Source organism: Paenimyroides viscosum (assembly GCF_003858535.1).
GTDB lineage: Bacteria > Bacteroidota > Bacteroidia > Flavobacteriales > Flavobacteriaceae > Flavobacterium > Flavobacterium viscosum.
The window spans coordinates 23,082-70,209 of record NZ_RQTJ01000014.1; the positions used below are offsets into that span (position 1 = coordinate 23,082).

At 32.9% G+C, this 47,128-nt stretch carries 53 protein-coding genes; 38 read left to right on the forward strand and 15 right to left on the reverse strand.

What is annotated here, in order from left to right; genetic code table 11:
• From EG242_RS08040 to EG242_RS08065, 6 genes are all read left to right on the forward strand, one after another.
• Positions 1–395 (forward strand): four helix bundle protein (locus EG242_RS08040; protein WP_317124942.1); only part of this gene is annotated, 395 nt, incomplete at its 5' end.
• Positions 396–545: 150 nt separating this feature from the next.
• A complete protein-coding gene (rpsF, locus tag EG242_RS08045; RefSeq protein WP_124899378.1) occupies positions 546–887 on the forward strand; it encodes a 30S ribosomal protein S6 in 342 nt (113 codons plus the stop codon).
• 6 nt (positions 888–893) lie between these two features.
• Positions 894–1,190 (forward strand): 30S ribosomal protein S18, encoded by a 297-nt coding sequence (gene rpsR, locus EG242_RS08050; RefSeq protein WP_002987043.1) that lies wholly within the window; start codon positions 894–896, stop codon positions 1,188–1,190.
• 63 nt (positions 1,191–1,253) lie between these two features.
• On the forward strand, positions 1,254–1,694 hold the full coding sequence (gene rplI, locus EG242_RS08055; protein ID WP_124899379.1) for a 50S ribosomal protein L9: 441 nt from the start codon (positions 1,254–1,256) through the stop codon (positions 1,692–1,694).
• A gap of 67 nt (positions 1,695–1,761) precedes the next feature.
• Complete coding sequence (locus tag EG242_RS08060; protein WP_124899380.1) at positions 1,762–2,331, forward strand: methylated-DNA--[protein]-cysteine S-methyltransferase; 570 nt, start codon at positions 1,762–1,764, stop codon at positions 2,329–2,331.
• A gap of 3 nt (positions 2,332–2,334) precedes the next feature.
• Positions 2,335–3,291 carry a helix-turn-helix transcriptional regulator gene (locus EG242_RS08065; RefSeq protein ID WP_124899381.1) on the forward strand — a complete coding sequence of 319 codons (957 nt, stop codon included), beginning with the start codon at positions 2,335–2,337 and terminating at the stop codon, positions 3,289–3,291.
• A 134-nt stretch (positions 3,292–3,425) separates the two neighbouring features.
• Here the strand turns inward: EG242_RS08065 and EG242_RS08070 are convergent, their stop codons facing one another.
• Positions 3,426–3,896 carry a DinB family protein gene (locus tag EG242_RS08070; RefSeq protein ID WP_124899382.1) on the reverse strand — a complete coding sequence of 157 codons (471 nt, stop codon included), beginning with the start codon at positions 3,894–3,896 and terminating at the stop codon, positions 3,426–3,428.
• Between the two features lie 187 nt (positions 3,897–4,083).
• On the opposite strand from EG242_RS08070, the gene EG242_RS08075 reads away from it, so the two are divergent.
• Positions 4,084–4,977 (forward strand): lysophospholipid acyltransferase family protein, encoded by an 894-nt coding sequence (locus tag EG242_RS08075; protein WP_124899383.1) that lies wholly within the window; start codon positions 4,084–4,086, stop codon positions 4,975–4,977.
• Positions 4,978–5,016: 39 nt separating this feature from the next.
• On the opposite strand, the gene EG242_RS08080 is transcribed toward EG242_RS08075, so the two are convergent.
• The 5 genes from EG242_RS08080 to EG242_RS08100 form a co-directional block, all read right to left on the reverse strand.
• Positions 5,017–5,787 (reverse strand): META domain-containing protein, encoded by a 771-nt coding sequence (locus EG242_RS08080; RefSeq protein ID WP_124899384.1) that lies wholly within the window; start codon positions 5,785–5,787, stop codon positions 5,017–5,019.
• Between the two features lie 87 nt (positions 5,788–5,874).
• Positions 5,875–6,621 carry a 3-oxoacyl-[acyl-carrier-protein] reductase gene (fabG, locus tag EG242_RS08085; protein ID WP_124899385.1) on the reverse strand — a complete coding sequence of 249 codons (747 nt, stop codon included), beginning with the start codon at positions 6,619–6,621 and terminating at the stop codon, positions 5,875–5,877.
• A gap of 42 nt (positions 6,622–6,663) precedes the next feature.
• Positions 6,664–7,557 (reverse strand): transporter, encoded by an 894-nt coding sequence (locus EG242_RS08090; RefSeq protein ID WP_124899386.1) that lies wholly within the window; start codon positions 7,555–7,557, stop codon positions 6,664–6,666.
• Complete coding sequence (locus EG242_RS08095; protein ID WP_124899387.1) at positions 7,554–8,222, reverse strand: spermidine synthase; 669 nt, start codon at positions 8,220–8,222, stop codon at positions 7,554–7,556. Before EG242_RS08095 ends, EG242_RS08090 begins: the two co-directional genes overlap by 4 nt.
• A complete protein-coding gene (locus EG242_RS08100; protein ID WP_124899388.1) occupies positions 8,223–8,690 on the reverse strand; it encodes a helix-turn-helix domain-containing protein in 468 nt (155 codons plus the stop codon). It abuts the gene before it with no gap.
• Positions 8,691–8,972: 282 nt separating this feature from the next.
• Here EG242_RS08100 and EG242_RS08105 point away from each other — a divergent pair, with 282 nt between their 5' ends.
• From EG242_RS08105 to sucD, 17 genes are all read left to right on the forward strand, one after another.
• Positions 8,973–10,055, forward strand: a complete 1,083-nt coding sequence (locus EG242_RS08105) for a M14 family zinc carboxypeptidase (RefSeq protein ID WP_158608856.1) — start codon at positions 8,973–8,975, stop codon at positions 10,053–10,055.
• Between the two features lie 133 nt (positions 10,056–10,188).
• On the forward strand, positions 10,189–10,668 hold the full coding sequence (locus EG242_RS08110) for an Lrp/AsnC family transcriptional regulator (RefSeq protein ID WP_124899390.1): 480 nt from the start codon (positions 10,189–10,191) through the stop codon (positions 10,666–10,668).
• A 54-nt stretch (positions 10,669–10,722) separates the two neighbouring features.
• Entirely contained in the window at positions 10,723–11,703 is a 981-nt protein-coding gene (locus EG242_RS08115; RefSeq protein WP_124899391.1) for a metal-dependent hydrolase, read from the forward strand.
• A gap of 76 nt (positions 11,704–11,779) precedes the next feature.
• A complete protein-coding gene (yaaA, locus tag EG242_RS08120; protein ID WP_124899392.1) occupies positions 11,780–12,544 on the forward strand; it encodes a peroxide stress protein YaaA in 765 nt (254 codons plus the stop codon).
• Between the two features lie 25 nt (positions 12,545–12,569).
• Positions 12,570–14,249 carry an McrB family protein gene (locus tag EG242_RS08125; RefSeq protein ID WP_124899393.1) on the forward strand — a complete coding sequence of 560 codons (1,680 nt, stop codon included), beginning with the start codon at positions 12,570–12,572 and terminating at the stop codon, positions 14,247–14,249.
• Positions 14,250–14,262: 13 nt separating this feature from the next.
• Positions 14,263–14,715, forward strand: coding sequence for an IS200/IS605 family transposase (tnpA, locus tag EG242_RS08130; protein WP_124899394.1), 453 nt, complete (start codon positions 14,263–14,265; stop codon positions 14,713–14,715).
• Positions 14,716–14,858: 143 nt separating this feature from the next.
• On the forward strand, positions 14,859–15,161 hold the full coding sequence (locus EG242_RS15145; protein ID WP_203227694.1) for a 5-methylcytosine restriction system specificity protein McrC: 303 nt from the start codon (positions 14,859–14,861) through the stop codon (positions 15,159–15,161).
• A gap of 73 nt (positions 15,162–15,234) precedes the next feature.
• A complete protein-coding gene (locus EG242_RS08135) occupies positions 15,235–16,071 on the forward strand; it encodes an McrC family protein (protein WP_317124943.1) in 837 nt (278 codons plus the stop codon).
• A gap of 71 nt (positions 16,072–16,142) precedes the next feature.
• Complete coding sequence (gene hutH, locus EG242_RS08140; protein WP_124899395.1) at positions 16,143–17,636, forward strand: histidine ammonia-lyase; 1,494 nt, start codon at positions 16,143–16,145, stop codon at positions 17,634–17,636.
• An 88-nt stretch (positions 17,637–17,724) separates the two neighbouring features.
• The gene (locus EG242_RS08145; RefSeq protein ID WP_124899396.1) at positions 17,725–18,960 is read left to right on the forward strand and encodes an HD domain-containing protein; all 1,236 of its coding nucleotides are present in this window, start codon (positions 17,725–17,727) and stop codon (positions 18,958–18,960) included.
• 21 nt (positions 18,961–18,981) lie between these two features.
• Positions 18,982–19,998 carry a UDP-3-O-(3-hydroxymyristoyl)glucosamine N-acyltransferase gene (gene lpxD, locus EG242_RS08150; protein WP_124899397.1) on the forward strand — a complete coding sequence of 339 codons (1,017 nt, stop codon included), beginning with the start codon at positions 18,982–18,984 and terminating at the stop codon, positions 19,996–19,998.
• A 23-nt stretch (positions 19,999–20,021) separates the two neighbouring features.
• The gene (locus tag EG242_RS08155; RefSeq protein WP_124899398.1) at positions 20,022–21,410 is read left to right on the forward strand and encodes a bifunctional UDP-3-O-[3-hydroxymyristoyl] N-acetylglucosamine deacetylase/3-hydroxyacyl-ACP dehydratase; all 1,389 of its coding nucleotides are present in this window, start codon (positions 20,022–20,024) and stop codon (positions 21,408–21,410) included.
• 19 nt (positions 21,411–21,429) lie between these two features.
• Positions 21,430–22,215: an acyl-ACP--UDP-N-acetylglucosamine O-acyltransferase gene (gene lpxA / locus EG242_RS08160; RefSeq protein ID WP_124899399.1), complete on the forward strand. Its 786-nt coding sequence runs from the start codon at positions 21,430–21,432 to the stop codon at positions 22,213–22,215.
• 22 nt (positions 22,216–22,237) lie between these two features.
• Complete coding sequence (efp, locus tag EG242_RS08165; protein ID WP_124899400.1) at positions 22,238–22,804, forward strand: elongation factor P; 567 nt, start codon at positions 22,238–22,240, stop codon at positions 22,802–22,804.
• A gap of 6 nt (positions 22,805–22,810) precedes the next feature.
• Complete coding sequence (locus tag EG242_RS08170) at positions 22,811–23,722, forward strand: UDP-3-O-(3-hydroxymyristoyl)glucosamine N-acyltransferase (RefSeq protein ID WP_124899401.1); 912 nt, start codon at positions 22,811–22,813, stop codon at positions 23,720–23,722.
• A 6-nt stretch (positions 23,723–23,728) separates the two neighbouring features.
• Positions 23,729–24,097 carry a nuclear transport factor 2 family protein gene (locus EG242_RS08175; RefSeq protein ID WP_124899402.1) on the forward strand — a complete coding sequence of 123 codons (369 nt, stop codon included), beginning with the start codon at positions 23,729–23,731 and terminating at the stop codon, positions 24,095–24,097.
• 86 nt (positions 24,098–24,183) lie between these two features.
• Positions 24,184–25,059: a succinate--CoA ligase subunit alpha gene (gene sucD, locus EG242_RS08180; protein ID WP_124899403.1), complete on the forward strand. Its 876-nt coding sequence runs from the start codon at positions 24,184–24,186 to the stop codon at positions 25,057–25,059.
• Between the two features lie 131 nt (positions 25,060–25,190).
• On the opposite strand, the gene EG242_RS08185 is transcribed toward sucD, so the two are convergent.
• The 3 genes from EG242_RS08185 to EG242_RS08195 are packed head-to-tail and all read right to left on the reverse strand — an operon-like array spanning position 25,191 to position 26,916.
• The gene (locus EG242_RS08185; RefSeq protein ID WP_124899404.1) at positions 25,191–25,451 is read right to left on the reverse strand and encodes a hypothetical protein; all 261 of its coding nucleotides are present in this window, start codon (positions 25,449–25,451) and stop codon (positions 25,191–25,193) included.
• Between the two features lie 29 nt (positions 25,452–25,480).
• Positions 25,481–25,933: a pantetheine-phosphate adenylyltransferase gene (coaD, locus tag EG242_RS08190; protein ID WP_124899405.1), complete on the reverse strand. Its 453-nt coding sequence runs from the start codon at positions 25,931–25,933 to the stop codon at positions 25,481–25,483.
• A complete protein-coding gene (locus EG242_RS08195; RefSeq protein WP_124899406.1) occupies positions 25,933–26,916 on the reverse strand; it encodes a D-alanine--D-alanine ligase in 984 nt (327 codons plus the stop codon). Before EG242_RS08195 ends, coaD begins: the two co-directional genes overlap by 1 nt.
• 113 nt (positions 26,917–27,029) lie before the next feature.
• On the opposite strand from EG242_RS08195, the gene EG242_RS08200 reads away from it, so the two are divergent.
• The 10 genes from EG242_RS08200 (at position 27,030) to EG242_RS08245 (ending at position 37,059) form a co-directional block, all read left to right on the forward strand.
• Positions 27,030–27,653 carry a PASTA domain-containing protein gene (locus EG242_RS08200; protein ID WP_124899407.1) on the forward strand — a complete coding sequence of 208 codons (624 nt, stop codon included), beginning with the start codon at positions 27,030–27,032 and terminating at the stop codon, positions 27,651–27,653.
• A gap of 3 nt (positions 27,654–27,656) precedes the next feature.
• A complete protein-coding gene (locus EG242_RS08205; protein WP_124899408.1) occupies positions 27,657–28,697 on the forward strand; it encodes an RluA family pseudouridine synthase in 1,041 nt (346 codons plus the stop codon).
• An 8-nt stretch (positions 28,698–28,705) separates the two neighbouring features.
• A complete protein-coding gene (locus EG242_RS08210; RefSeq protein WP_124899409.1) occupies positions 28,706–29,173 on the forward strand; it encodes a hypothetical protein in 468 nt (155 codons plus the stop codon).
• A gap of 17 nt (positions 29,174–29,190) precedes the next feature.
• The gene (locus tag EG242_RS08215; protein WP_124899410.1) at positions 29,191–29,712 is read left to right on the forward strand and encodes an NADPH-dependent FMN reductase; all 522 of its coding nucleotides are present in this window, start codon (positions 29,191–29,193) and stop codon (positions 29,710–29,712) included.
• Complete coding sequence (locus tag EG242_RS08220) at positions 29,712–31,007, forward strand: anthranilate synthase component I family protein (protein ID WP_124899411.1); 1,296 nt, start codon at positions 29,712–29,714, stop codon at positions 31,005–31,007. The genes EG242_RS08215 and EG242_RS08220 overlap by 1 nt, the downstream gene beginning before the upstream one ends.
• A complete protein-coding gene (tilS, locus tag EG242_RS08225; RefSeq protein WP_124899412.1) occupies positions 30,959–32,314 on the forward strand; it encodes a tRNA lysidine(34) synthetase TilS in 1,356 nt (451 codons plus the stop codon). Before EG242_RS08220 ends, tilS begins: the two co-directional genes overlap by 49 nt.
• Complete coding sequence (locus EG242_RS08230; RefSeq protein WP_124899413.1) at positions 32,311–34,293, forward strand: protein-disulfide reductase DsbD family protein; 1,983 nt, start codon at positions 32,311–32,313, stop codon at positions 34,291–34,293. Before tilS ends, EG242_RS08230 begins: the two co-directional genes overlap by 4 nt.
• Positions 34,294–34,299: 6 nt before the next feature.
• Positions 34,300–35,148: a DUF2911 domain-containing protein gene (locus EG242_RS08235; RefSeq protein ID WP_124899414.1), complete on the forward strand. Its 849-nt coding sequence runs from the start codon at positions 34,300–34,302 to the stop codon at positions 35,146–35,148.
• A 111-nt stretch (positions 35,149–35,259) separates the two neighbouring features.
• A complete protein-coding gene (purB, locus tag EG242_RS08240; RefSeq protein ID WP_124899415.1) occupies positions 35,260–36,606 on the forward strand; it encodes an adenylosuccinate lyase in 1,347 nt (448 codons plus the stop codon).
• 6 nt (positions 36,607–36,612) lie between these two features.
• On the forward strand, positions 36,613–37,059 hold the full coding sequence (locus EG242_RS08245) for a hypothetical protein (RefSeq protein ID WP_124899416.1): 447 nt from the start codon (positions 36,613–36,615) through the stop codon (positions 37,057–37,059).
• 32 nt (positions 37,060–37,091) lie between these two features.
• On the opposite strand, the gene EG242_RS08250 is transcribed toward EG242_RS08245, so the two are convergent.
• Positions 37,092–37,526, reverse strand: coding sequence for an acyl-CoA thioesterase (locus EG242_RS08250; RefSeq protein WP_124899417.1), 435 nt, complete (start codon positions 37,524–37,526; stop codon positions 37,092–37,094).
• Between the two features lie 117 nt (positions 37,527–37,643).
• Here EG242_RS08250 and EG242_RS08255 point away from each other — a divergent pair, with 117 nt between their 5' ends.
• On the forward strand, positions 37,644–38,162 hold the full coding sequence (locus EG242_RS08255) for a hypothetical protein (RefSeq protein WP_124899418.1): 519 nt from the start codon (positions 37,644–37,646) through the stop codon (positions 38,160–38,162).
• A gap of 104 nt (positions 38,163–38,266) precedes the next feature.
• On the forward strand, positions 38,267–40,456 hold the full coding sequence (locus EG242_RS08260; RefSeq protein WP_124899419.1) for a glutamine synthetase III family protein: 2,190 nt from the start codon (positions 38,267–38,269) through the stop codon (positions 40,454–40,456).
• 85 nt (positions 40,457–40,541) lie between these two features.
• Here EG242_RS08260 and EG242_RS08265 read toward each other — a convergent pair whose 3' ends face one another.
• From EG242_RS08265 to lipA, 5 genes are all read right to left on the reverse strand, one after another.
• A complete protein-coding gene (locus EG242_RS08265) occupies positions 40,542–40,976 on the reverse strand; it encodes a hypothetical protein (RefSeq protein ID WP_124899420.1) in 435 nt (144 codons plus the stop codon).
• A 132-nt stretch (positions 40,977–41,108) separates the two neighbouring features.
• On the reverse strand, positions 41,109–41,690 hold the full coding sequence (locus EG242_RS08270) for a PhnA domain-containing protein (RefSeq protein WP_124899421.1): 582 nt from the start codon (positions 41,688–41,690) through the stop codon (positions 41,109–41,111).
• Positions 41,691–41,721: 31 nt separating this feature from the next.
• Positions 41,722–42,741 carry a type I glyceraldehyde-3-phosphate dehydrogenase gene (gap, locus tag EG242_RS08275; protein ID WP_124899422.1) on the reverse strand — a complete coding sequence of 340 codons (1,020 nt, stop codon included), beginning with the start codon at positions 42,739–42,741 and terminating at the stop codon, positions 41,722–41,724.
• A gap of 13 nt (positions 42,742–42,754) precedes the next feature.
• Complete coding sequence (locus EG242_RS08280) at positions 42,755–42,964, reverse strand: GldL-related protein (protein ID WP_124899423.1); 210 nt, start codon at positions 42,962–42,964, stop codon at positions 42,755–42,757.
• Between the two features lie 79 nt (positions 42,965–43,043).
• On the reverse strand, positions 43,044–43,916 hold the full coding sequence (gene lipA / locus EG242_RS08285) for a lipoyl synthase (protein ID WP_124899424.1): 873 nt from the start codon (positions 43,914–43,916) through the stop codon (positions 43,044–43,046).
• Positions 43,917–44,099: 183 nt separating this feature from the next.
• Between lipA and EG242_RS14935 the strand changes: the two genes are divergently transcribed.
• Together EG242_RS14935 and EG242_RS08295 are read left to right on the forward strand one after the other, a co-directional pair.
• Positions 44,100–44,942, forward strand: a complete 843-nt coding sequence (locus EG242_RS14935; protein WP_124899425.1) for a hypothetical protein — start codon at positions 44,100–44,102, stop codon at positions 44,940–44,942.
• A 128-nt stretch (positions 44,943–45,070) separates the two neighbouring features.
• Positions 45,071–46,705 (forward strand): ABC-F family ATP-binding cassette domain-containing protein, encoded by a 1,635-nt coding sequence (locus EG242_RS08295; RefSeq protein ID WP_124899426.1) that lies wholly within the window; start codon positions 45,071–45,073, stop codon positions 46,703–46,705.
• Positions 46,706–47,128: the final 423 nt, after the last annotated feature.

Here is a 47,128-nt window from a genome sequence, read left to right on the forward strand (position 1 = left end):
ATGTTTTTTTTATTGTCTTCATTTTAAATATAGTTATCATGAGTTTTAAATTTGAAAAACTACAAATTTTGCAAAAGGCTATGAGTTTTGGAGAGGATATTTATAAACCATCCTTACAGTTTCCAAAAATTGAAATCTACAATTTATCATCTCAAATAATTCGTGCTTCAGATTCTATAGCCTTAAATATCTCTGAGGGTTCAATTATGCAATCAAATCCAGAATATAATCGCTTCTTAAATTATTCTGTTCGATCATTAACAGAAGTAGTAACATGTTTATATAAGGCAAAATACAGAGGATATATTGATGATCAATTGTTTGAAAAACACTATAATGAAGCATATTATTTAATGAATATGATTATTGCATTTAAAGCAAAACTCAAAAATTAATATGCCTACAAAGTTTAGCTTCAATCAAACTGACACCCAACACCCGACATCAATTACCCTTCACAAAAATAAATCCCGAAACCATTTGCTAAAAACAATAAACTGTTATATATTTGCACCCAATTTTATAACAAATTAAATATAATTATTATGAATCATTATGAAACTGTTTTCATTTTGAATCCCGTTTTATCTGAAACTCAGGTAAAGGAAACAGTACAGAAATTCGAAGATTTTCTTGCTTCAAAAGGGGCTAAAATGATCTCTAAAGAAGATTGGGGCTTAAAAAAATTAGCTTACGAAATTCAAAACAAAAAAAGTGGTTTTTACCATTTATTCGAGTACACTGTTACAGGTGAGGCACTTATTAGTTTAGAAACTGAATTCCGTCGTGACGAAAGAATCATGCGTTTCTTAACTGTAGCTTTAGACAAGCATGCTATTTCTTGGGCAGAGAGAAGAAGAGAGAAATTAAAAACTAAAAAAGCGTAATTTATCATGTCAACAATCGAACAATCTGCAAAAGGTAAAAAAGACGGAGATATCAGATATTTAACGCCTTTAAACATTGAAACTAACAAAACTAAAAAATATTGTCGTTTCAAAAAATCTGGAATCAAATACATCGATTATAAAGATGCTGATTTCTTATTAAAATTCGTTAACGAGCAAGGTAAAATTTTACCTCGTCGTTTAACTGGAACTTCTTTAAAATACCAAAGAAAAGTATCTGTAGCTGTAAAACGTGCGCGTCACTTAGCTTTAATGCCTTACGTTGCAGATTTATTAAAATAATAACAAATTAAAGTTGTTGCCTCGCTACTGGCGGGCTAACTTCTTATTAAAAAGGACAACAACATGGAAATTATCTTAAAACAAGATGTTCAAAAATTAGGATTTAAAGACGATTTAGTAACTGTAAAACCAGGATACGGTCGTAACTATTTAATTCCTCAAGGTATGGCTGTTTTAGCTACACCTTCTGCAAAAAAAGTTTTAGCAGAAAACTTAAGACAAAGAGCTCACAAAGAAGCTAAATTAATCGCTGACGCTAACACTATTGCAGAAGCATTAAAAGCTTTAGAGATCAAGATTGCTGTTAAAGCTGGTGGTGAAAAATTATTCGGTTCGGTAACGAATGCTGATATTGCTGCTGCTTTAGAATCTAACGGTCAATCAATCGACAAAAAATTCATCACTTCTGGTACAATCAAACGTTTAGGTAAATATGCTGCAAACGTACGTTTACACCGTGATGTAATTGTTGAATTACCATACGAAATTGTTGCTGCTGAGTAATTAGCTGCAAAATAGTATATTTGAAAACCTTCTTTTTACAAGAAGGTTTTTTTATTAAATTTATCGAATGAATTGTACAGATCTAAACCAGAAACTTACAGGTAACTCAAACCAAATTTTTATAACAACCTATCATTCTCCGTTGGGCTTGATGTTTTTGGGTGCTACTGAAAAAGGAATTTGTTTGGTTGAATTTTATGATCGAATTCATTTGGAAAAAACACTTTTAAAATTAGCCGAAAGTTTAAAGGCACATTTTGTTGAGGAAGAAAATGAGCATCTAAATCAATTAAAAGAAGAACTTAGCTTATATTTCGATAAAAAACTTCAAAAATTTACAATTCCGTTGGTTTTTACAGGAACCGATTTTCAACAGAAAGTATTTCAATCATTAATTAAAATTCCGTACGGAAGCACATCAACCTATAAAAATCAGGCAATTGTTTTGGGCGATGTAAAAGCAATTCGTGCCGTTGCTACTGCCAATGGATTGAATAAAATTGCCATTGTTATTCCGTGTCACCGAATTATTGGAAGCAATGGTTCAATGGTTGGTTATGCAGGTGGAATTCACAGAAAACAAGCGTTATTGCAGTTAGAAGGCGCTTTACATCAAAATCAATTTAGTTTATTATAGTTTATGAGTGAGCTTGATGTAAAGAAATTCAACCGTATTTTAAGTATTTATGTGCAGTTGCAATCACGAAACTGGATTACGGCTAAACAATTTGCCGACCGTTATCAGGTAAGTGTTCGAACAATTTATAGGGATATAAAAGCCTTGGAAAATGCTGGCGTGCCTATTTATAACGAGCAGGGTAAAGGGTATGCTTTGGTTGAAGGATACAAAATTCCGCCGACTATTTTTACAAAAAACGAAGCGTATAGTTTTGTAATTGCAGAAAAGTTGATGGAAAACTTTGCCGATAAAAAAATGAGTTTTCATTTTTCGTCTGCTTTGCACAAAATGAAAGCTGTTTTGCGATCGAGCGAAAAAGAAAATGTAGCTTTAATTGAAGATCAATTTTTAATTTTCGATACCACATCAAGTAAAACTACCAATGAAATGCTTTCGGTTTTGTTAGAAAGCATCGTTTCAAAAAAACAGATAAAAATTTTATACCAAAAACCCGGTGAAAGTAAACCCGATGAACGACTTTTAGAACCAATCGGAATTTTTTACGAACATGATTATTGGTATTTCATGGCTTTTTGCTATTTGCGAAATGATTACCGTCAGTTTAGAATTGATCGGGTTAAGCAGATTGTAAACATAAATAATCTTTTTAATCGAGAACACAAACCATTAGATTATTTTTTGAATGAAAAAAAACAGATGGAAGTTCAAAAAACAACGGTTAAAATTTTAGCTCCTAAAAAATCGGCACATTATTTTAATTGGGATCGAAATTCGTATGGTTTTGTATCAGAAAAAGAACAAAATGATAAAATGGAATTGACTTTTGAAACCACTACGAATTTACAATATTTTGCCCGTTGGTTTTTAATGTACAGTGTAGAAGCCGATATTGTTGAACCACCTGAATTAAAACAATTAGTAGCCGATTTATTGAAAAAGGCTATTGAAAAATCATAAAAAGTTGCCCTAAAAACCAAATAAGTGCATGGTATGTCATTCCGACGGAGGAGGAATCTTCAGTAATCAATAACTCAAGATTCTTCACTCCATTTTATTTTGTTTAGATTGACACTTTTAGGACATCCTCTTTTTTAGTATCGGTCCCAGAAAAAAGGTGGTTCTATATTCAAACTTCTTAAATAAACGTAACCTTGTCCGCGGTGGTGAATTTCATTGTCAATAAAATACAGAATATTCTGAATAACAGGAAATTTATATTCACCAAATAAATTAAATTCTTCCTTAAAACGATTTTCAGAAATTTGCATAAATAATTCATTGATTTTAGGTGTAGCATCGTCCCAAGCGTTTAATAAATCGGCTTTTGTGGTAAGTGGCAAATTGTGGTTATAACCTTCGGTAGAATTGTTCACAATTCCTTCCAATCCAGGAACGGCAATAGACAATAATTCTTTAACCAAATCGGCAAATGTTCGCATACCGCCAATGTTGTATTCAAAAAGTTCTTTTTCTGGAAATGCTTCAATCACTCTACGTGTTAAAGTTCTGTGACCTTGCCAATGAGTCAATAATTCTTCGTTTGTTAAAATGTTTACTTTCATACTAATTGATTTAAATATTATTTTCAGTTCAAAATTATGAAGCAGGTTTGACAACTGTGTGTCATGCGAAAAATTAATTTTAATAAGTTTTAATCTATTTTGATGCAACTTTACCATTGGTTGTTAAAACATTAAATAAATTCAGTTAAATGCACAGATACCTTTATCTTTGCAAAAAATTTCATTAATGAAATATATTTTATTTATCATTGTATATGCTTTGTTGTGGTGTGTGTCTATACTGCCGTTTCGAGTATTGTATTTACTTTCGGATTTTTTTTATTTTCTGGTATATAAAGTAATTAAGTACCGCGTTAAAACAGTTCGATATAATTTAGAATTGACATTTCCACAATTATCATTTGCCGAAAGAAAAGAAATTGAGAAGAAATTCTATGCCCATTTATGTGATATGTTTCTTGAAATGATAAAAACCATCACCATTTCGCCAAAAGAACTCGAAAAACGCTTTGCCTTTTCAAATTTAGAATTGATTGAAGAATACGAAAAAAAGCAAAAAAGCATTATTTTAATGTTACCACATTACGGAAATTGGGAATGGATTGTAGGTTTAAATAAGTTTTTAGATTTTAAAGGTTTCGGAATTTATAAACCGTTGAAAAATAAGTATTTCGATAAACTTGTTAGGGATATTCGTTCGCGTTTTAATGCCGAATTAATTTCTACGCACGATACAACTGGTGTAATACGTGAAAATCAGTCAAAAGGATTTTACGGAACTTATTTGTTTTTAAGCGATCAAACTCCGGTATTAAGACCAAATCTTCATTGGGAACTATTTATGGGAGTTGAAGTACCTGTACACATGGGCGCCGAAGGTTTAGCACGCAAGTTAAACATGAATATTTTGTATATAAAGATTGATAAAGTGAAACGTGGATATTATCAAGCTACTTTTTCTGAAATTACTGATGATATTAGAAATGAACCTAAATACAAACCCACCAGAATATTTTTAGATAGGGTAGAGGCACAAATAAAAGCAGCTCCCGAATATTATTTCTGGACGCACAAACGTTGGAAATACAAAGGCCAAAAAGAGCAATATGAAACTAAATAAAAAGAGTCGGAATTTACTTAAATTCCGACTCTTTATTTATTACTGTTTTTTAGAAAATTTCATTTTAAGCTGATCTCCTGAAAAAAGATGCAGTTTATTATCAATAATTTTATAATTGGTAATGCTTGGCAGTTCTTTTAAAAATTCAGTTTCCATATTTTCGTGCACACACATCATTCTGGTTGATGCAATGTTTGCAAACCGTATGGTTTCATTCTGAATAAAAATACCTCCTTTAATACCGTTACAACTCGCATTGCCGGACATGTAAGCTTCTTCACTTTCAAACTGAATAAAAGGTGTTTTTAAGTATTTGTTGGCTGGTATTTCATTTCCGTTAAAAGAATTTAGCTCCCAAGTAGCCTGTAGTTTTTTTGGTACGATAAAATTACCACATCCGTTTAGCTCTAATATTTCGCCAGTTGCATCGGTAAGTTCTACTTTTGTTTTGTATGAAAAATTGTTGTCAGACATTCCATCTGAACAATCTTGCTGACTAATGGTAACTTGTATTTTGTAAGTAGCATTTTCAGATCGAATCAATTGTACGTTGGCATCTTGCGCTTGATCAATTCTTTCAATAGGAAAAGCTTCTCTGTTACCGTCGATATCTTGGTAAACTACAAAATTATTGTCCAATTCAATATTCCAGAAAGGTTCGGTTCCTAATCCTTTAAAATGCGGATCAAATGTTTGTTCGTTAAATTTTGTTATAGACGAAGAAGTAGTATCAGCGGATTTTTGCTTGCTTTTACACGAAACCATAATGCCTAATAAAGTAACAAAAAGTAATAGATGTATCTTTTTCATGATATTTTTTATTAAAGATACAAAATATAATAAAAACCCTTTAGTGTTTCATAACTAAAGGGCTTAAATTCTTTGTATAAATAATTGTTATGTTAGCATTCCGCCATCAACATTTATAACCTGTCCAGTAATATAGGTCGCTAAATCTGATGCTAAGAATACACATGTATTTGCGATATCTTCTGGAGTTCCGCCACGTTTTAACGGAATCGCATCTGTCCAACCTTTAACGGTTTCTTCGCCTAATTTTGCGGTCATTTCAGTTTCGATAAATCCTGGAGCAACCACATTACAACGAATGTTTCTTGAGCCTAATTCTAAAGCTACTGATTTTGAAAAACCAATAATTCCGGCTTTTGATGCAGCGTAATTTGCCTGTCCTGCATTTCCTTTCACACCAACAACAGAACTCATGTTAATAATAACACCGTTTCTTGTTCTAAGCATGGTTTTTTGCACGGCTTTGGTCATGTTAAAAACCGATTTTAAATTCACATCCATTACGTTGTCAAAGTCGGCTTCGCTCATTCGCATCAACAAATTGTCTTTAGTAATACCGGCGTTGTTAATTAAAACATCAACAGTTCCAAAAAATTCCAACACCTTATCCACTAAATCTTGTGCTTCGTTAAAATCTGCTGCATTAGATTTGTATGATCTTGCTTTAACACCCAATTTTGTTAATTCTTTTTCTAAAGCAATGGCAGCTTCTTCAGATGAACTGTATGTAAATGCTACATTCGCACCTTGTTGTGCAAAGGTTAAGGCAATTCCTCTACCAATTCCACGAGTTGCTCCTGTTATTATTGCGGTTTTTCCTTCTAATAATTTCATGTAATAGTTTTTAACACTTTTAGGCAAATATAAAATAAAAAATTATAATTCGGTAGGATCTTTAAACTCGTATTTTTTATGATTTCTCCACGAAGCGCCAATTCCTGCCTGAATTTTATGCGGAGTATTTTCTATACTTGTTCCACCAAAAGCATCAATCTGTAAGTTTTGGTTAATTTTATAAGTTAAACCGCCTTTTAAAGAAGCATCATTCATAAACGGAACCGCAATATTATTGTATTTACGATCGATAATTCCTTGATGTTCGCCAAAAATGCTCCATCTGTCGCTTAAACCCAACGATGCAGTTACAATGTAACTAATGTTTCTAAATTCTTCTTCGGTAACATTTTCGCCAATAAAGTTATAGGTAATGCTGAAACGTTTGCTTAAATGCTGTTGCGCAATAAGCATGCTTTTTAAGCCAATTTCGGGTAATTCGGGATAATAAATATTGTGTTTAAAATTAAATTGTCCGCCTGCATAAATCGAAACAGCCGGAATCAATCTTCCCCATTTAAAACGCTGATTTGCTTTCCAGCTGTAAACATTTCGCTTTTCAACGTAGTATTTGTAATGATCGTAAATTAAAAATTTAGCTCCAAAGTTTAGCTGACGAAAACCACTGTTGTTGACATTTAAATTATAATCGGTTTGATTGTAGCTGCTAAAATATAAATCGGCAATAAATTCTAAGTTCTCTAACATATCACCGTAACGTAGTTGAACCTGAAAATTGTTATGTTTATTTATTTTTTCGGTATGAAATTCATCGTTTTGAAAGGTATATCCACCTTCAATCTGAAAAATACCTTTACTAACGCTGTAAGCTCCCATAGAAGAACTTGGGCGATTGGTATTGATATCTTTGGTATATTGCGCTTTTGCAGAGATCGATCCTAACAAAACAATAGCTATATAAATGTATTTTTTCATTTTAGTTTTTGGGTTATTATTAAATGATTATGACCGTACAGTTTCTTAAATTCATGAACTGTAAAGTAGCGTTTTAAATTTTCGATAAATTTATTGTTACGCACTTCATGCACATCACTTAAAATAAAGGTATTAAAAATTATGTTGCCATTCAATTTCAAAACGGCGTAAATGGTTTTAATAAACGTTGTCTGAAAAACAAATTCAGGTATTTCTGTGTCGTTAAAAAGATCAACAATAATAAGGTCGTAGTTTTCTTTAGTGTATTTTAAAAAAACATTGGCATCTGCATTTACAATTTCAAGTGTGCTGTTTGGGATAATATCAAATTCGTTTAAAGCAATTTCAATAATAACTGGGTCAATCTCAACAGCAGTAATGGTAGCTTGTGATTTAAAGTTACTGCGTAATTGTTTAACAACATCGCCACCGCCCAAACCTAATATTAAAACAGAAGCATTTTTACTTTGATAATCACACGTAATATTATTTAATCCTTTACGTAAAACCTTCCCCAAATTTCCGTACGAATAATTGGTGTTTTTAGTATCGAGAATTTTTTTACCATTTACCCAATTAATTTCTAACGTACCATTAAAAGTACTTTGGTAGGTGCGTTCGGGAATTACGTTTAAATAACTAAAATACTTTTTTAAAATACTCATTTACGGATTATACTTTTTAAAACTTCCGTCGTTGTAAAAAATAACGATACAGTCAATTTCTTTAGATTGGAAAGATAAAATGTTTTCTTGATTCTCTGTTATATTTTGATTGATATTTTTAGATTCGCTTTCTTCTGATTCAATTTTAATTTGATCTTCCTTTTCGATTTCATTCATAGTTTTAACTTCTAAAATTTCATTTAAAACAGTTGTTTCAGTTTGATCTTTTTCAGTTTGATTTTGATAAATGTCTGTTATCAAAAAAGGCTCTTTTTCATAAATCAACCATTCTAAATTTAGGGTAGGAAAGGTGGTATGCAACTTCATTATAAACTCTAAACTAGGTTTGTTTCGTTCTGAAATAAGATGCGAAATAGTTGCCTTTGGAACCAAAATCTTCTCTGCTAATTCGGTTGTGCTTAAACCAAAATGCTGCATTATTTTTTGTAATTGTTTGCTGAATTTCATAATAAAAAGGTGATTTTTAAACCAAATTTAACTTTACATTTGTAAACAAACGCATTTTTACAAATGTAAACTAAATAATTTTACAAATGTAAACTAATTTTTACATATTAAATATATAGTTTAATTAATATGATTTATTTATCTGATATCAAGTGTATAGAGAATAGTTTTATTTGTATTGTAAGCTCGTGTGCGTGCCGTTTGTTTACAAAAATAAACAGCTGTTTAAATATGTTATTTGTTGTATTGATAGTATATTTGATAAAAATTACAAAACGCACCATGCTATTTTTAAAACAACAAGAAATTAACGAACGATATATTACAAATACCGACTTAGAAAATGTTTTAGAAAGTCTTAATAAGGATATTTTTAAAGTGGCTGTTGCCGGCAAAAGTGTCTTAGAAAAAAATATTTATCGAGTAGATTTTGGAACAGGAAATTTCAAGATTTTGTTATGGTCGCAAATGCATGGAAACGAAACTACAACAACAAAAGCGGTTTTTAATTTCTTAAAAAGTATCCACGCAAACAGTTCGTTACTTACTCATTTTTCGTTTACTTTTTTGCCTATTTTAAATCCAGATGGTGCCGAAGCTTTTACGCGTCTTAATGCGAACAAAGTTGATTTAAACAGAGATTCGGTTGATCTTTCCCAACCCGAATCGCAATTACTTCGGTCAGTATTCAATACAATAAAACCTTATTTAGCTTTAAATATGCACGATCAGCGCAGTATATTTTCTGCCGGTTCAGAATCAAATCCTGCAACATTATCCTTTTTAGCTCCGGCATTTAATGAAGCGTGTGACATCAATGATGTTCGAACCTTTGCCATGCAGTTAATTGCTAATATGAACGATGTTTTAAAAAATCATGCACCAGATAATATCGGCAGGTTCGATGATTCTTTCAACATAAACTGTATTGGCGATCAATTTACACATTTAAACGTTCCTACAATTTTGTTCGAAGCCGGTTTTGCATCAAACGATTATCAAAGAAAAAAGGCTCAAAAACTAGTAGAAATAAGTTTACAAACCTTGTTTAAGGCTATTGTTTCTAAAGAATACGAACAATTTAATGTAAACGATTATTTGTCGATCCCTGAAAATGAAAAAAACTTTGTTGATTTAATTATTGAAAATTTTTCTACTACAAACTCTGAATTAATTCAAAATAAGACCTTACCTGTTGTTTTTAAAGAAGAAATTAATGCAGGTTCGCTTGTTTTAAAACCAACAATAGACTTTCACTCAGCACCTAACTATAAATACGCTCATTATACATTAAATGTGAATAATCAATTAATTAATAATGAATCGGATATTGAAAAAGCGTTACAGAATGTGATGATATCGTAGTTTTTGGGTTCTTAGTTGTTAATCATTTGCTAAAAACTAAAAAATATTTATGCTTTATTGTATTTTTTATAATAATTCATTGTATTTTTGCTTGCATAAAATTCTAAAAAGTAAAATAGATAAAAATTGTTATATGAGTAAGTTTCGATTAGATGAAATTGATCACCAGATTTTAGATATGTTGATCGATAACACAAGAGTGCCTTTTACAGATATCGCGAAGAAGTTGTTAATATCTGCAGGAACAGTGCATGTACGTGTTAAAAAAATGGAAGACGCGGGCATTATTCAAGGGTCGTCTTTAACCTTGGATTACGAAAAATTAGGGTATTCGTTTATTGCTTATGTAGGTATATTCTTGCATAACACCTCGCAAACTAAATTTGTTTTAGAGCGTATTAACGATATTCCTTTTGTTACCGTAGCTCACGTTACCACTGGTAAATTTAATGTTTTCTGTAAAATTCGTGCAAAAAATACACGCCATGCAAAAGACGTTATTTTCATGATTGATGATATAGAAGGTGTTTACAGAACAGAATCTATGATCTCATTAGAAGAAAGCATTAACGATAAAAAACGTTTAATGCATACTATTTTTAAAGATATGTAATAAAAATATATTGTATTTTTGAACTGCTCATTCACAAAATGAGCAGTTTTTTTTATGGATTCTTTTACCCAAGTAATTTTAGGCATTGGTGTTGCTCATGTGGCACTTAATAACAGTGTTAACACTAAAAAAATAGTAATGCTAGGTGCGATTGTTGGTACCTTGCCCGATTTAGATATTTATATTGCAAAGTTTTTTAACGATCCGCTTACAGAAATCGAAATTCATCGGGGATTTTCTCATTCTATCATTTTCTTTTCGTTGTTTAGTTTGCTAATTATGTACCTAATTAAAAACGTATTTAAAGAAATTACAAGAATACAACTCTTTAAAACAATATTTCTTATCTTGTTAACCCATTCATTGTTAGATGTTTTTACAACTTGGGGAACACAACTTTTTTGGCCCATAAAAGATAAAATAGCGTTGAAATCTATTTTTGTTGTCGATTTGTTTTACACCATTCCATTGTTAATGGGAGTTGTTTTAGGTTTAAAAAACAAGCGAAAATCATTCACCTATGCCGGATTTTTTTTAAGTTCACTGTATTTAATTTGGGGGTTAATAGCACAAAACATAATCAAAAACAAAGTGGTAGATGATTTTAAAAATCAATATACAGAAAAAGTTCAGCATATTACGGCGAAACCTACTTTTTCAAATAGCTTTTTATGGAATGTCATCATTGAAACCTCTAATGGATTTTATCTTTCCGATCGATCGATTTTAGAAGAACACAAAGTGAATTTTGATTATTTCCCTCGAAACGAAGAATTAATTCAGGATATTTCAGATGTAAATATCAACAGATTAAAAGAGATTTCCGAAAATCAATACATCATTACAGAAAATAAAAACGGATTGGTTTTTAATGATTTACGCTTTGGATTGTTGAAAAACGAACCCGATGATGTTCAATTTGCTTTTTCGTATCAACTAATTCCTACAAAAAACGGATACAGTATTAAAGAACTTCCAAAAGACAAACGTGACGGAATGCAGCTTTTAAAAAATATTTGGTATCGAATTTTTTGATAATTGAATGAAAATATGAAATCAACCAAAAGAAAAGAATTTGTATTTAATAGTTAAATTTGAAGAAAAGTTAAAAATGAAAATAATTATATCACCAGCAAAATCATTAGATTTCGAAACGCAATTGCCTTTAACTACGCATACAAAACCTGCATTTATAAAACAAAGCAAAGAAATAAACAGCGTTTTAAAGAGGTTGAAACCAGTAGATCTAAGTAATTTAATGTCCATTTCTGATAATCTGGCAGATTTAAATTGGCAACGTAACAAAGCTAGAAAATACAAATTAACCGAGTTGAATACTACTGTTCGTCAGGCAGTTTTTGCTTTTAACGGCGATGTGTACACAGGTTTAAATGCTTATACTTTAAGTGAAAAAGAAATCAATTATCTGCAAAATAACCTAAACATTCTTTCGGGTTTGTACGGTTTACTGAAACCTTTAGATGCTATTGAAGCTTATCGTTTAGAAATGGGTATAAAACTACCAATTGACGATAAAAAAGATCTATATGATTTTTGGAAAGATACTGTTACTGCGGCTTTAAACAAAGATCTTAAAAAAGACGATGTTTTGGTGAATTTAGCCAGCAACGAATATTTTAGTGTGGTTGATAAAAAAGCATTAAAAGCAAAAGTTATTACACCAGAATTTAAAGATTACAAAGACGGAAAGCTTAAAATGATTAGTTTTTTTGCTAAGAAAGCACGTGGATTAATGGTTCGTTTTATGGCAGAAAATAACATCATAAATGTAGAAGATATCAAGCAGTTTAATGTTGATGGGTATGGTTTCGATGCTAATTTATCAACTGAAAATAAATGGGTTTTTACGAGGTAGTTGAATAAAAATAATGACTTAAGTAATGATTGGAAATTTAGATAACCAAGAGGCTCTCATTTGGAAAGAAGCATTAGATTATGCTTATAAACAAGATGTTAATCTTTGGAAGAAAACAAGAAATTTTGTTAATTATGCTATTGAATTTAAAGGTGTTTTATATCCGAATAAATTTATAATCCACTATTGTATAGAATATATTGAAAAAACTTATCCTGATTTTGAATTTGTAGTTCCAGATGTGGTTGGAAAGGAGCTTAATGCTTATTTGCAGAGAAAAGGAGCAAATCCCGTTGTTATAAAAGAAACCAATATTAAAGCTAAAAATACTATGAGTGATATTGTAAATAAGATTCCTCTCAATCAAATTCTTTTTGGTGCTCCGGGAACAGGAAAAACCTACAACACAAAAAGAATAGCTGTTGAAATTATCAATGGAGAAAAACAAAGAACCCGTGAAGAAATCAATACAGAATACGAAGATTTGGTAAACACAAAACAAATTGTATTCACAACGTTTCATCAGAGTTTGAGTTACGAAGATTTTATTGAGGGAATAAAGCCAATTATTTTTGAAGATAGTGATGAAAACAAATCTGTTGTTTATGAAATAAAAAATGGCATTTTTAAAGATTTATGCCAACAAGCTCAAATTCAGTCAAAAGTCATTAAAAATGAAATTGAAAATTATGATTTCAATAGTGCTTGGAATGATTTAGTGGAAGAAATAAATAGTTTTATACAAAATGAAAAAATCTATGAACTCCCAATATTGACTCTAAATAAAAGTCTGAATGTTACAGAAGTCACAAATAATGGAAACCTTAGATTGAAACCTAAAAGTAATGCTGAGGCATTGGAATATACTGTTTCGTACAATCGTGCAAAAAAATTGCAAGAAGCTTTTCCTGATTTAACTTTAGTGAAAAACATTGATAAAGAATTCCGTTCTGTAATTGGAGGTTCTAATTCTACAGCCTATTGGTCTGTTCTAAATTATATTAACAATAAAATTAGTTCCAATTCAAAAAGTAGGACAGCCGAAAAAATACTTCCTTCTAAAAAACACGTCCTTATCGTCGATGAAATCAACCGTGGAAATGTTTCGGCAATTTTTGGTGAGTTGATAACACTTTTGGAAGAAGACAAACGAAAAGGAAACAAAGAGCAAACTGAAGTAATTTTGCCATATTCCAATGAAAAATTTTCAGTTCCAAATAATGTTTACCTAATCGGAACAATGAACACAGCCGACCGAAGTGTAGAAGCATTAGATACCGCATTGAGAAGACGTTTTTCATTCATTGAAATGCAACCAAACCCGGAAATACTATCGAATTCTGAATATAAAGATGTTGATTTAAAACAATTGTTGACAACTATTAATCAACGCATTGAAGTATTGATTGACAAAGACCATCAAATCGGTCATTCTTATTTTATCGGTATTCAAAATTTAGAAGAGTTGAAATTGGTTTTCAAAGACAAAATCATTCCGCTTTTAGAAGAATATTTTTACGGCGATTTTGGGAAAATCGGTTTGGTTTTGGGAGCAAGTTTTATTTATCAGGAAGAAAATACGGCAAAATTCCCGAAAAACTTCCCATACGAAAACGACTTTTTAGAAGATAAAAAAGTATATCGCTTCACTTCGTTTGAAAATTGGAACGAGCAGACTTTTATTTCTGTTTACAAAGAAGACTAAAAAATACTGTTTTATGTCATACACAAAAATTTTATATCATATTATTTTCCGGACAAAGTACAGCGAAAAAACAATTCCGTTAGAACTAGCACCTGAATTGTATCGCTATATGTGGGGAATTATTACGAACAAAAATTGTGTGTTGTATCGCGTCAACGGAATGGAAGAACATGTGCATTTATTGATAGATTTACATCCTTCGGTAGCTTTGTCTGATTTTGTAAAAACGTTGAAAGTATCATCTTCTAAATGGATGAAAGAATCAGGGTTTTTTCCTGATTTTAAAGGTTGGGGAATTAAATATTGTGCGTTGACTTATTCCTTGAAGGAAAAAGATATTTTGATTAATTACATCAAGAATCAGCAGGAACATCACAGAAACGAATCTTTTCAGGAAGAGATTCATAAGCTGTGGAAAGAAGGTGATTTTGAAGATGATGTGAAGTGGTTTTGGGTAGATAGTTGAACTCCTACGGAGTTCCTTCCAGTTCTCGTATTCATGTCTAAACCCCAAACTGCGCTTCGCTTGTTTAGGGTAAGGCACGTTCAGACTCCGTAGGAGTCGCATTTACATTACCTCGAACGCAGTTCGGGGATCAAAGAAAAAAAATGAAACACATACAAGTATTTGAATATCAAAAATTGCGATACGATGATTCTGGATCATTCCGAAAACATCACTTTGATGCTATGGTAAAATTCAATGAATTACACCAAAACAAATACTTTACAATCATTCACAAAGGAATTCGTTTCGGTAGTTATGTTGGTGTGATTCAAATTGGTGGTTTAACGATTGAAATTCTTCCCAAAGCCGACAACAATGAAAATGCAGACAAAAATCTTTGGCAAAATGTGTTGCTCAATATGCTGAAAGTCTGCAAGAAAATTCAAGTTGAATCTATTTTCTGAAACCCAACTAAAAAAATGATATCATTCTATTTTAGATGTTTATTTTGAGCTTTATCTGAATGAAGTCGAAAGATTGGTAAAAAAAGGATTGATTAAGAAATATAGAAAAAATCAATCCAATCAAAACGCACTAAAAGGCAAATTGCTTTTTGCTCAAAACATTCAGCAAAATTTAGTACATAAAGAACATTTTTACTGTGAACATCAGGTTTACGATAAAAATAATTTGTTACATCAAATTCTTTATAAAGGATTATTGGTGTTAAAAACTTTTGTAAATGACTCTTTGAAAGATAAATTAAACCGATTGTTTTTTGAATTTCAAGACATTGAAAATGTCAATATTCAGAAAAAGCATTTCGATAAAATCATCATTGACCGAAAAAATAACGATTATCAAAAAGCCATTGATATTGCAAAAATCATCATTCTGAATTATTCGCCAAGTTTGAATTATGGAAACGAGAATTTACTTACGCTTTTGTTCGATATGAATGCTTTGTGGGAAGAATATATTTTCCGTATTCTCCAAAAACACAAAACTGAAGAAATAGAAGTGTCATTTCAAAATTCCGACAAGTTTTGGGAAAATAAACGCATTCGTCCTGACATTGTGTTGAAAACCAAAGACCAAACATTTGTTATTGATACCAAATGGAAAATCATTGAAGCCAATAATCCGTCAGACAATGATTTAAAGCAAATGTTTGTTTACAATCTGCATTGGAAAGCAGAGAAAACATTGTTGCTCTACCCTAAAACCAACCAAATAGATAGTGAATTTGGAACATTTCATTATGACAATTTAGGCAAGAAATGCAAATTGGGTTTTGTGGATATTACCAACACAAAAACTATGAAGAAGAGTCAGATTTTAGCAAATGAAATTTTTGCTAAAATTTATTATTAAGCTATAATTCCCTTAAAACATTTTGATTTATAGATTAGTTTTAAGAATTTTACGTTTCAATAAAATAAATTATGTCTACAACTTATTATATAAGTAACAATACGTTGAGTTTAGAAGAGTTAAACACAATAATTGTAACAAATCAAACCTTGGCTTTATCAGAAGAAGCCATTGCAAACATTAATAAATGCCGTGAATATTTAGATAATAAAATGCAGACCGAAACCAATCCTATTTATGGAATAAACACTGGTTTTGGATCGTTATACAGCGTTAAAATTTCAACTGAAGATCTAACAACGTTACAAGAAAACTTAATGAAATCGCATGCGTGTGGTACAGGTGACGAAACACCCCACGATATTGTGAAAATAATGTTACTTTTAAAGATAAAATCATTGTGCTACGGCAATTCGGGCGTGCAATTAGTAACAGTTGAACGTTTAATCGATTTTTACAATCACAACATTTTACCGGTTGTTTATACACAAGGTTCGTTAGGCGCATCGGGCGATTTATCTCCGTTGGCGCATTTATGTTTGCCGTTAATTGGCGAGGGAGAAGTTTTTATGAACGGAAACCGTATTACTACAAAACAAATGTTAGATGAAAAGGGCTGGGAAACCATAACGTTAAAATCTAAAGAAGGTTTAGCATTGTTGAATGGTACGCAGTTTATGAGTGCTTATGGAGTTTATATGCTTATAAAATCTTTAAAATTATCAAAACTTGCCGATGTTATCGGAGCTGTTTCTTTAGAAGGTTTTGATGGTAGAATTGATCCATTTAACAATTTAATTCATATTGTACGTCCACACAAAGGTCAGGTGAATACGGCTGTTTATATTTCTGAAATTTTAGAAGGATCAGAATTAATCAAACAGCCTAAAAAGCACGTGCAAGATCCATATTCGTTCCGCTGTATGCCACAAGTTCACGGTGCTTCAAAAGATGCAATTGAATATGTAGAAAAGGTTTTTAAAACCGAAATTAATTCCGTAACCGATAATCCTAATATTTTTGTTGATGAAGATTTAATAGTTTCTGGCGGGAATTTCCACGGACAACCATTAGCCTTGGCTTTAGATTTCTTGGGAATTGCCTTGGCAGAATTAGGAAGCATTTCAGAACGCAGAACCTATCAGTTAATATCAGGTTTGCGTAATTTGCCTCCTTTTTTGGTGAACAATCCTGGATTAAATTCAGGTTTCATGATCCCGCAATACACTGCAGCAAGTATTGTTAGCCAAAACAAACAATTGGCAACTCCAGCAAGTATCGACAGTATTGTATCAAGCAATGGTCAAGAAGATCACGTGAGTATGGGCGCCAATGCAGCTACAAAAACACTGAAAATTGTCGAAAATTTAGAACGAGTTTTGGCAATTGAATTGTTTAACGCCGCACAAGCATTAGAATTCCGTCGACCAGGAAAATCGAGCAATTTTATAGAAAACTTTGTAGGGGAATATCGTAAAATGGTACCAACTGTTCAAGAAGACCGTATTTTGCATTACGATATTATTAAAAGTATCGAGTTTTTAAGCGAATACCAATTTCAATAAATAATAAATGCACTTTTAGTTATGTAAAAGTGCATTTTTCTTTTACGAAAATGGTTATATTTGCCTGAAATTACAATAATAAACAATTTTGACATCCGAAAATAAATTAAAAATTTTAAACGACCCTATTTATGGCTTCATAACCATACCTACAACATTGTTGTACGATTTAATTCAGCATAGGTATTTTCAACGTTTGCGTAGAATTAAACAAATGGGATTGTCTTCTTTAGTTTATCCGGGAGCCGAACATACACGTTTTCATCACGCTTTAGGCTGTATGCACATGATGCAAAAAGCTGTTCAAGTACTGCATTTTAAGAATGTAGAAATATCAAAAGAAGAAGAAGAGGCGCTTTATATTGCCATTTTATTGCACGATATTGGTCACGGACCTTTTTCGCACGCAATGGAACACAGTATTGTAGAAAATATTCATCACGAAGAAATTTCGTTGCTTTTTATGGAAGCTTTAAATGAAGAATTTGAAGGAAAACTTTCGTTGGCAATAGAGATTTTTAAAGGAAACTATCCGCGTAAATTCATGATTCAGTTAATATCGTCACAAATGGATATGGACCGAATGGATTATTTAAAACGCGATAGTTTTTACAGTGGGGTTGCCGAAGGAAACATTAATTCCGAACGATTAATTCAAATGATCAACGTTCATAACGATGTGTTGGTAGTTGAAGAAAAAGGTATATATTCGGTAGAAAAATTTTTGGTAGCACGCCGTTTAATGTATTGGCAATGTTATTTGCACAAAACAAGTGTGGGGGCAGAATTGTTGTTATCTAAAATATTAAAACGTGCCAAGCAATTAACTTTGCAAGGTATAGATTTGCCGGCTAGTAACGCATTGAATTTTTTCTTGGAAAACTCTGTTTTAAAAGCTGATTTTAATAAAGAAGTTTTAAACAATTTTGCATTATTAGATGATGCAGATATTTACACTGCGTTGAAAAATTGGCAATTTCATACCGATAAGGTTTTGTCTTATTTAAGCAATGCAATTGTAAATAGAAAATTGTTTCACGTAAAATTGGTAGATAAAAATGAATTCGGTTCAAAATTAGGTTATTATCAATTGTTATGTAAAGATAAACTTCAAATAGATGAAGAAGTTGATTACTTTGTTTTTGGCGATAAGTTAAAAAATCAGGCGTACGATTTAAAAGCCGAGCCTATTAGAATATTTACCAAAAACAACGAAGTTATTGATGTGTTAGAAGCATCAGATCAATACAATTTAAAGGCTTTGTCAGAGCCTGTTTATAAATACTTTATATGCTATCCAAAAAGCATTCATAAAGTTGATTAAAAATTAATATTTTTGTATTCAATGAAGATTACAGCAGAGCAAATTGCCGAAGTTTTAAATGGAAATATTGTGGGCGATTCTACGGTTGAGGTTTTTAAGTTAGCCAAGATCGAAGAAGGCGAACAGGGGGCTATTACCTTTCTGTCTAATTCAAAATACAACCATTTTTTATATACAACCAAGGCGTCAATTGTAATTGTTAATAAAGATTTTCAACCGTTGCATGATGTTAAAGCAACCATGATTCAGGTTGATGATTCTTATCAGGCATTTACAAAAATATTAGAATACGCAAACCAGATCAAATTAATGAAATCAGGTATCGAACAACCGTCGGTTATATCGGAAGGTGTAACGTATGGTGACGATTTGTATTTAGGAAGTTTTTGTTACATTGGTAAAAACACGATCATAGGGAACAATGTGAAAATTTACCCTAATTCTTTTGTGGGCGATAACGTAATAATTGGCGATAATACCATACTTTTTGCTGGTGCTAGAATTTATTCGGAAACGGTAATAGGAAAAAACTGTGTGATTCATTCAGGCACTATTGTAGGATCAGATGGTTTTGGATTTGCTCCGAATACAGACGGAACCTATGCTAAAATACCGCAAATTGGTAACGTAATTATTGAAGATGATGTGGAAATTGGTTCATGTACAACCATTGACCGCGCTACATTAGGATCAACCATTATAAGAAAAGGTGTAAAATTAGATAATCAAATACAAATTGCGCATAATGTAGAAGTGGGCGAAAATACCGTAATTGCTTCTCAAACAGGAATTGCAGGATCTGCCAAAGTTGGTAAAAACTGCGTTATTGGTGGGCAAGTTGGTATTGTAGGTCATATTGTAATTGGCGATAACGTGCGTATACAAGCACAGTCCGGTGTAGGTAAAAGTGTTAAAGATGGTGAAATTATTCAAGGCTCACCAGCAATGACTTATAACGATTTTTCAAAATCGTATGTCTATTTTAGAAAATTACCAAATATTGTAAAGGATATCGATCAACTAAAAAAAAATAAATAACATATATTTAAGTAAAAATAATTATGGTTAAACAGAAAACCATCGCTCAAGAAGTAACGATTAATGGAGTAGGTTTACATACAGGTCAGCAAGTTGTTATGACTATAAAACCTGCCCCTGTTAATAATGGTTTTACTTTTGTGCGAGTAGATTTACCGGGAAGTCCTGTTATTGAAGCAGATGCTAACTATGTCGTTTCTACAGAACGTGGAACAAATTTAGAACATAAAGGCGTTCAATTGCATACTACAGAACATGTTTTAGCTGCGTTTGTAGGGTGTGATTTAGATAATGTTATTATTGAGCTAAATGCTTCAGAACCACCAATTATGGATGGTTCATCTAAATTTTTTGTTCAAGCTGTAGAAGAAGCTGGTATTATAGAACAAGATGCAGAACGTAGTGAATATATCGTTAAAGAAGTAATATCTTATGTTGATGAAAGAACAGGCAGCGAAATAATTGTTATGCCTGCTGATGAATATCAGGTTACTACAATGGTAGATTTTGGTACTAAAGTTTTAGGTACACAAAATGCTACGTTGAAAAACATGAACGATTTTAAAGAAGAGATTTCAGAAGCAAGAACATTTAGTTTTTTACATGAAATTGAAACTTTATTGGCACATGGTTTAATTAAAGGCGGCGATTTAAATAACGCAATTGTTTATGTTGATAAAGAAATATCAGACGAAACATTACAGAACTTAAAAGTTGCTTTTGGTAAAGATAATATCGCGGTTAAACCAAACGGAATTTTAGATAATTTAACGTTACATTATCCTAACGAAGCTGCCAGACACAAGTTATTAGATGTTATTGGCGATTTAGCTTTAATTGGCACTCGTATTCGTGGAAAGGTTATCGCAAACAAACCAGGGCATTTTGTAAACACACAGTTTGCTAAGAAAATGTCGAAAATTATAAAAGCAGAACGTAGAAATCAAGTTCCTGTTTTCGATTTGACAAAAGAGCCTTTAATGGATATCAACAAAATTATGGCAGTTTTGCCACATAGATTTCCTATGCTTTTGGTTGATCGTATTATGGAATTGTCTGATTCTCATGTAGTAGGTATGAAAAATGTAACTATGAACGAAGAGTTTTTTCAAGGACATTTCCCTGGCGCACCTGTAATGCCTGGTGTGTTAATTATAGAAGCAATGGCGCAAACAGGTGGTATATTAGCGCTAAGTACCGTTCCTGATCCGGAAAACTACTTAACCTATTTCATGAAAATTGATAATGTACGCTTTAAACAACAAGTTTTACCAGGCGATACATTAATTTTTAAATTAGATTTGATAAGTCCTATTCGTAGAGGAATTTGTCACATGCAGGCTGTTGCTTATGCCAATGGTAAAATTGTTACCGAAGCAGAATTAATGGCGCAAATAGTTAAAGCAAAATAGTAATTAATAATTAGTTAGAATGAATCAACCATTAGCATACGTTCATCCAGGAGCAAAAATTGCTAAAAATGTGGTAATAGAACCTTTTACAACCATTCATAACAACGTTGAAATAGGCGAAGGTACTTGGATAGGGTCAAACGTTACCATCATGGAAGGAGCACGAATAGGAAAAAATTGTCGTATTTTTCCTGGCGCAGTTATTTCAGCTGAACCTCAAGACTTAAAATTCGAAGGCGAAGAAACTACTGCAGAAATAGGAGATAATACTACAATTAGAGAATGTGTTACCATAAACAGAGGTACAAAAGACAGATACCGTACAGCTATTGGTAAAAATTGTTTAATACAAGCATACAGCCACATTGCACACGATTGTATAGTGGGCGATAATTGTATCTTTTCAAACTTAAGCACATTAGCAGGGCATGTAACTGTTGGTGATCATGTTGTTTTAGCAGGTATGGTAGCGGTGCATCAGTTTGTAACTATAGGGTCACATTCATTTATAACAGGTGGTACACTTGTTCGTAAAGATGTTCCGCCTTATATTAAAGCTGCACGTGAACCAATTTCTTATGTAGGAATAAATTCTGTTGGATTAAGAAGAAGAGGCATCGATTCGGAAAAAATAAAAGAGATACAAAATATTTACCGCGTATTGTATCAAAAGAATTACAATAATTCACAAGCAATAGAAATTTTAGAAACCGAAATGGAAGCAACTCCAGAACGCGACGAAATTATTCAGTTTGTACGTAATTCAACCCGTGGTATCATGAAAGGTTATACCGGAATTTATTAATAAATAAAAATAAAGCATATTTATGGCAAGTACATCAGACATTAGAAACGGTTTATGTATTAAATTTAACAACGATATTTATAAAATTGTAGAATTCCTACATGTTAAACCTGGTAAAGGACCAGCGTTTGTAAGAACAAAAATGAAAAGTGTAACTTCTGGTAAAACATTAGACAATACTTTTTCTGCAGGTCATAAAATCGATGTAGTTCGTGTAGAAACACATACTTTTCAGTATTTATACAACGAAGGAAACGATTACCATTTTATGAATAACGAAACATTTGAACAAATTACCTTAGAGAAAAATATCTTAGATGCTCCAGGATTATTAAAAGAAGGAACAAACGTAATGGTTCAAATTAATGCAGAAACAGAATCTCCATTATCTGTAGATATGCCTGCATCTATCGTTTTAGAAGTAACGTATACAGAACCAGGTGTAAAAGGTAATACAGCAACAAATGCTACAAAACCTGCTACAGTAGAAACTGGTGCGCAAGTTAACGTACCTTTGTTTATTAACGAAGGCGATAAAATTAAAATTGATACAGCTTCAGCAAGCTATATCGAACGTATTAAAGAGTAAGTATAAATGAGATTTCCTAAAACGTATCATTTAGAAAATATTGCAGAAATAATTGGGTGTACCTTTGTAGGAACTCCCGATTTTCCTGTTTTAGGAATGAACGAAATCCACGTAGTGCAACCCGGTGAAATCGTTTTTGTAGATCACCCGAAATATTACGATAAAGCATTAAACTCAAACGCAACAATCATTTTAATTAATAAAGATGTTGAGTGTCCTGAAGGAAAAGCTTTGCTGATTTCAGATGATCCTTTTCGCGATTTCAATAAATTGTCGGTTTATTTTCGTCCGTTTCAGGCTTCATCAAATGCAATAGCAGCTACAGCTCAAATAGGCGAGGGAACCATAATTCAACCGAATGTTTTTGTAGGTAATAATGTAAAAATCGGTAAAAACTGTATCATTCATGCAAATGTTGTATTGAACGATTATACGGTAATTGGCGATAACGTAGTTATTCACGCAGGAACCGTTTTAGGTGCCGATGCTTTTTATTTTAAGAAACGAACCGGTTTTTTTGACCCTTTGGTTTCTTGTGGTTCTGTTGTTATAGAAGACAATGTAACGTTAGGCGCTTCGTGTACGATAGACCGTGGTGTAACTGGCGAAACCCGTATTAAAAAAGGAACAAAAATTGACAATCAGGTACACGTTGGGCACGATACCGTAATTGGCGAAATGTGCTTAATAGCAGCGCAATGTGGTATTGCAGGTTGTGTAATTATAGAAGATAACGTAACTTTATGGGGACAAGCAGGAACTACCAGTGGAATTACTATTGAAGCAGGTGCGGTGATATCTGCAAAATCAGGAGTTTCAAAAAGTTTAAAAGGCAATAAGGTGTATTTTGGTACACCGGCAGAAGAAGCCCGCGAATATTACAAGCACGTTGCAAAAGTTAAAAATTTAGTAAAGTAGGTAATAATGGAAAGTGCATTAGAAATAGTTAAAAAGTTTTATGAATCGGCGGGTATTTTAAACAAAACCTATTGTTTAGAGGTTTTTCATGAAGATATTCAGCTAGAATGGTACAGTTCTAAAGGACATTTGTTTTTAGAACATGCCGATCTTTTAGCGCTTTCTAAAGATTTAAAGCTTTCTTATTTTAACTTGCGTGCCGAAATTCACGATATAATAAGTGAAGACGATAAAGTAATGATTCGATACACTTATTATGTTAGAACATTTGAAAATCCTGAGGAAGAAATGATTCTTGCTACCTTTTTTACCGTTTGGGAATTAAAAGAAGGCAAACTGTTTAAGGGCGTTCAAATGAGTCAACTATCAAATTAATAAAAATTTAAAGCAAAAAATTTTAATATTATTCATTAAAACTTATTTTTGTAAAATATTTCAAAAAACGATAATTATAAAAAATCATGAGTGTATTAGTAAACAAAGATTCTAAGATAATAGTTCAAGGATTTACAGGAAGCGAAGGAACATTCCACGCCTCTCAAATGATTGAATATGGTACAAACGTTGTAGGTGGTGTTACTCCAGGTAAAGGCGGAACTATGCATTTAGATCGTCCTGTATTTAATACAGTAAAAGATGCTGTTGAAAAAGCAGGTGCAGATACATCTATTATTTTCGTACCGCCAGCATTTGCTGCCGATGCGATTATGGAAGCTGCAGAAGCAGGTATTAAAGTAATTATCTGTATTACAGAAGGTATTCCAGTTGCAGAAATGGTTACTGCATACAACTATGTAAAAAACAAAGGAAATTGTCGTTTGGTTGGTCCTAACTGTCCAGGTGTAATTACTCCGGGTGAAGCTAAAGTTGGTATTATGCCAGGTTTCGTTTTCAAAAAAGGAACAGTAGGTATCGTTTCTAAATCAGGAACATTAACGTACGAAGCTGCAGACCAAGTTGTAAAACAAGGTTTAGGTATTACAACAGCTATTGGTATTGGTGGAGATCCAATTATTGGAACAACAACTAAAGAAGCAGTTGAATTATTAATGAACGATCCAGAAACAGAAGCAATTATTATGATTGGTGAAATTGGTGGACAATTAGAAGCAGACGCTGCACGTTGGATTAAAGAAAACGGAAACAAAAAACCAGTTATCGGATTCATCGCAGGTGAAACAGCTCCTAAAGGACGTACAATGGGTCACGCAGGTGCAATTGTTGGTGGTGCTGATGATACAGCAGAAGCTAAAAAACGCATCATGAGCGAATGTGGTATCCACGTTGTTGATTCTCCGGCAGAAATCGGTAAAAAAGTAAAAGAAGTTTTAGGATAATTTCTTTTCTACATAACAAAAAAGCGATGATTTAATCATCGCTTTTTTGTTTATAAGAGATTTTTAGATATATATTAAACCAGCACCAAAAATATTTGCTATATTATTGTTTGTTTTTTATAAAATCTTGTTTATTGTTGATTTCTCCTTTTTATCTCAGTGTTTAACTTACCTAAATGAACAAGCATCGGTAAAAAGAATACTGGTAGCATAAAAGCTGGAATTGTTGATGTAGATGGCATATCTTCAAACCCATTTGTTATAAAAATATACAGTAAAATACCAATAGCTGTAATTGCTACAATTCCTAAACCAATTGATACTCCTTTAAGTAGATCTCTTCTTTTAATTAGTTGAGCAGTTGATAAATGTTCGAAAACATCTTTTTTCATGTCTGTAAATGTGTTTTTTGATTAATAATTTATTTCCTAACCGCCTTTGGAACCAACAAACTGTAATCACCATTATTACGGATAAAATCGCGCACAATACTCGAGCTGATAAACGAGGTATCAACAGCTGTTAGCAAGAAAACCGTTTCAATACCCGAAACCAATCGGTTGGCATGTGCAATGGCTTTTTCAAACTCAAAATCGGCAGGGTTGCGTAAACCGCGCAATAAAAAATCGGCTTTTTGTTCTTTGCAATAATCAATCGTCAATCCTTGGTACAAATCAACTTTCACTTTAGGTTCGTTGGCAAAAGTTTCTTCAATAAAACGTTTACGCTCCTCTAAACTAAACATATATTTTTTCTCGGCATTGGTACCAATGGCAATGATAATTTCATCGAACAAAGGCAAAGCGCGGGTAATAACATCTACGTGTCCGTTGGTTATAGGATCAAACGAACCTGGAAAAACTGCTTTTTTCATTAAAAATGTGTACGGTTTAAAGCTAATTCAATAGCGTTGTCAAACAATTGGTTTAAAGAAATACCCGCTTCACGCGCTTGTTGAGGTAAAATACTTTCGGTAGTTAAACCGGGTACGGTATTCATTTCCAATAAAAAAGGTTCACCATTCACCAAAATAAATTCCGATCGTGAAAAACCATCCATTTTTAAAATAGTATAAATGCGCTTGGCAACATCTTCTACTTTTACTTTTTCATCTTCTGATATTCTTGCAGGCGTAATCTCGCTCGATTTTCCTTCGTATTTCGCTTCGTAATCAAAAAAGTCGTTTTCGGTAACAATTTCGGTTATTGGCAACACAATGGTTTCATTTTGATATTTTATAACACCAACCGAAACTTCAGTTCCTTTTAAATAACTTTCAATAATAATTTCATCGTCTTCGGCATACGCTTTTTCAATCGCAGGTAACAATTGTTCACTGTCTTTTACCATCGATATTCCAAAACTAGAACCCGATTTGTTTGGCTTTACAAAGCAAGGCAATCCAACACGCTGAATAATTTGATCTTCTGCAATAACATCGCCTTGATTCAGGTAATATGAAATAGCCGTTTTAATTCCGTAAGGTTTCAACACAGAAAGCATATCACGCTTGTTGAATGTTAAAGCCGATTGATAATAATCGCACGAAGTTTGCGGAATATTTAATAGTTTAAGGTAAGCTTGTATCAATCCATCTTCGCCAGGTGTTCCGTGAATAGCGTTAAAAACAACATCAAACGTAATTTTTTCATTGTTTACTGTTACCGAAAAATCGTTTTTATTCACAACAAAACGATTGTTTTGTTCGTCAACATAAAACCAACCTTCTGTTAAAATGTGTATTTTGTATAAATTATATTTTGTTCTATCTATATGATTATAAACAACTTCGCCGCTTTTTAAGGATATTTTATACTCGCTAGAATATCCTCCCATAATAATTGCTACATTTTTCATTTAATAATGTATTTTTATATTTTATTTTTGTAAGGTGTAAATACTTTACATTAAAACAAATTTATAAAAATACACGTTACATAATTGATAACTTTGCTAAAATAAATAACTCTATGGGTTTTACATCATTCATAAAAAGTAAACAGTTTTTTTTCTCGTTAATAGGGGCGGTTGTAATTATTGGTTTGCTTATTTTTGGAAGCTTACAGTTTTTAAATATCTATACACGTCACGGCAATGAAATAACCGTACCCGATTTAACTAAAATGAAGGTTGAAAAGGCTATGGATGCTGTTGCTGATAATGGTTTCGAAATTATTATTATTGATACTATTGATTTTAATCCAAAATACCCACCTCTAACAATATCAGAACAAGAACCTAAAGCCAATGATGCTGTTAAACTAGGACGTAAAATTTATGTAAAAATAAATGCCAAAGGATACTCATCTATTCGTTTGCCTAACTTAGAAGGAAGAACTTTGCGTCATTCAACCGCTATTTTAGAATCTTTAAGCTTGGTAAAAGGAGAAGTGAAATACGAACCAGATTTTGCCAAAGATGTTGTTTTAAGAATAGAACAAGACGGCAGAATTTTAAGAATGGGTGATAAAGTACTCAAAAACTCAAAAATCGATTTAATTGTAGGCGATGGTATGTTAGGATACAAGCCAGAAACCGATTCGTTAGGTGAAATGTATGAAGACATCGCACCAGCAATCGATTCAATTTTTTAATGGATGATAGACGATAACACAATATTAGAAGACGAATTATACGAACACCACCGTTTTGAAGCTGGTAAAGGTCAATCGCCGTTGCGTGTTGATAAATTCTTGATGAATTTGGTTGAAAACGCAACCCGAAACAAAATTCAGAAAGCAGCCGATAATGGAAATATTTTTGTAAACGACGTTCCTGTAAAATCAAATCATAAAGTAAAAGCAAACGATGTAGTACGCGTTTTAATGGAACAACCTCCGTTTGAAAACATTATTATTCCAGAAGATATTCCGTTGGATATTGTTTACGAAGACGATGATTTACTGGTGATTAATAAACCTGCAGGTTTGGTGGTACATCCGGGGCACGGAAATTATACTGGAACTTTGGTAAACGCATTGGCGTATCATTTTGAAAATTTACCTTTAAACAGCTCAGAACGTCCTGGTTTGGTGCACAGAATCGACAAAGATACCACAGGTTTACTTGTTATTGCTAAAACCGATTGGACAATGAGCGAACTGCAAAAACAGTTTGCCGAAAAAACTACCGAGCGTGAATATGTTGCCTTGGTTTGGGGAAATGTCCAGGACGATGAAGGGACTATTGAAAGTTACATTGGTCGCCATAAGGTAGATCGTATGCAGATGGCATCGTTTCCCGATGATTCAACCGGAGCGAAATATGCAGTTACACATTATAAGGTGATTGAACGTTTAGGATATGTAACTTTGGTTTCATGTAAATTAGAAACCGGTAGAACACACCAAATTCGCGTACACATGAAAGCAATTGGGCATACCTTATTTAATGACGAACGTTATGGTGGAAACCGAATTCTAAAAGGAACCACTTTTACAAAATACAAACAGTTTGTAGATAACACTTTTAAAACGTTACCCCGACAAGCTTTACATGCGAAGACATTAGGTTTTATGCATCCTGTTAAAAAAGAATTCATGCGTTTTAATACAGATGTACCTGCCGATATGGTTCAATGTATCGAACGTTGGCGAAACTATTCAAGCAACCACGAAATTGTTGAAGAAGAAGATTAATCTGAATTATGACAATAATTAAATTAAGAGGTGTAAAAAATTTAGCAAGCGATATTAGATTAAATCAGCTTTACAATCAGTTTGAAGTTCTTTTAAGCGAATTAAGAAAAAGAGCATTACCTGATACTATTGCAGAAACAATCAATAAAGAAGTTGAAGAAATCAATACGTCTAATTCTTTAACTACTAACGATTTAAGAAAGGTAATAAAGAAAAAGCAAACTGCAATTTTAAGACTGATCGAAAAAGACTTAAAGTTAGTTCCTAAAAATTATTACAGAACGCTTTGGTTAGCTCTTGGAATGACCGTTTTTGGTATACCAATAGGTATTTTAGCCGGAACCTTGTTAGGAAACTTTGGTTTGTTTGCTATAGGTTTACCTGTTGGCGTCGCTTTTGGTGTAACCGTTGGATCAATAATGGACAAAAACGCAGTTAAAGAAAACAGACAATTAAACGTAGAAATTAAGTATTAATCGTTTTAAAATAATATATGTTAGTATTTGTAGGCAGTAACTCATCAAAATCAATCAACGAACAGTTAACCAAAGCGGTTTTAAAAGAACTGAATGTAACGCACACGTTTGTTGATCTTAAAACATTAGATATTCCTTTATTTAGTGAAGATTTAGAACGCGAAATTAAATCGCCACACGACATTATTTCTTTAAAGGATCAAATCGATACTTTTGAGCATATTTTCATAACCACAAACGAACACAACGGAAATTTATCGGCGTTTTTTAAAAATATTATAGATTGGTTGTCACGTGCCGATAAAAGTTTTTTGCAAGGAAAAAAGATCTTTATTTTAAGTACATCAAACGGAAAACGTGGTGGATTAGGTGCGAACGAAAGTTTACAGAAAATGATTGAACGTTTTGGGTGCGAAGTGTATGAAAGCTATGCTTTTGCATCTTTCTCAGAAAACTTCAATAAAGAAACACAGCAAATTACAAATAAAGATTTCTTACAGGAAATTGATACTAAACTAAACAGAATTTTAAAAAGTTAATGCAACGGTTTTCAAAAACGTATCAAATAGAAAATATTCCAGGTTTTAAAAGACAAATGCTTCAGTGGGCACAACAGTTTCGCGAAGTTGTTTTTTTAGAATCCAATAATTATAAAGCCAAATACAGTTCACACCAAGCTGTTTTGGCTTTTGACGCTTTTACGCTACTACAGACCGATTATTTTAATGCATTCGATCAGTTAAAAGAATATCAAAACAATACTAATGATTGGCTTTTTGGTTATTTAACGTACGATTTAAAAAACGATGTGGAACGGTTGGAATCAAATAATTCTGACGGATTGAACTTTCCCGATTTATTATTTTTTCAGCCAAAGAAACTCATTTTTTTCGAAGATGATTTGGTTCGATTTGAATATTTGGGAATATGTGATGATGAAATGGATGATGATTTTCAGCAGATAATTTCAACCGAAATAAAACAAGCAGATCAGCAACAAAAAATTAAAGTACAAAGTAAATTAACGTTTAATGAATACGAAAACGGATTTCAAAAAGTAATCAATCACATTCAACGGGGCGATATTTACGAAGCAAACTATTGCATGGAGTTTTTTGCAGAAAATGTTCAATTGAATTCAAATGATTTATTTTGGAAACTTAACGAAATTTCGCAACCGCCTTTTGCCTGTTTTGCAAAGTTCAATAAGCATTTTGTACTAAGTGCGTCACCGGAAAGATATATAAAGAAAGACGGTTTAAAAATAATTTCGCAACCCATTAAAGGTACAGCAAAACGTGGAGCTACTGCCGAAGAAGATTTGCTTTTAAAAGAAAATTTAGCTTTAAATAAAAAAGAACAGTCCGAAAACGTGATGATTGTTGATTTGGTTCGAAACGATCTATCAAAAACTGCAACAAAAGCTTCTGTTCAAGTCGAAGAATTGTTTGGAATTTATACTTTTAAACAGGTTCATCAAATGATTTCTACGGTTGTTTCAGAAGTTTCGGCAGATCAAAATCCAGTCGATATAATTAAATCAACCTTTCCAATGGGAAGCATGACTGGCGCACCAAAATTATCGGCAATGAAAATTATCGAAGAAGTCGAAAAATCAAAACGCGGTCTGTACAGCGGTGCTATTGGTTATTTTACACCCAATAACGATTTCGATTTTAACGTAGTTATCCGCACAATTTTATATAATCAAGAAGAAAATTACGCATCGTTCAGTGTGGGTAGTGCTATTACAATAAACGCAAACGCTACCGACGAATACAACGAATGTTTGTTGAAAGCACAAGCAATGCAAAAGGTTTTAGAACAATGTTAGATCAATTTAAACAATATATCGCCCAAAATTTTCCGGAATTATTGAATGGAAAAACCTTATTGGCTATAAGCGGCGGAGTGGATAGTATGGTGTTGTTGCATTTGTGTCATTTTTTAAAATTAGATTTTGCTGTTACTCATTGTAATTTTCAGTTACGCGATAAAGAAAGTGATTTAGATGAAGAATTGGTCGCTAATTTTTGCAAAAAAAATAACATTCCTTATTTTGTTGAACGATTTGATACGATGCAGATTGTTGAACGCAGAAAAATTTCTATTCAAATTGCAGCGCGTGAATTAAGGTACAATTGGTTTAAACAAATTTGTATCGATCATAATTATCAGTTCATTGCAACAGCGCATAATTTAGACGATCAGGCGGAAACATTTTTGATCAATTTTACACGCGGAACCGGAATTGATGGTTTGGTTGGAATTCCTGAAAGAAACGAAAATATTATTCGACCGCTGTTGAATTTTTCTAGGAATAAAATTCTGAATTATGCTACTGAAAATGGAGTAGAGTGGAGGGAAGATCAATCAAACGCTACAACAAAATATTTGCGAAATAAAATGCGCCATTTGGTGCTTCCGGTCTTAAAAGAAGAAAATACAGAATTTTTAAAATCGTTTCAAAATACACTTCATCATTTAAAACAAACACAACTTTTAGCAAACGATGCAGTTGTTTTTTTTGAGAAAGAATGTGTAAAGATGAACGAAGATCAACTGGAAATAGATTTAGATAAAGCGCAGAATTTCAACAGTAATAAATACTATTTACTACATGTTTTAAAGAGATACGGTTTTGATTCTCTTAATGAAATTGAAAAGATATGTTCGTCTGAAGCTGGTAAAATGTTAAAAAACAATCAGTTCACAATTTTAAAAGATAGAAATAAATTGATTGTTTTTAAAGAAAAGTCAACAAGTAATGATATATATTCCATAAATAGCAAAGAAGATGTTTTAAACTTGCCTTTTTTTATGAATATATTAGAAGTTGAAAAAGAGGAATTTAACGCAAACTTATCTACTATTTTTGTAAATTCGAACCTTTTACAATGGCCGTTGGTTTTAAGACGAAAAAAAACAGGTGATGTTTTTCGACCTTTTGGAATGGGCGGAATGAAAAAAGTGTCAAAGTTTTTTAAAGATGAAAAACTATCTAAAATTCAAAAAGAGAATACTTGGATTTTAGAAAATGGCGACGGAAAAATAATCTGGATTGTTGGTTTACGTGCCGACGATCGATTTAAAATAACAAATGCCAATCAAAAAAATTATAAAATAAGTTTAGAAAAATGAGAAATTTACTCACGGCACTGGTTTTATTTGTAACCAGTTTGGGGTTTTCGCAGGTGCAAGATCCTGTAAAATGGAAAACAAGTATCGAAAAAATTTCAGATACAGAATATCAAATTAAATTAGATGCGGCAATTGAAGGCGAATGGCACATGTATTCGCAGTTTACACCAGAAGGCGGTCCGCTTCCTTTAGAATTTCTTTATAACAATGCCCAAGGTAATTACGAGCCACAAGGTAAAGCAAAAGAAAGCGAGTACACTAAAAAATTCAATGATGTATTTGAAGTAGACGAATATTATTTTGCAAAAGAAGCACATTTTACACACAACATAAAAATTACAAATCCTGAAGTTAAAACAATTCAGTTAGAAGTTTTTTATCAGGCTTGTATTGATATGTGTATTAATCAAACTAAATATTTTGTGTTTGATTTAGCAACGGTTTCATCAAAGGAAGTATTAAATTTTGAAGATTTTGCAGCTGCATCAACAACATCAAACGATACGTTAGCTAAAACCAAACCCATAACAGAAGACGTAAAAGTTGATAAATCAGAACAAAAAGGTTTATGGTCAATCTTCATTATTGCATTTTTCTCGGGCTTTGCTGCATTGTTAACTCCGTGTGTTTTTCCAATGATTCCAATGACGGTAAGTTTCTTTACCAAGCAAAGTAAATCCCGTGCTAAAGGAATTAAAAACGCAATTATTTACGGTTTATCAATCATTATTATATATGTACTGCTAGGATTAATCGTAACCAAAGTTTTTGGGGCCGATGCGTTGAATGCACTGTCTACAAACGTTTGGTTTAATGTTGTTTTCTTTGCATTGTTAGTGATATTTGCATCATCATTTTTAGGAGCGTTCGAAATTATGTTGCCTAATTCATGGGCAAATAAAGTTGATAAACAAGCTGATAGAGGAGGTATGATTGGCATCTTTTTTATGGCATTGGCGTTGGCAATTGTATCCTTTTCATGTACCGGACCAATTGTTGGAACGCTCTTGGTAGAAGCGGCTTCTAAAGGTGGAACAGCTCCGTTAATTGGTATGTTAGGTTTTTCATTAGCATTGGCATTACCATTTATGTTGTTCGCAATGTTCCCGGGCTGGTTAAATTCTATGCCGCGTTCTGGTGGATGGATGAACACTGTAAAAGTTTCATTAGGATTTTTAGAATTAGCCTTGGCTTTCAAATTTTTATCGAATGCCGATTTGGTTTTGCAAGCACATTGGATAGAACGCGAAGTATTCTTGGCAATATGGATCGCTATTTTTGGAGCATGGGCAATTTATTTATTTGGAAAAATTCAGTTGCCACACGATTCTAAAATCGATAAAATATCGGTAGGCAGACTATTCATGGCATTGCTGGTATCAACTTTTACCATTTATTTAGTTCCGGGATTATGGGGAGCACCGTTAAAATTAATTTCAGGTTTCCCACCACCAATGACGTATGCTGAAAGTCCGTATGGTGTAGGAAATTCTAAAGGAGGAACATCATCTTTAAGTGAAATTCCAGACGGTGCAAAAGAAGGTCCGCAAGGAATCATCACTTTTACAGATTATGATAAAGGTATGGCTTACGCAAAAGAGATCAACAAACCAGTTTTGTTAGATTTTACAGGACATGCATGCGTTAACTGTCGAAAAATGGAAGAACATGTTTGGTCTGAAACCAATGTGTTAAATATTTTAAACAACGATGTAGTTTTAATATCTTTATACGTTGATGAGAAGAAGGAATTGCCAGAAGCTGAACAATACATTTCTAAAACAACAGGCAAGAAAATAAAATCGGTAGGTAATAAGTGGAGTGATTTTCAAATTGAAAAATATCAGGCAAATGCGCAACCTTATTATATTGTTTTAGATAACGATGGAAATTCGTTAAATACGCCGGTTGGTTACACACCAGAAGTTTCAGAATATGAAAATTGGTTAAAAAAAGGAATTACAAACTATTCAAAATAATTAAAAATGAAAAAGTTATTATTAGCAGCTACATTATTTGTAGCAATGCAAGTAAATGCACAAATTAAAACACCACAGGCTAGTTTAAAAGCTGAAGTGGAACAAGCGGTTGGTTTAACAAATGTTAGTGTAGATTATTTCCGTCCGGCTAAAAAAGGTCGTTTGGTTTTTGGAGATTTAGTTCCTTACGGAAAAATGTGGAGAACAGGTGCAAATCAAAATACTGTTATTGAAATTGATACAGATATCGAAATAAACGGTGAAAAATTACCAGCAGGTAAATATTCATTATTCACTTTGCCAAAAGCAGAATCTTGGGATGTAATTATTTACAAAACTACCGATAATTGGGGATTGCCTCAAAAATGGAACGATAGCGATGTGGTTGTAAAAACATCTGTAAAACCTGAAACATTAACTAAAGATGTGGAGTATTTTACAATTGATGTTACACCACAAAACAACGAGCAAGGAACAATTGATATTTCATGGGAAAAAACAATAGTGCACATTCCGTTTAAAGTACCAACGCACAAAATAGCAATGGAAAGCATTAATTCTAACATTAACGAAAACTCTAAAGCTGCAGATTATTATGCTGCGGGTGTTTATTTGTTTACTACAAAAACCGATGTTAAAAAGGCTTTAGATTATGTAAATAAATCAATTGATATGCAAAACGGCGAAGCTCCTTTTTATATGTTGCGTCAAAAGTCTTTAATTCAGGCGGCAAACGGTGATAAAAAAGGTGCGGTAGAAACAGCTAAAAAATCGTTAGAAGCTTCAGAAAAAGCAGGAAACGAAGATTATGTAAAAATGAATAGAAACTCTATTTTGGAATGGAGTAGATCATAAAGAAGAAAAGAAGCAGAAATGCTTCTTTTTTTATGCCTTCAAAATAAAATAAGTTTTTTTAAACTGTAAAACCTCAGTATATTTGTTACCTTAAAAATATTGCAACTATTTATGTTAACAGAATTAAATGCTATTTCACCTATCGATGGTAGATATAGATCAAAAACAGCTCCATTAGCAGATTATTTTTCGGAAGAAGCCCTTATAAAATATCGCGTTTTAGTAGAAATTGAATATTTTATTGCTTTGTGCGAATTGCCATTGCCACAGGTTGCAAACGTATCTAAAGATTTGTTTTCTGAATTGCGAAAAATTTATAACAATTTTTCTACAGAAGATGCGCTTTGGATCAAAAACACCGAAAAAACAACCAATCACGATGTTAAGGCTGTTGAATATTTTATAAAGCATAAATTCGATCAATTAGGTTTACAAGAATATAAAGAGTTTATTCATTTTGGTTTAACCTCTCAAGACATCAACAATACCGCGATACCTTTATCAACAAAGCACGCTTTTGAAAAGGTGTACATGCCAACTTTTATCCAATTGGTTAACAAGTTAAAAGAGTTAAGTGTTGAATGGAAAGATATTCCAATGCTGGCGCGTACGCACGGGCAACCTGCATCGCCAACGCGTTTAGGAAAAGAAATTCTGGTTTTTGTTGTTCGTTTAGAAGAGCAGTTGCGTTTGTTGAACAACATTCCGTTTGCAGCTAAATTTGGTGGCGCAACAGGAAATTTCAATGCACATAAAGTTGCGTATCCACAAAATGATTGGAGAGTTTTTGGTAAAAATTTTGTTGAAGGAGTTCTGGGCTTGAAACATTCATTCCCTACAACACAAATTGAACATTACGATCATTTTGCCGCTTTTTGTGATGCTTTAAAGCGCATTAACAATATAATTATTGATTTAGACCGCGATGTTTGGACGTATGTTTCAATGGAATATTTCAAACAGAAAATAAAGGCTGGCGAAGTTGGATCATCTGCAATGCCACATAAAGTTAACCCGATCGATTTTGAAAATTCTGAAGGAAACTTAGGTATTGCCAATGCAATTTTAGAACATTTATCGGCAAAATTACCTATTTCTCGTTTACAGCGCGATTTAACTGATAGTACGGTTTTAAGAAACATCGGTGTACCATTTGGGCATACCGTTATTGCATTTGAAGCAACTTTAAAAGGTTTGAACAAATTATTGTTGAATGAAACCAAGTTTGCAAGCGATTTAGAAAACAACTGGGCGGTTGTTGCAGAAGCAATTCAAACCATTTTACGTCGCGAAGCTTACCCAAATCCTTACGAAGCTTTGAAAGATTTAACACGTACCAACGATGTAATCAATCAAAAATCAATTCATGCTTTTATTGATACATTAAATGTTTCGGTTGAGGTTAAAAATGAATTAAAGCAAATTACTCCAAGTAATTATTTAGGAGTTTCAATTTAGAGATATATGAAAAAAATTATTGTTACTTTATTTTTGGTATTGGCATTTGTTGGGTGTAATGATGACGACAATCAGGTTGATGTTTTGGTTGGAAAATGGTATCCGCAAGTAGTAATCATTAATGGCGAAAGCACACCGTATCAGGAAAATTCGAACTGTGGAAGAGATTATTTGCAGTTAAACGAATTTAATTCATTTGAAATTGTTGACTATGTAGAAAACGATGTAGAAGCAAAAACTACACCTGCACCACCATGTCCGTTGCAAAAGTTTTATGGTTCGTATACCGTCATTAACAATGAATTAAAGTTTCACGGATCTAACTTTTTTCAAGGTGGAGAAATCGTTGAGAAATCTGCAGATCAGTTGAAATTAAAACGAATGATCGATGTTAATGGCGATGGGACAGAAGATGAAGTAATAGAAGTTTTTGTAAAAAATTTAGCTGAATAAAGAATAAAAAATCGAACGTAACGTTCGATTTTTTATTCCTCAATATAATTTTCATTTTTAGGAATTTGGCTAATCAGCTTAACAATGTTTTCAGGCAAGATGGTCAGCTTTCTTGTTTTTAGGTCAAACCAAGCGCCATCTACGTTAACCGTTGCACTTTTGGTACCATCGGCTTTATAAACAAAATGAGTGATCGAAAAACGATTGTTGGTAATGGTGTGTTTCGTCATTTCAACAGCTACAGAAATTTTTTCATCCATTTTAATTTCTCTGTGAAAAATAGTTTCTTCCCTAAAAAGAATAGGAGCAATGCCATATTTGGCACATTCATTTACCGATAAACCTATATGAATCATTAAATTATTACGAGCTTGTGTACATAAATCACTGTAAGCAGAATGACGTAAATGTCGGTTTGCATCAATCATACTCCATAATACCTGACCTTTAAAGAAAATATTTTTCATAATTTTACCAAAGTTTCAAACAAAATTACAAAAATATTTAGAAAGATATTTTTTTGGCACGATTAATGAAATGAAGATTAATATAAAAGATTATTTAACACATAACAACAATACATCATGAAAAAAATAGCACTACTTTTAACAGCATTCATAAGTTTAACAGCTTTACAAAGCTGTACTATTGAAGAATATTACGATGAGAACTATAACGAAGGATATTCACAAGTTTTTGAATTACCAAACGAAACTTTAAGCACACAAGAAGATGCTTATACTTATTCTGCAACTTGGAATTTTACAAAACCAATTTATAACAGTGATAATGTGTTACTTTACAGATGGCAAGGGAATTCTTGGACATTGGTTCCAGTTTCATATAATTTAGGAGGAAATGATCTTGTAAAATATGATTATGATTTTACACGTTACGATGTAAAAGTATATTTTTCGGCTAATTTTCCTGTAGCAGAATTGTCAAGTGCAGAATATAATGAGTTTGTTTACCGCCAAACATTCAGAGTTGTTGTAGTACCAGGTGGTTTCCAACAAAAAATGAATTTTAGCGATTACAATGCTACCATATCAGCATTAGGTTTAGAGAATGCCCCTATTAAAACAATGACTTTAAAAAAATAATTAAATGTTTTTTTTAAACACCCCCTAAAATTTAGGGGGTGTTTTTATTTTTATTGAATTTTTTATTTATTTTTGCATGGTATAACTACACAATACAAAAAATTATGGCAACTTTTCGTTTCGAAGCTTTAAAAGCAGCAAGTAACCGTCCGCCGGTAGCGGTTTCTGAAATTGGTAAAAAATCAGAAATATTCGGTAGCAATGTATTTAATGATAAATCAATGCGCCAGCATTTAACTCCAGAAGCTTACAAAGCAGTTCGTTCTGCAATAGATCAAGGTGTAAAAATTGATCGTAGAATGGCAGACTATATAGCTTTAGGTATGAAAGAATGGGCAATGAGCAAAGGTGTAACACATTATACACACTGGTTTCAGCCTTTAACAGGAACTACTGCAGAGAAACATGATGCCTTTTTTGAAACTTCTTTTGATGGTTCAGATCCTGTAGAAAAATTTAGTGGGTCATTATTGGTTCAACAAGAACCAGATGCATCTTCTTTTCCAAACGGAGGAATCAGAAACACATTCGAAGCTCGTGGTTATACTGCTTGGGATCCTACATCACCAGCATTTATTTTTGGAACAACATTATGTATTCCAACCGTATTTGTATCGTACACAGGTGAAGCATTAGATAATAAAGCGCCTTTATTAAGAGCATTGTCTGCAATTGATGATGCTGCTACAGAAGTTGCTAGATTCTTCGATAAAAACGTTAAAAAAGTAACTCCGACTTTAGGTTGGGAACAAGAATATTTCTTAATTGATGATGCATTGGCAGCATCTCGCCCTGATATTTTACAAACGGGTAGAACATTATTAGGTCACGTTTCGGCTAAAGGACAACAATTAGAAGATCATTATTTTGGATCGATCCCAACAAGAGTTTTAAACTACATGCGCGATTTAGAAAACGAATGTATGTTATTGGGAATTCCGGTAAAAACACGTCATAACGAAGTTGCTCCAAATCAATTTGAATTAGCTCCAATTTTCGAAGAGACTAATTTAGCGGTAGATCACAACTCCTTATTAATGGATGTGATGCAAAAAGTTGGCGAGCGTCACCACTTTAAAGTGTTATTCCACGAAAAGCCATTCAAAGGCGTAAACGGTTCGGGTAAACACAACAACTGGTCGTTAGCTACTGATACTGGTATCAATTTATTAGCACCAGGCAAAACACCAAACAGCAACTTACAGTTTTTAACCTTCTTTATCAATACCATTAAAGCGGTTTCAAACTACGAAGAATTATTGCGCGCCTCTATTGCATCGGCATCAAACGACCACCGTTTAGGAGCAAACGAAGCACCGCCTGCAATTATATCAATATTTATTGGTCAGCAATTAACCAAAGTATTAGAAGAATTAGAAGGTGTATCAACAGGAAAATTATCGCCTGAAGAAAAAACCGATTTAAAATTAAACGTAGTTGGTAAAATTCCAGACGTTTTGTTAGATAATACCGATCGTAACCGTACATCGCCATTTGCGTTTACAGGAAATAAATTCGAATTTCGTGCCGTTGGATCTACAGCTAACTGTGCTACATCAATGACTACTTTAAACTCGATCGTTGCAAAACAGTTGATCGATTTTAAAAAAGAAGTAGAAGCATTGGTTGAAAAAGACGGATTGAAAAAAGACGAAGCGATTTTCAACGTATTGCGTGAATATATCAAAGAAACCAAAGATATTTTGTTTGAAGGCGACGGATACAGTAAAGAATGGGAAGAAGAAGCGGCGCGCCGTGGATTGTCAAACCATAAAACAACTCCGGCTGCATTAAAAGCAAAAGTTTCTAAAAAAGCTTTCGATTTATTTGGCGAATTAAACGTAATGAATCATATCGAAGTAGAATCGCGTTACGAAATTGAATTGGAAGATTATATTAAGAAAATTCAGATTGAAGGTCGTGTTTTAGGTGATATTGTTCGTAACCATATTATACCTACCGCTTTTAAATACCAAAACTTGTTAATTGAAAATGTTAAAGGTTTAAAAGAAATTTTTGGTAAAGATTATGAAGAATATGCTACAGAGCAAATCTTAATTTTAAAGAAAACGTCAATGCATGTGAATGAGCTTAATGCGAAATTACACGCTATGATGGATGCTCGTAAAGAAGCAAATGCTTTAGAATCGGTTGAAAAAATGGCGCATGCTTATTGCGATAACGTAAAACCATATTTCGACGAAATTCGTTACCACGCAGATAAATTAGAGTTAATGGTTGATAATGAATTATGGACGTTGACTAAATACCGCGAATTATTGTTTACAAGATAATTTTATATTTATTTATACAGAAAAACCTCCGTTTTGAATAATCAATTCGGAGGTTTTCTCATTTATTGGATTAGATTTATTGAAATTATCTGTTGAAATTAAATACAAACGTATTTCCACCGCCAGTGTAGGCTCTGCGTTCCCACATTCCAAACTGATCGCGGGTTAAAATGGTTCCCAAATCTCTGCGTAACCTGCGTTCGTAATCACGCGGACCATAGTTGTTGTTTACCATAAAGTTTAACGAAACCTGTAATTGAGATCTTTGTGCACGCGATAATCTTAAAAAATCGTATCGGCTCATTTCACGATCTACATGATAATGGTAATCTCTGCGGTCATCATATCTAACAACTCTTCTTTGGTTGTGGCGGTAATTGCGGTCGTTATCTCTATGATGTTTGTGCGCGTAATGTTTTTTGTGCTGTTTTTTATGTTTTTGGATACCTTTATGGTGTCCTGGCTGCGCACTTGCAATTGTTGTTAGGGCTAAAAGTGCTAAAGTGAATAACGTTTTCATAACAAATTGGTTTTAAAGAATTGATAATTGTTGTTATAAGGTGATTTTCAAAGTGCGTGCCAAAAAATGTTAAGAAATAAAAAAGGCGCTACTTTAACAGTAGAGCCTTTAAATATTAAATTTGAAGCGAGTTTAATTCTGCTTTTTTACATATTTCGTAAGAATTACAATCTGCTGACCATCAATTTTTCCTTCTATTTGCTCGGTATTATCATGAACCAAACGAATATTTCTTACCGCAGTACCAATTTTTGCGTTTAAAGTAGATCCTTTTACATCTAAATCTTTAATTAATGTTACGGTATCGCCACCAATTAAAATATTACCGTTGCAATCTTTATGTAAATCAATACTACCATCGCCTTCGTGATCTCCGGTTTGTTTAGCCCAATCTAATGTTTCATCATCTAAATACATCATATCAAGCAAATCGGCAGCCCAACTTTCGTTTCTAAAACGGTTAAGCATTCGCCAGCTTACAACTTGTACCGGAAGATTTTCGTTCCACATAGAAGTTGACAAAGATTGCCAGTGACCTGCATTTAATTCTTCTTTCTTTTCAATTTGATTTAAACAAGTTTCGCAAGCTAAAATTTCTCGATCTGATAAATTACTTGCTGTTGGCGGAACATCGTAAATTGATAAATTCTCTGTTGCTGCACATAATTCGCACTGATTGCCGCTGCGTGCCATTAATTTGTCTAATGTTTTCATGGAGTATATGTTATAAATTTTGGCAAATATATCAATTCTGTTTATTATTTTGTATAAACTGAATCAAATCAATCAATCGAGAAGAATATCCAATTTCGTTATCATACCAACCCACAACTTTTACCATTCTACCCAAAACTACAGTCAGTTGGGCATCAAACAAACAAGAATGTGTATTTCCAATAACATCAACAGAAACAATAGGATCTTCGGTATATTCAATAATTCCTTTCAAACCATTTTCTGAGGCTTTTTTGAAGGCCTGATTGATTTCTTTTTCGGTTACATCTCGGTTAACATAACAGGTAATATCGGTTAAAGATCCATCGGGAACAGGTACGCGAATACCACCTCCGCCAATTTTTCCTTCAAATTCTGGGAAAATTTTAGTCAATGCTTTCGCTGCGCCTGTTGTTGTTGGAATGATCGATTGTGCTGCGCCACGTGCCCTGCGTAAATCTTTATGTGGCTGATCGTGTAAACTTTGATCGGTGGTGTAAGAATGTACAGTGGTAATAAACGCCTTGTCTAATCCACATAAATCTTTAATAACTTGGATCATAGGAGCAGCGTTGTTGGTTGTACAACTGGCGTTAGACACAATTAATTCAGATCCGTCTAAAATATGTTCGTTTACACCTAAAACAACTGTTTTTATTTCGTTATCGTCGGGCGGAACCGAAAGAATTACTCGTTTTGCTCCGTTTTTTATATGATGCTGCAATAAATCTGCTGTCTTATGTTTTCCGGTAGCTTCAATGACAAAATCAAGATCAAAAGGTTTCCAATTTAATTTTGTAATGTCTTTTTCGTGCAGAAACGTAATTTTGGTTTCATTTACAATTATATGATCTTGGTCATGCGAAATAGTTTCCGATAATTTTCCATGCACACTGTCGTACTTTAACAAATGCGCCATTGTTGCGGTATCGGCTAAATCGTTAATGGCAACAACCTCTATCTGCGGATGATGAATCAGTAAACGGAAAAGGTTTCGACCAATGCGACCAAATCCGTTAATAGCGATTTTTATTTTTTGTTCAGGTTTCAAATTTCCTGTTGTATTAGGAGTTTAAAAAATCATTTGACTTTTTAGCGGTAATCAATTTATATATAAGTAAAATTCCACCAATAACTTCAACAAACATACCCATTGTTAACATACTATTTCCATTTAAAGGTCCAATTTCCATGTGGATAATCTTTAAAACAGCTCCAATTAAAATTATAAAAAAGCCAATTGCTAAAATAATTAAGATGTGTTTTGTTTTCATTATATAAGTGTTTCTAAATTATTAAAAGTTCTCGACTACGCTCGAACTGACGTTTGACTTTCGACTTGAAGACTTTCGACTATAAAATATGTTTTTGTGCTTTGTAAGAAGATCTAACCAAGGCACCACTTTCTACATGGCGGAAACCAAGATTTAAACCTATTTCTTCGTATTTTTTGAATTGATCTGGCGTAATGAACTCCTTTACAGGCAAATGCTTTTTACTTGGCTGCAAGTACTGCCCAATTGTTAAAACATCTAAACCAACATTTCGTAAATCGTGCATGGTTTGTATAACTTCTTCTTCGGTTTCGCCCAAACCAAGCATAATGCCTGATTTAGTTCTTTTAGCTCCGTTTGCTTTTAAGTAACGTAAAACTTCCAAACTACGATCATATTTTGCCTGAATACGCACTTCGCGGGTTAATCTGCGAACGGTTTCCATATTGTGCGAAATCACTTCGGGAGCAACTTCTAAAATACGGTCGATATTTCTTTCGATACCTTGAAAATCAGGAATTAATGTTTCCATTGTAGTTCCCGGACTCATTCTGCGAACTGCTTTAATAGTTTCAGCCCAAATAATTGAACCACCGTCTTTTAAATCATCACGATCAACAGAAGTTAAAACCGCGTGTTTAATATTCATTAACTTTATAGAACGGGCAACTTTTTCAGGCTCATCCCAATCTACCGTTTCAGGACGACCGGTTTTTACACCGCAAAATCCGCAAGAACGCGTACAGATGTTTCCTAAAATCATAAAAGTAGCAGTACCTTCGCCCCAGCATTCACCCATATTAGGGCAGCTTCCCGATGTACAAATAGTGTGAAGCTTGTATTTATCTACTAACCCCCTTAATTCTGTATATTTTTTGCCGGTTGGTAATTTTACACGTAACCATTTAGGTTTACCAGTAGCCGGTTTGCTTGTGTCTAAAACCGATTCCATAATTTTTTCAATCTAATAGGCAAAGTTAATGAAAATTGATGGCATATAATTGTAAAAGATTGAATTTGTATAAGTGCCGCTTTGTTTTGATCTATTTGATAGCGGATTAATAAATTAACATGAACTTAGTTTGCGTACTTTTTAAAAAAAGTTAATTTTATCATAATTTTAAATTTATAACCAATGAAAAAACTTTTACTTGTTGCTTTTATAGCATGCAGTCTTATGAATCTGCAAAGTTGCGCAAATTATGGAGATGATAATGTTGCACCAAGCGGTGGTGGTAACAACGGGGGTGGTAATAATGGAGGAGGAAACAACGGTGGTGGTAACAACGGTGGTGGTAACAACGGTGGTGGTAACAATGGGGGTGGCGGTAATACTACTACAGCAAATCTTCCTGTAAAAATCACAACAGGAGATGATATAATTGAATTTAAATATAATAACGACGATAGGTTTACTCAAATAACAAAAAAAAGAAAAGGATCTCTTTACGAGAAAACGGATTTTGAGTATTCTGGTGATACACTAAAGTTTGTTAAAAAACTTGGTGTTAACGAATCCTATACAGTTGATTTTAATTATTCAAAAGATACAGTTTTTATTACAAGAAATTCATCAAATAAAAAGTATGAAGAAAAGTATATAATTGATAATCAAGGAAGTCTTTTAGAAATTAAATCATACTCTACCACATTTAATAGAATTTTTAATAATGATTCTAACGGTAACATTATTTTTTTTAATAATAATGGACATCAAGCCAATCTTAAACATGATAATAAAAATGGTATCTTTAAAAATGTTAAACTTCCATATTGGGCTAAAGCATACATAGCTGCTTACTATATACATTCCTCAATTAACTACAATTACTCAAATAATGTTGTTAATGTTGATTATGTGTCTAACGCCTGGAATGATGAACATTTTACTTATAGTTATAACAAAGATAATTTTCCATCTCAAGTATATCATTCTTATTCTAGTTCTGTTGCATTTCAAATAGAATATAGCAAATAATTTTTTAAATATAATCAACTCAAAATACTTCCTAAACAAATCATAACACAATAAATTTCAAAGCTAACAAACCGTTAGCTTTTTTTTATCACATCTTATTTTATCTTTGCACAACTTATTTTTATAAAATGATTACAGTAAACGATATTGCCGTAGAATTTGGCGGAACAACACTTTTCAGCGAAGTAACTTTCGCCATTAATGAAACCGATAAAATTGCCCTTATGGGTAAAAATGGTGCGGGAAAATCTACCTTACTTAAAATTGTGGCGGGTGCAAACAAGCCTACACGCGGAAATATTTCCGCTCCAAGCGATGCCGTTATTGCATATTTGCCACAGCATTTATTAACCGAAGACAATTGCACGGTTCTTGAAGAAACTTCAAAAGCGTTTTCATCGGTTTTAAATATGAAGAAAGAAATCGACGATATTAACGAGCAGTTAACCGTTCGTACCGATTACGAAAGCGACGAATACATGAAATTGATCGAAAAAGTTTCAGAATTATCTGAAAAATATTATTCGATCGAAGAAGTAAATTACGAAGCCGAAGTGGAGAAAATCTTAAAAGGTTTAGGTTTTGAAAGAGAAGATTTCAATCGCCCAACCAAAGAATTTTCGGGCGGATGGAGAATGCGTATCGAATTGGCAAAAATCTTATTGACAAAACCCGATTTGATTCTGTTAGATGAGCCAACCAACCACTTGGATATGGACAGTATTGAATGGCTGGAAGATTTCTTAATCAATCAGGCAAAAGCCGTAATGGTAATTTCGCACGATAGAGCGTTTGTTGATAACATTACCAACAGAACAATCGAAGTTACTATGGGAAGAATTTACGATTACAAAGCAAAATATTCTCATTATTTAGAATTGCGTAAAGATCGTCGTGTGCATCAACAAAAAGCCTACGATGAGCAACAAAAATTTATTGCAGACAATCAGGCGTTTATTGATCGTTTTCGTGGAACTTTTTCTAAAACCGATGCCGTTCAGTCGCGTGTTCGTATGTTAGAAAAAATTGTTCCTATCGAAGTTGATGAAGTGGATAATTCGGCTTTAAAGTTGAAATTTCCGCCATCGGTTCGTTCGGGTCAGTATCCGGTAATTGTGAAAGATCTTGAAAAATCGTACGATGATAAATTAATTTTTAAAGATGCCAATCTGGTAATCGAACGTGGACAAAAAGTAGCTTTCGTTGGTAAAAATGGCGAAGGTAAATCAACCATGATTAAAGCCATTATGAAAGAAATCGAAATTAATGGTGGTTCGGTTGAAGTTGGTCACAATGCTCAGATCGGATATTTCGCTCAAAACCAGGCAGCGTTATTAGATGAAAATGCGACTATTTTTGAGACGATAGACAGAATTGCGGTGGGCGATGTTCGTACGCAAATAAAAAATATTTTAGGTGCGTTCATGTTTCATGGCGATGATATTCAAAAGAAGGTTAAAGTACTTTCAGGTGGTGAAAAAACACGTTTGGCAATGATTAAATTGTTGTTAGAACCTGTTAATTTGTTGATTTTAGATGAGCCGTCAAACCATTTAGATTTAAAAACCAAAGACATTATTAAAGATGCCTTACGTGATTTCGATGGAACATTGATTTTGGTTTCGCACGATCGTGATTTCTTGGATGGCTTGGCTGAAAAAGTTTTCGAGTTTGGAAACAAACGCGTAAAAGAACATTTTGAAGACATTAAAGGATTCCTCGCAAACAAAAAAATGGAATCTTTAAAAGAGATAGAGAAATAATAAAAGGAGTGGTTCGGTTAGAATCACTTTTTTTTTTTTGCTTCTCGCTTGGGCGTTACCCGCCTTTTAATGGGCGGGTCGGGCTTTTTGCTCATAGCTTTTGTGGCATTAAAGCCACAAAAGGCTAACCGCTGCAATCCCTAACGCACTTCAAAACCTTAATTAAAGATATATCTGTCTTCGTTTTTAAACTTCATTATAATCTCCAAATGTTAAAATTATATTCTAACCACTTAACAATAAAGTATCTAAAAAGTAACAATAAAAAAAGGTTGAAATTAATTAGGAAAGTCGCAAAAGTAGGGGGTATCTTTGCACCGTTGAAAAACAGAAACGTTCTTTTAAACATTAGAAAATACTAAAAATTTATCAAAAATAAATTTGGAAGTTATCAAATAAAGGTTGTAGTTTTGCAATCCGTTT

Bases quoted from the DNA above. Each gene is read 5' to 3' on its own strand.
- lipA (WP_124899424.1), bottom strand. From the start codon at position 43,916: ATGGAATCGGTTTTAGACACAAGCAAACCGGCTACTGGTAAACCTAAA.
- purB (WP_124899415.1), top strand. From the start codon at position 35,260: ATGTTAACAGAATTAAATGCTATTTCACCTATCGATGGTAGATATAGA.
- fabG (WP_124899385.1), bottom strand. From the start codon at position 6,621: ATGAAATTATTAGAAGGAAAAACCGCAATAATAACAGGAGCAACTCGT.
- EG242_RS08295 (WP_124899426.1), top strand. From the start codon at position 45,071: ATGATTACAGTAAACGATATTGCCGTAGAATTTGGCGGAACAACACTT.
- sucD (WP_124899403.1), top strand. From the start codon at position 24,184: ATGAGTGTATTAGTAAACAAAGATTCTAAGATAATAGTTCAAGGATTT.
- EG242_RS08215 (WP_124899410.1), top strand. From the start codon at position 29,191: ATGTTAGTATTTGTAGGCAGTAACTCATCAAAATCAATCAACGAACAG.
- efp (WP_124899400.1), top strand. From the start codon at position 22,238: ATGGCAAGTACATCAGACATTAGAAACGGTTTATGTATTAAATTTAAC.
- tilS (WP_124899412.1), top strand. From the start codon at position 30,959: ATGTTTGTTGAAAGCACAAGCAATGCAAAAGGTTTTAGAACAATGTTA.
- EG242_RS08210 (WP_124899409.1), top strand. From the start codon at position 28,706: ATGACAATAATTAAATTAAGAGGTGTAAAAAATTTAGCAAGCGATATT.
- EG242_RS08270 (WP_124899421.1), bottom strand. From the start codon at position 41,690: ATGAAAACATTAGACAAATTAATGGCACGCAGCGGCAATCAGTGCGAA.
- EG242_RS08205 (WP_124899408.1), top strand. From the start codon at position 27,657: ATGATAGACGATAACACAATATTAGAAGACGAATTATACGAACACCAC.
- EG242_RS08110 (WP_124899390.1), top strand. From the start codon at position 10,189: ATGAGTAAGTTTCGATTAGATGAAATTGATCACCAGATTTTAGATATG.
- EG242_RS08255 (WP_124899418.1), top strand. From the start codon at position 37,644: ATGAAAAAAATAGCACTACTTTTAACAGCATTCATAAGTTTAACAGCT.
- EG242_RS08070 (WP_124899382.1), bottom strand. From the start codon at position 3,896: ATGAAAGTAAACATTTTAACAAACGAAGAATTATTGACTCATTGGCAA.
- EG242_RS08235 (WP_124899414.1), top strand. From the start codon at position 34,300: ATGAAAAAGTTATTATTAGCAGCTACATTATTTGTAGCAATGCAAGTA.
- EG242_RS08105 (WP_158608856.1), top strand. From the start codon at position 8,973: ATGCTATTTTTAAAACAACAAGAAATTAACGAACGATATATTACAAAT.
- EG242_RS08095 (WP_124899387.1), bottom strand. From the start codon at position 8,222: ATGAGTATTTTAAAAAAGTATTTTAGTTATTTAAACGTAATTCCCGAA.
- EG242_RS08065 (WP_124899381.1), top strand. From the start codon at position 2,335: ATGAGTGAGCTTGATGTAAAGAAATTCAACCGTATTTTAAGTATTTAT.
- EG242_RS08100 (WP_124899388.1), bottom strand. From the start codon at position 8,690: ATGAAATTCAGCAAACAATTACAAAAAATAATGCAGCATTTTGGTTTA.
- EG242_RS08230 (WP_124899413.1), top strand. From the start codon at position 32,311: ATGAGAAATTTACTCACGGCACTGGTTTTATTTGTAACCAGTTTGGGG.
- rpsR (WP_002987043.1), top strand. From the start codon at position 894: ATGTCAACAATCGAACAATCTGCAAAAGGTAAAAAAGACGGAGATATC.
- rpsF (WP_124899378.1), top strand. From the start codon at position 546: ATGAATCATTATGAAACTGTTTTCATTTTGAATCCCGTTTTATCTGAA.
- EG242_RS08265 (WP_124899420.1), bottom strand. From the start codon at position 40,976: ATGAAAACGTTATTCACTTTAGCACTTTTAGCCCTAACAACAATTGCA.
- lpxD (WP_124899397.1), top strand. From the start codon at position 18,982: ATGAAGATTACAGCAGAGCAAATTGCCGAAGTTTTAAATGGAAATATT.
- EG242_RS08245 (WP_124899416.1), top strand. From the start codon at position 36,613: ATGAAAAAAATTATTGTTACTTTATTTTTGGTATTGGCATTTGTTGGG.
- EG242_RS08155 (WP_124899398.1), top strand. From the start codon at position 20,022: ATGGTTAAACAGAAAACCATCGCTCAAGAAGTAACGATTAATGGAGTA.
- EG242_RS08220 (WP_124899411.1), top strand. From the start codon at position 29,712: ATGCAACGGTTTTCAAAAACGTATCAAATAGAAAATATTCCAGGTTTT.
- rplI (WP_124899379.1), top strand. From the start codon at position 1,254: ATGGAAATTATCTTAAAACAAGATGTTCAAAAATTAGGATTTAAAGAC.
- EG242_RS08170 (WP_124899401.1), top strand. From the start codon at position 22,811: ATGAGATTTCCTAAAACGTATCATTTAGAAAATATTGCAGAAATAATT.
- EG242_RS08280 (WP_124899423.1), bottom strand. From the start codon at position 42,964: ATGAAAACAAAACACATCTTAATTATTTTAGCAATTGGCTTTTTTATA.
- EG242_RS08115 (WP_124899391.1), top strand. From the start codon at position 10,723: ATGGATTCTTTTACCCAAGTAATTTTAGGCATTGGTGTTGCTCATGTG.
- EG242_RS08195 (WP_124899406.1), bottom strand. From the start codon at position 26,916: ATGAAAAATGTAGCAATTATTATGGGAGGATATTCTAGCGAGTATAAA.
- tnpA (WP_124899394.1), top strand. From the start codon at position 14,263: ATGTCATACACAAAAATTTTATATCATATTATTTTCCGGACAAAGTAC.
- coaD (WP_124899405.1), bottom strand. From the start codon at position 25,933: ATGAAAAAAGCAGTTTTTCCAGGTTCGTTTGATCCTATAACCAACGGA.
- EG242_RS08075 (WP_124899383.1), top strand. From the start codon at position 4,084: ATGAAATATATTTTATTTATCATTGTATATGCTTTGTTGTGGTGTGTG.
- EG242_RS08260 (WP_124899419.1), top strand. From the start codon at position 38,267: ATGGCAACTTTTCGTTTCGAAGCTTTAAAAGCAGCAAGTAACCGTCCG.
- EG242_RS08200 (WP_124899407.1), top strand. From the start codon at position 27,030: ATGGGTTTTACATCATTCATAAAAAGTAAACAGTTTTTTTTCTCGTTA.
- EG242_RS15145 (WP_203227694.1), top strand. From the start codon at position 14,859: ATGAAACACATACAAGTATTTGAATATCAAAAATTGCGATACGATGAT.
- hutH (WP_124899395.1), top strand. From the start codon at position 16,143: ATGTCTACAACTTATTATATAAGTAACAATACGTTGAGTTTAGAAGAG.
- yaaA (WP_124899392.1), top strand. From the start codon at position 11,780: ATGAAAATAATTATATCACCAGCAAAATCATTAGATTTCGAAACGCAA.
- EG242_RS08090 (WP_124899386.1), bottom strand. From the start codon at position 7,557: ATGAAAAAATACATTTATATAGCTATTGTTTTGTTAGGATCGATCTCT.
- EG242_RS08185 (WP_124899404.1), bottom strand. From the start codon at position 25,451: ATGAAAAAAGATGTTTTCGAACATTTATCAACTGCTCAACTAATTAAA.
- EG242_RS08250 (WP_124899417.1), bottom strand. From the start codon at position 37,526: ATGAAAAATATTTTCTTTAAAGGTCAGGTATTATGGAGTATGATTGAT.
- EG242_RS08080 (WP_124899384.1), bottom strand. From the start codon at position 5,787: ATGAAAAAGATACATCTATTACTTTTTGTTACTTTATTAGGCATTATG.
- EG242_RS08060 (WP_124899380.1), top strand. From the start codon at position 1,762: ATGAATTGTACAGATCTAAACCAGAAACTTACAGGTAACTCAAACCAA.
- EG242_RS08125 (WP_124899393.1), top strand. From the start codon at position 12,570: ATGATTGGAAATTTAGATAACCAAGAGGCTCTCATTTGGAAAGAAGCA.
- EG242_RS08175 (WP_124899402.1), top strand. From the start codon at position 23,729: ATGGAAAGTGCATTAGAAATAGTTAAAAAGTTTTATGAATCGGCGGGT.
- EG242_RS14935 (WP_124899425.1), top strand. From the start codon at position 44,100: ATGAAAAAACTTTTACTTGTTGCTTTTATAGCATGCAGTCTTATGAAT.
- lpxA (WP_124899399.1), top strand. From the start codon at position 21,430: ATGAATCAACCATTAGCATACGTTCATCCAGGAGCAAAAATTGCTAAA.